Source organism: Sphingomonas rubra, from assembly GCF_900115745.1.
In the GTDB taxonomy this organism is placed as follows: domain Bacteria; phylum Pseudomonadota; class Alphaproteobacteria; order Sphingomonadales; family Sphingomonadaceae; genus Sphingomonas; species Sphingomonas rubra.
This window is the reverse complement of sequence record NZ_FOXP01000009.1, coordinates 56,447-113,010: the sequence shown is the minus strand read 5'-3', so window position 1 is coordinate 113,010 and position 56,564 is coordinate 56,447. Positions and strand designations below refer to the sequence as shown.

General features: G+C 70.6%; 53 protein-coding genes (2 of these 53 running past the window's edge). 24 read left to right on the top strand and 29 right to left on the bottom strand.

Going from position 1 to position 56,564, the window contains the following annotated elements; all coding sequences use genetic code 11:
- The 5 genes from BM145_RS12045 to BM145_RS12025 form a co-directional block, all read right to left on the bottom strand.
- Positions 1-3,633 carry the 5' portion of a DUF11 domain-containing protein gene (locus BM145_RS12045; protein ID WP_093333893.1) on the bottom strand. It extends 1,374 nt beyond the left edge of the window, so 3,633 of the gene's 5,007 nt are visible here — the first part of the coding sequence; its start codon is at positions 3,631-3,633; its stop codon lies beyond the left edge, outside the window.
- 157 nt (positions 3,634-3,790) lie between these two features.
- Complete coding sequence (locus BM145_RS12040; RefSeq protein ID WP_245739309.1) at positions 3,791-4,918, bottom strand: hypothetical protein; 1,128 nt, start codon at positions 4,916-4,918, stop codon at positions 3,791-3,793.
- 23 nt (positions 4,919-4,941) lie between these two features.
- Positions 4,942-5,394, bottom strand: coding sequence for a hypothetical protein (locus BM145_RS12035; protein ID WP_245739308.1), 453 nt, complete (start codon positions 5,392-5,394; stop codon positions 4,942-4,944).
- An 11-nt stretch (positions 5,395-5,405) separates the two neighbouring features.
- Positions 5,406-6,260, bottom strand: a complete 855-nt coding sequence (locus tag BM145_RS12030; protein WP_177200193.1) for a hypothetical protein — start codon at positions 6,258-6,260, stop codon at positions 5,406-5,408.
- A gap of 408 nt (positions 6,261-6,668) precedes the next feature.
- The gene (locus BM145_RS12025; protein ID WP_093333890.1) at positions 6,669-7,094 is read right to left on the bottom strand and encodes a DUF1810 domain-containing protein; all 426 of its coding nucleotides are present in this window, start codon (positions 7,092-7,094) and stop codon (positions 6,669-6,671) included.
- 64 nt (positions 7,095-7,158) lie between these two features.
- Here BM145_RS12025 and BM145_RS12020 point away from each other — a divergent pair, with 64 nt between their 5' ends.
- Together BM145_RS12020 and BM145_RS12015 are read left to right on the top strand one after the other, a co-directional pair.
- A complete protein-coding gene (locus BM145_RS12020) occupies positions 7,159-7,662 on the top strand; it encodes a hypothetical protein (RefSeq protein ID WP_093333889.1) in 504 nt (167 codons plus the stop codon).
- Positions 7,663-7,675: 13 nt separating this feature from the next.
- The gene (locus tag BM145_RS12015) at positions 7,676-8,293 is read left to right on the top strand and encodes a YbhB/YbcL family Raf kinase inhibitor-like protein (RefSeq protein WP_093333888.1); all 618 of its coding nucleotides are present in this window, start codon (positions 7,676-7,678) and stop codon (positions 8,291-8,293) included.
- Between the two features lie 13 nt (positions 8,294-8,306).
- On the opposite strand, the gene BM145_RS12010 is transcribed toward BM145_RS12015, so the two are convergent.
- Together BM145_RS12010 and BM145_RS12005 are read right to left on the bottom strand one after the other, a co-directional pair.
- Positions 8,307-9,329, bottom strand: coding sequence for a GGDEF domain-containing protein (locus BM145_RS12010; RefSeq protein WP_245739306.1), 1,023 nt, complete (start codon positions 9,327-9,329; stop codon positions 8,307-8,309).
- A gap of 66 nt (positions 9,330-9,395) precedes the next feature.
- A complete protein-coding gene (locus BM145_RS12005; protein ID WP_093333886.1) occupies positions 9,396-9,935 on the bottom strand; it encodes a peroxiredoxin in 540 nt (179 codons plus the stop codon).
- Positions 9,936-10,003: 68 nt separating this feature from the next.
- On the opposite strand from BM145_RS12005, the gene BM145_RS12000 reads away from it, so the two are divergent.
- Positions 10,004-10,804: an inositol monophosphatase family protein gene (locus BM145_RS12000; RefSeq protein WP_093333885.1), complete on the top strand. Its 801-nt coding sequence runs from the start codon at positions 10,004-10,006 to the stop codon at positions 10,802-10,804.
- Positions 10,805-10,835: 31 nt separating this feature from the next.
- On the opposite strand, the gene BM145_RS11995 is transcribed toward BM145_RS12000, so the two are convergent.
- Positions 10,836-12,950: an AsmA family protein gene (locus BM145_RS11995; protein WP_093333884.1), complete on the bottom strand. Its 2,115-nt coding sequence runs from the start codon at positions 12,948-12,950 to the stop codon at positions 10,836-10,838.
- 161 nt (positions 12,951-13,111) lie between these two features.
- Between BM145_RS11995 and rpmI the strand changes: the two genes are divergently transcribed.
- The 7 genes from rpmI to BM145_RS11960 all read left to right on the top strand — a co-directional run bounded on the left by rpmI (position 13,112) and on the right by BM145_RS11960 (position 20,604).
- Positions 13,112-13,315: a 50S ribosomal protein L35 gene (rpmI, locus tag BM145_RS11990; RefSeq protein ID WP_093333883.1), complete on the top strand. Its 204-nt coding sequence runs from the start codon at positions 13,112-13,114 to the stop codon at positions 13,313-13,315.
- Between the two features lie 14 nt (positions 13,316-13,329).
- Positions 13,330-13,701, top strand: a complete 372-nt coding sequence (gene rplT / locus BM145_RS11985) for a 50S ribosomal protein L20 (RefSeq protein ID WP_093333882.1) — start codon at positions 13,330-13,332, stop codon at positions 13,699-13,701.
- Positions 13,702-13,903: 202 nt separating this feature from the next.
- Entirely contained in the window at positions 13,904-14,263 is a 360-nt protein-coding gene (locus BM145_RS11980) for a GIY-YIG nuclease family protein (protein WP_093333881.1), read from the top strand.
- 25 nt (positions 14,264-14,288) lie between these two features.
- On the top strand, positions 14,289-15,401 hold the full coding sequence (gene pheS, locus BM145_RS11975) for a phenylalanine--tRNA ligase subunit alpha (RefSeq protein ID WP_425441094.1): 1,113 nt from the start codon (positions 14,289-14,291) through the stop codon (positions 15,399-15,401).
- Positions 15,402-15,507: 106 nt separating this feature from the next.
- A complete protein-coding gene (pheT, locus tag BM145_RS11970; protein WP_093333879.1) occupies positions 15,508-17,931 on the top strand; it encodes a phenylalanine--tRNA ligase subunit beta in 2,424 nt (807 codons plus the stop codon).
- A 115-nt stretch (positions 17,932-18,046) separates the two neighbouring features.
- Positions 18,047-18,925, top strand: coding sequence for an aldose 1-epimerase family protein (locus tag BM145_RS11965; RefSeq protein WP_093333878.1), 879 nt, complete (start codon positions 18,047-18,049; stop codon positions 18,923-18,925).
- A gap of 113 nt (positions 18,926-19,038) precedes the next feature.
- The gene (locus tag BM145_RS11960; protein ID WP_093333877.1) at positions 19,039-20,604 is read left to right on the top strand and encodes a peptide chain release factor 3; all 1,566 of its coding nucleotides are present in this window, start codon (positions 19,039-19,041) and stop codon (positions 20,602-20,604) included.
- Between the two features lie 106 nt (positions 20,605-20,710).
- Here the strand turns inward: BM145_RS11960 and BM145_RS11955 are convergent, their stop codons facing one another.
- The 8 genes from BM145_RS11955 to BM145_RS11920 form a co-directional block, all read right to left on the bottom strand.
- Complete coding sequence (locus tag BM145_RS11955; RefSeq protein ID WP_093333876.1) at positions 20,711-21,772, bottom strand: ferritin-like domain-containing protein; 1,062 nt, start codon at positions 21,770-21,772, stop codon at positions 20,711-20,713.
- Between the two features lie 11 nt (positions 21,773-21,783).
- On the bottom strand, positions 21,784-22,758 hold the full coding sequence (locus BM145_RS11950) for a ferritin-like domain-containing protein (protein ID WP_093333875.1): 975 nt from the start codon (positions 22,756-22,758) through the stop codon (positions 21,784-21,786).
- 171 nt (positions 22,759-22,929) lie between these two features.
- Complete coding sequence (locus BM145_RS11945) at positions 22,930-23,802, bottom strand: MipA/OmpV family protein (RefSeq protein ID WP_245739305.1); 873 nt, start codon at positions 23,800-23,802, stop codon at positions 22,930-22,932.
- 70 nt (positions 23,803-23,872) lie between these two features.
- On the bottom strand, positions 23,873-24,280 hold the full coding sequence (locus tag BM145_RS11940; protein WP_245739303.1) for a DUF2141 domain-containing protein: 408 nt from the start codon (positions 24,278-24,280) through the stop codon (positions 23,873-23,875).
- Positions 24,240-25,010, bottom strand: coding sequence for a sterol desaturase family protein (locus BM145_RS11935; protein ID WP_177200198.1), 771 nt, complete (start codon positions 25,008-25,010; stop codon positions 24,240-24,242). The genes BM145_RS11940 and BM145_RS11935 overlap by 41 nt, the downstream gene beginning before the upstream one ends.
- Before the next feature lie 84 nt (positions 25,011-25,094).
- The gene (locus tag BM145_RS11930; RefSeq protein ID WP_177200192.1) at positions 25,095-25,796 is read right to left on the bottom strand and encodes a GIN domain-containing protein; all 702 of its coding nucleotides are present in this window, start codon (positions 25,794-25,796) and stop codon (positions 25,095-25,097) included.
- Positions 25,797-25,832: 36 nt separating this feature from the next.
- Complete coding sequence (locus BM145_RS11925) at positions 25,833-26,576, bottom strand: head GIN domain-containing protein (protein WP_093333872.1); 744 nt, start codon at positions 26,574-26,576, stop codon at positions 25,833-25,835.
- A 60-nt stretch (positions 26,577-26,636) separates the two neighbouring features.
- Complete coding sequence (locus tag BM145_RS11920) at positions 26,637-27,863, bottom strand: NAD(P)/FAD-dependent oxidoreductase (protein WP_093333871.1); 1,227 nt, start codon at positions 27,861-27,863, stop codon at positions 26,637-26,639.
- Between the two features lie 228 nt (positions 27,864-28,091).
- Between BM145_RS11920 and BM145_RS11915 the strand changes: the two genes are divergently transcribed.
- On the top strand, positions 28,092-29,522 hold the full coding sequence (locus tag BM145_RS11915) for an NAD-dependent succinate-semialdehyde dehydrogenase (RefSeq protein ID WP_093333870.1): 1,431 nt from the start codon (positions 28,092-28,094) through the stop codon (positions 29,520-29,522).
- Positions 29,523-29,648: 126 nt separating this feature from the next.
- Positions 29,649-29,993 carry a hypothetical protein gene (locus BM145_RS11910; protein ID WP_143090182.1) on the top strand — a complete coding sequence of 115 codons (345 nt, stop codon included), beginning with the start codon at positions 29,649-29,651 and terminating at the stop codon, positions 29,991-29,993.
- Here BM145_RS11910 and BM145_RS11905 read toward each other — a convergent pair.
- Positions 29,971-30,573: a peptidylprolyl isomerase gene (locus tag BM145_RS11905; protein ID WP_093333868.1), complete on the bottom strand. Its 603-nt coding sequence runs from the start codon at positions 30,571-30,573 to the stop codon at positions 29,971-29,973. The genes BM145_RS11910 and BM145_RS11905 overlap by 23 nt on opposite strands.
- A gap of 100 nt (positions 30,574-30,673) precedes the next feature.
- Between BM145_RS11905 and BM145_RS11900 the strand changes: the two genes are divergently transcribed.
- From BM145_RS11900 to glsA, 3 genes are read left to right on the top strand one after another with little or no spacing between them, the layout of a single operon-like run.
- A complete protein-coding gene (locus BM145_RS11900; RefSeq protein ID WP_093333867.1) occupies positions 30,674-32,041 on the top strand; it encodes an ABC1 kinase family protein in 1,368 nt (455 codons plus the stop codon).
- 16 nt (positions 32,042-32,057) lie between these two features.
- Positions 32,058-32,306: a glutaredoxin domain-containing protein gene (locus BM145_RS11895; protein ID WP_093333866.1), complete on the top strand. Its 249-nt coding sequence runs from the start codon at positions 32,058-32,060 to the stop codon at positions 32,304-32,306.
- On the top strand, positions 32,303-33,238 hold the full coding sequence (gene glsA / locus BM145_RS11890) for a glutaminase A (RefSeq protein ID WP_093333865.1): 936 nt from the start codon (positions 32,303-32,305) through the stop codon (positions 33,236-33,238). Before BM145_RS11895 ends, glsA begins: the two co-directional genes overlap by 4 nt.
- A 339-nt stretch (positions 33,239-33,577) precedes the next feature.
- On the opposite strand, the gene BM145_RS11885 is transcribed toward glsA, so the two are convergent.
- Together BM145_RS11885 and BM145_RS11880 are read right to left on the bottom strand one after the other, a co-directional pair.
- Positions 33,578-33,874, bottom strand: coding sequence for a hypothetical protein (locus tag BM145_RS11885; protein ID WP_093333967.1), 297 nt, complete (start codon positions 33,872-33,874; stop codon positions 33,578-33,580).
- Positions 33,871-34,845, bottom strand: coding sequence for an SDR family oxidoreductase (locus BM145_RS11880; protein ID WP_093333864.1), 975 nt, complete (start codon positions 34,843-34,845; stop codon positions 33,871-33,873). Before BM145_RS11880 ends, BM145_RS11885 begins: the two co-directional genes overlap by 4 nt.
- 140 nt (positions 34,846-34,985) lie before the next feature.
- On the opposite strand from BM145_RS11880, the gene BM145_RS11875 reads away from it, so the two are divergent.
- The gene (locus BM145_RS11875; RefSeq protein WP_093333863.1) at positions 34,986-38,132 is read left to right on the top strand and encodes a helicase-related protein; all 3,147 of its coding nucleotides are present in this window, start codon (positions 34,986-34,988) and stop codon (positions 38,130-38,132) included.
- A gap of 342 nt (positions 38,133-38,474) precedes the next feature.
- Here BM145_RS11875 and BM145_RS11870 read toward each other — a convergent pair whose 3' ends face one another.
- Complete coding sequence (locus BM145_RS11870; protein WP_093333862.1) at positions 38,475-39,329, bottom strand: manganese catalase family protein; 855 nt, start codon at positions 39,327-39,329, stop codon at positions 38,475-38,477.
- A gap of 168 nt (positions 39,330-39,497) precedes the next feature.
- Between BM145_RS11870 and BM145_RS11865 the strand changes: the two genes are divergently transcribed.
- Both BM145_RS11865 and BM145_RS11860 read left to right on the top strand, forming a co-directional pair.
- Positions 39,498-40,574, top strand: coding sequence for a sodium:calcium antiporter (locus BM145_RS11865; RefSeq protein ID WP_093333861.1), 1,077 nt, complete (start codon positions 39,498-39,500; stop codon positions 40,572-40,574).
- A gap of 91 nt (positions 40,575-40,665) precedes the next feature.
- On the top strand, positions 40,666-41,493 hold the full coding sequence (locus BM145_RS11860) for an alpha/beta fold hydrolase (RefSeq protein ID WP_093333860.1): 828 nt from the start codon (positions 40,666-40,668) through the stop codon (positions 41,491-41,493).
- Between the two features lie 57 nt (positions 41,494-41,550).
- On the opposite strand, the gene BM145_RS11855 is transcribed toward BM145_RS11860, so the two are convergent.
- The gene (locus BM145_RS11855; protein ID WP_245739301.1) at positions 41,551-41,898 is read right to left on the bottom strand and encodes a response regulator; all 348 of its coding nucleotides are present in this window, start codon (positions 41,896-41,898) and stop codon (positions 41,551-41,553) included.
- 159 nt (positions 41,899-42,057) lie between these two features.
- Here BM145_RS11855 and ppc point away from each other — a divergent pair, with 159 nt between their 5' ends.
- Positions 42,058-44,736 carry a phosphoenolpyruvate carboxylase gene (gene ppc / locus BM145_RS11850; RefSeq protein WP_093333858.1) on the top strand — a complete coding sequence of 893 codons (2,679 nt, stop codon included), beginning with the start codon at positions 42,058-42,060 and terminating at the stop codon, positions 44,734-44,736.
- Between the two features lie 141 nt (positions 44,737-44,877).
- On the opposite strand, the gene BM145_RS11845 is transcribed toward ppc, so the two are convergent.
- Genes BM145_RS11845 through BM145_RS11830 form a run of 4 tightly spaced genes read right to left on the bottom strand, consistent with a single transcriptional unit; the run spans position 44,878 to position 48,675 of the window.
- The gene (locus tag BM145_RS11845; RefSeq protein WP_093333857.1) at positions 44,878-45,282 is read right to left on the bottom strand and encodes an acyl-CoA thioesterase; all 405 of its coding nucleotides are present in this window, start codon (positions 45,280-45,282) and stop codon (positions 44,878-44,880) included.
- The gene (locus tag BM145_RS11840) at positions 45,279-45,860 is read right to left on the bottom strand and encodes a DedA family protein (protein WP_093333856.1); all 582 of its coding nucleotides are present in this window, start codon (positions 45,858-45,860) and stop codon (positions 45,279-45,281) included. The genes BM145_RS11845 and BM145_RS11840 overlap by 4 nt, the downstream gene beginning before the upstream one ends.
- Positions 45,857-47,935, bottom strand: coding sequence for a S9 family peptidase (locus BM145_RS11835; RefSeq protein WP_093333855.1), 2,079 nt, complete (start codon positions 47,933-47,935; stop codon positions 45,857-45,859). Before BM145_RS11835 ends, BM145_RS11840 begins: the two co-directional genes overlap by 4 nt.
- A 56-nt stretch (positions 47,936-47,991) precedes the next feature.
- On the bottom strand, positions 47,992-48,675 hold the full coding sequence (locus tag BM145_RS11830) for a queuosine precursor transporter (RefSeq protein WP_093333854.1): 684 nt from the start codon (positions 48,673-48,675) through the stop codon (positions 47,992-47,994).
- Between the two features lie 158 nt (positions 48,676-48,833).
- Between BM145_RS11830 and BM145_RS11825 the strand changes: the two genes are divergently transcribed.
- Positions 48,834-50,093: a NupC/NupG family nucleoside CNT transporter gene (locus tag BM145_RS11825; RefSeq protein ID WP_093333853.1), complete on the top strand. Its 1,260-nt coding sequence runs from the start codon at positions 48,834-48,836 to the stop codon at positions 50,091-50,093.
- 133 nt (positions 50,094-50,226) lie between these two features.
- Here BM145_RS11825 and BM145_RS11820 read toward each other — a convergent pair whose 3' ends face one another.
- The 3 genes from BM145_RS11820 to BM145_RS11810 form a co-directional block, all read right to left on the bottom strand.
- Positions 50,227-50,616 (bottom strand): type II toxin-antitoxin system VapC family toxin, encoded by a 390-nt coding sequence (locus BM145_RS11820; RefSeq protein ID WP_093333852.1) that lies wholly within the window; start codon positions 50,614-50,616, stop codon positions 50,227-50,229.
- A complete protein-coding gene (locus BM145_RS11815) occupies positions 50,613-50,882 on the bottom strand; it encodes a type II toxin-antitoxin system Phd/YefM family antitoxin (RefSeq protein ID WP_093333851.1) in 270 nt (89 codons plus the stop codon). The genes BM145_RS11820 and BM145_RS11815 overlap by 4 nt, the downstream gene beginning before the upstream one ends.
- Positions 50,883-50,945: 63 nt before the next feature.
- Entirely contained in the window at positions 50,946-51,815 is an 870-nt protein-coding gene (locus tag BM145_RS11810; RefSeq protein WP_093333850.1) for a 3-hydroxyacyl-CoA dehydrogenase NAD-binding domain-containing protein, read from the bottom strand.
- Positions 51,816-51,886: 71 nt separating this feature from the next.
- Here BM145_RS11810 and BM145_RS16535 point away from each other — a divergent pair, with 71 nt between their 5' ends.
- A complete protein-coding gene (locus BM145_RS16535) occupies positions 51,887-52,012 on the top strand; it encodes a hypothetical protein (protein ID WP_281244362.1) in 126 nt (41 codons plus the stop codon).
- Between the two features lie 159 nt (positions 52,013-52,171).
- Here the strand turns inward: BM145_RS16535 and aguB are convergent, their stop codons facing one another.
- Positions 52,172-53,032 (bottom strand): N-carbamoylputrescine amidase, encoded by an 861-nt coding sequence (gene aguB / locus BM145_RS11805; protein WP_093333966.1) that lies wholly within the window; start codon positions 53,030-53,032, stop codon positions 52,172-52,174.
- A gap of 129 nt (positions 53,033-53,161) precedes the next feature.
- Here aguB and BM145_RS11800 point away from each other — a divergent pair, with 129 nt between their 5' ends.
- The 3 genes in view from BM145_RS11800 to polA are tightly spaced (at most 50 nt apart) and all read left to right on the top strand, a layout consistent with a single transcriptional unit that may run on beyond the window.
- A complete protein-coding gene (locus tag BM145_RS11800; protein ID WP_093333849.1) occupies positions 53,162-53,704 on the top strand; it encodes a hypothetical protein in 543 nt (180 codons plus the stop codon).
- Positions 53,701-55,173, top strand: coding sequence for a PepSY-associated TM helix domain-containing protein (locus BM145_RS11795; RefSeq protein ID WP_245739299.1), 1,473 nt, complete (start codon positions 53,701-53,703; stop codon positions 55,171-55,173). The genes BM145_RS11800 and BM145_RS11795 overlap by 4 nt, the downstream gene beginning before the upstream one ends.
- 50 nt (positions 55,174-55,223) lie before the next feature.
- Positions 55,224-56,564, top strand: partial view of a DNA polymerase I gene (polA, locus tag BM145_RS11790; protein ID WP_093333848.1) — the 5' portion only. It continues 1,428 nt past the right edge of the window; 1,341 of the gene's 2,769 nt are visible here — the first part of the coding sequence; the start codon lies at positions 55,224-55,226; the stop codon falls past the right edge of the window.

Genomic DNA, 56,564 nt, shown 5'->3' with positions numbered 1-56,564 from the left:
CAGACGCTCGCCGGTGCCCGAGAGTTGGCGCTGATACCAGCCGGTGCCGGTCAGGCTCCACCGCCTGCCGAGCGCGACGCGCGTGTCCAGCCCCAGCTTGCGCGTCCCCGCCTCCACCAGGTTCTGCTGGCCGACGCCGAACGCCTCGTCCTGCTGGCGCGCGTAGAGCAGTAGGTCGACGCCGGCGCCGTGGTGCTCCGCCTCGGCCAGGAAGGCGATACCGTCGGCCAGGCCCATCCGCCCGCCCGTCGCCAGCTCGCCGCGCAGTTCGGTGCCGCCCGCCAGCGTCGCGCGCAGGTCGGCGCCGACCACGGTTGCCGCGCCCGCGGTCTCGTCGCGGATCACGCTCGCGCCCAGTTCCAGCCCGCCCGTCCGTCCGGCGACGCGCGCGGCGGCGGCGAGCTTGCCCGCGCGCCCGGTCTCGACCTCGTACTCGGCGACGATGAATTGCGGGTTGAGGCGGAGGTCGCGCGCGAGCACCGGCTCGCGGAACCGCACCGTGCCCAGGCGGGTGTCGATGTCGTAGTCGATGTGCCGCGTCAGCTGGCGGGTCGCGACGATGCGTTCCGAGCGGAACCGGTCGCGCGTTTCCAGGCGCAGCTTGTCGCTGTTGGGCACGATGTCGCGCCCGCCCAGCCGGTAGGGGCCGGACAGGCCGTTACCCTGAATCTCGTCGCGCGCGTAACGCGTGTCGACCTTCGCGGCGAAGGCGGCGGCGCTCAGCCCTTGCCCCTGATAGGCCGCCTTGACGCCGTTCAGCGTGCGGTTGAAGCGGGTCAGCTGGGTGTCGGTGAAGCCGCTCTCGAAATCGCCGAACAGCGCGTAGAACTCGCGCCGCTCCAGCCGCAGGTACAGCTTGCGCCGGGTCGGCGCGTCGTAGCCCTGCACGGTGCCGTCGCCATACACGGTATAGTAGCGATCGGGATCGATGGTGCCGAGCAGCCCGCGCCGCGGGTCGTAGCGGCCGTCGCTGTCATAGGCGAGGGTCAGCAGCCACAATCCCCTGATCCGCCCCTTGGCGTAGAGCGCCAGCTGCCCGTCGGTGACCACCTCGCCGCGCCGTCCACGCGGCAGCGACCGTGCCCTGGTGCGGAGCGTGTCGTAGCCGATCGACCCCGCGCCGAAGCCGACCACCTGCCAGGCGCGCGCGGGCGCCTCCAGCCAGGCGCGGAACGCGCTGGCCCTCACCGCCTCGCCGTCGGCCAGCCGCACGACGCCGCGAACGGCACCGCCCTGCGTCGTCGGCGCCAGCGCCAGGAAGGCGTAACCGTCGTCGCCGACGACCTGCGCGACCGGGTCGGTACGCCCGCGCCCCGCCAGCGGCCGCTGCTGCTCCACCGCGACCTCGGCAGCGGCACGATAGGGCTGGTCGACGCGGAACGGCACGGGCGTGCCCGCGCGCGCCGGCCGGCCGGCGGCATCGACGACGCGCACCGCGATCAGCGGTCGGGTGAGCCCGTCCGCGACCAGGCGGCTCTTGGCCAGGTCCACCGTCGCGCGGACGCCGGCGCCGGCCTGGTGGACGATCCGCGATAGTTGGGTGACGACCCGGCCGTCGCTGCCCAGGATGTCGGCCTCCAGCCGGTTGTCCCCGGGGCCGAGGGGCACGCCCGTCCAGCGCGACACTGCCACCTCGCCCGCCGGCTCGCTGCCGTCGAACGCCAGCGGATCGGTTCGCCGGCCGTTGATCCGCAAGGCGACGCGCGTGCCCGCGGGGTGGCGGACGACGACGCGCTGCACGGCGGAGCGCGGATTGTGGTCGGCGGCGGGGAACAGCCAGTCGGCGGGGCCCGCGACCAGGCCCGCCGTCCAGTCGCGATTGCCCGCCGCGGTCGCGTCGTCGGCCACCGCGATCGGCAGCGCGTCGACGGCAAGGGGTGCCTTGCCGGTGGGACGCAGCTGGAAGTCGACGCGTTTCAGCAGCCCGCCCTGCCCCTCGACGAAGCGGGAGATCGCGCTGCCCGCGCTCCGCGTATCGGCGTCGCAGGCGACCGGCGCGTGCGTCGCCGGCAGGCTGCCGGTGTCGAGCTGGACGACGTGGCGCCCGGCCGGCACGCCTTCGAAATGGTAAAGGCCGTTGCGATCGGTGACGACGAAGCTGCCGTCCTCCAGCATCAGGCGCACGCCGGGGATGCCGCGCCGCCGGTCGACGGGATCACCGCAGTCGCCCCCCGTCACCCGCCCGATCACCGTCAACGCGTCGGAGAAGAGCAGCGCCTGCACGCGGACCGAGGCCGCCGCCTCGTTGCTGGCGACGCCCTCCCCCGTCACCCGCGCGCGGTTCAGCGCCTCGCCGACCGGGGCGCCCGGCGCGATCTCCACGGCGTAGGTGATCTCACGCGTGGCCGCGGGGCCGAGCGGATCGATCGGAAAGTCGAGCGAGCGGCCGTCCGCCGCCACCGCCGGCTCCGCCGCGCCGCGCGCCGAGCCGCGGCGATAGCGCAGACCCGACGGCAGCGTGTCGAGGACGTGCAGCGCCCGCGCCTCGCCGGTGCCGCGATTGGCGAGCTGCAGCCGGTACTGCACGACGTCGCCCGGCGACGCCTCGCGGACGGAAGCGGTCTTGGTCAGCAGCAGCGACGCGCCGGTCGCCGGCAGCGGCGCGCCGTCCGGCCGGTCGAGCGGAATGTCCGCGTAGAACGGATCGGGCGACGACAGGACGAGCGCACGACCGAAGCTCGCATCGTTGAGGATGAAGGGGGCGCCGCCCGGATGCGCCAGTCGCTCCAGTGTCGCGAGCGGCACGACGGAGGGCGCCGTATAGTCGCCGGGCGGCTCGACCTTGAGGAAATAGGTGCCCGGCAGCGTGTAGGGAAAGCGATAACGCCCCGGCAACGCGGGGTAGAAACGGCCGCCCGCGTCGGTGACCGCGGCACCGCTGGTGACGGTGGAGGGATAGCGGCTGACGCCGTCGTCTCCGTAGACGATCGCGGGTTCGCCATTGGCGTCGACCAGCGACACGATCGCGCCGTCGATCAGGGCACCGCTGCCGGAATCGAACACGAAACCGGCCGGATCGATCAGCAGGGTCGCGGCGGAGCCCAGGCTGGACGCGTCCCCCCCGAACGACAGGCTCAGCCGGCCGCCGCGCTGACCCCGGACGTCGCAGGGGACGAGGTCGGGATGCTTGCCCGTCGCGGTCGCGGGCACGCCGCCGACGAACGTGCCGCTGTCGGCGCCCGTTTCCAGCAGGTCGAGCGCCACCGCGACGTCGTCGACGGTGGCGGTGATCGTCGCCGTCTCGCGGACCAGCGGATCGCGATTACCGGCCGGGTTGTCGAGCGCCAGCAGCATGTCGGCGTAGATGTCCAGCGCGGCGACCTTGGTGGCGCGGGCGAACGCCTCCTCGTCGACCGGTGCAGGCGTGAAGGCGAGCGCGGGCGTCGTCCGGCAACGCATGCCGGTCAGCTCGTAATCGTCCGGCGGGCGGTAAAAGGCGAGCGTCGTCGGACGCTTCGCCTGCTCGACGTCGAGCGCGACGGTGTTGGAGCGGACCTCGGCCCAGGCGCCGGTTCCGTCCGCAAAGCGCAGCACGCCCGTGTTGGCGACGCGCACCGTCTCCCCCGCCACCCCGGCCGCGGCCAGGCTGAGCAGGGCGGCGAGGAGCCACCGGAGAGGACGGATGCGGGGCATGCGGGTGGCCGTGCCGGCGCGCGCGGGCGGCGCGCGCCGGGTGATGGCGTCTCCTTGGAAGGAAGCGGGCTAGGACGGAATGAGGAACGATCGACTTACCACCGTTCGCCCTTCGACTTCGCGCAGCGCGAAGGGGGCGAGGTGATGTCATTCCGCTCTAGTTGATCGTCACCCGGAACGAGGCGTTGATCGTGGTACTGCCGGCAAGCGACGGGATGATCGCGGTGACCCGCCTGGCGGTGGCGTCGTACGATCCGCGGTACGGGCCTGGATCATTGGCGTCGTCCGCGTCGTCGTCCTGCCCCTGGCCGAGCAGCACGCAGGTGCCGCCCGCCACGCCGATCGTCAGCGACTGGGCAACGTAGGTAGTGTTGGCGGGGACGATGTCGGTCAGCGTCACGTTCGCGGCGGCGGTCAGCAGCGTGGCGTTGCGGGCCGACAGGCAATATTCCACCACCGCGCCGGGCAGCGCCTTGGGATTGAGCGTGCTGACGCCGTCCGACAGGATCGTCATCGATTTGTTGACGGTCAGGTCGACGTTCTTCACGCCGACATCATAGGCGAGGTACGCGCGCGCCTCGCCGTCGTGCAGCCCGTCGCCGCCGATCCCGTCCGAGTCGTTGTCGGCGAACACCACGTCCACCTCGTTATCCTGGTTGAGGACGTTGAGTGTGGTCTGCCGCAGCCGCGCGCCGGCCGTACCCGCCGCGCCGCCCTCCGCCACGGTGACGTGCAGGCTGACGATCGCCAACTGCGCCAGCTGCGAGGTCGGCACGTCGCCCACCAGGAACACGGTGCGCGCCTCGTCCGGCTTCAACTCGTCGATGAAGGTCGCCACGTCGGTCCCGGGCTCGTAGGTGCCGTTGTCGTTGACGTCGACATAGGCCTTCAGGTTGGTCATGTCGTAATTGTCGGTGCCGACGTAGATAATGGTGCCCAAATTCTGGTCGGGATCGAGCAGGAAATCCTGCGTGCCGTTGGTGTTGTTGGTCACGCGGAACGCGGTCACCGCGCCGATCTGGCCCAGCGCCACGCTGGTGTCGGCATTCTGCGCCTTCACCACCGTCAGGTTGACCTTGCGGTCAACGACGAAGGTCGCGGTGTTAGACTGGACGGTCTGGGTCGCGCCGTTGACGCTGTAGGTCGCCTGCGCGGTGTTGCTGACGGTGGTGCCGGCGGGGGTTGCCGTGCTCGCCGTCTGCGCGGCGGCCTGCCCACCCGGAACCGCGGCGGCGACCGCCGCGGTTCCGGACAGCAGCAGGCGCCGCAGGACGATGCGGATCATGGATGTTTCTCCTGAGAAAGGGGTCATCGAACCACCGCCCGGAACGCGAACGCGCCTCCGCGGCCGGCCGCCAGTGACGTGGACAGGCGCCACCGGACATGGGTGACGTCGGACGCGGTCGCCGGCCGCGTGCCGCCGCCGGGCAGCGCGACGACGAGGCTGGCCAGCGGGCCGAAGCGGCGACCGTCGACCGACAGCTCGGGCATCTCCGTCCCGTGCGGTGCCCGATAGGCAAGGCCGCGCGGCACCGGATTGGCGATGACGAGGCCGCCGATCGGCTGTGCGCCGCCGTTGCGGAAGGCCACCTCGACGACCACCGGATCGCCCGGCCCGACGCGGGCGGGCGGGACCAGTTCGACGCGGGTACTGCCGTCCGGCGCGGCGACGCGGCGCTCGGCCAGGATGCGCGTCTCCAGCCGCAGGGGGTCGACGGCGGCCGCGGGTGTCGCGACGGCGGCGATCAGGAACGAAAGCAACGAAAGGCTCCTCATGGCAGGCGGACTTGAAAAGTGACGGCGTGGGTCGCCGCGGCGATCGGCACGGCGAGCGCGACCGCGACCAGGCGGCCGTCGCACTCGCCCGCATCGGCGTCGGCGGCGTCGCTCAGGGCTGCGCCGTCCAGGGTCAGGCTGTTGGCGACGTAGCGGGTGCCGGCGGGCACCGGGTCCTCGATCCGCGCCTCGCGCGCGCTGCCCGCCGGCAGCGTGGCGACCAGCGTGTAGGTGACGATCGCCCCCGATATCGGCCGTGCCGAGCCGTCCGGCGCGCGCACCGACTGCTGCTTGGCGAGCGTCGGCGCGGACCGCCCCGCGACCAGCGGCAGCGTGACGCCGGCGGTGGCGCCGGTCGGCCCCACCACCGCGTCGCCGCCCTCGTCGCCACGGCCGGGAAAGAGCTGGTCGACCTCGCCCGATCCGGTCTGCGCGCGCGCGCCGATTACCAGCGTGCCGTCGACCGGTGCGTCGGTGGCGGCGATCACCGCCACCAGGTGCAGCGCCTCGCCCGGCGCGAGAACGGGCGTGGTGCCGGCGAGCGGCTGGTCCACCGCGGCGTCGAAGCGGGCATCGCCGTCGCGATCGATCGCCAGTTGCTCGACGCGCACGCCCCCGCTCGGACGCACGGAAAGATCCAGTGCCTCGCGGCCGCTGCCCAGATTGGTCACCGTCGCCGTCACCGTGGTCGGCACGGACGCGATCGGGATCGGCGTCGCACTGTCCGCCGACACGCCGACGTCGAGCCGCTCGGCCACGGTGAAGGCCACAGTGTTGGAAGAACCACGCCGGATCTCGCCGCCGATCTCGTACAGGAAGTCGGCGCGGTTGCTGATGGTCGTTCCCGGCACGGTCTGCGCGAGGCCATGCTGTTCGGCGGTCGCGAGCAGGACGATCGGGAAGATGCTCTTCCTGACGCCCCTGGACCACGACCGACACGACCTCACCTGCAACCTACCCCACCTTCTGCTTGATGCGCGGAAGATGCAGTCAGGTGCTTAAGCAAAAGCTATGAAATCGAAGCTGTTTCTATTGTTGCCTGACGACCGGCAGGTACGCCGGAATTGGTTCGATGATGCACCATCGCCATCGCATACTTGATGATCGGACGATCAGTTCGATCCAAAATGCCTGTATCGGTGGCATTGCGCAGCCCACGGCGATTTCGCCTCGCCCCGCCCGATCGATGAAACCGGGAGCAGGGATGTTAGTTTCCCACTCCACACCACGTGACGGTCGAACGCACGTGGTGCCCAGTTTCAGCCCGGATCGCGCACTCGGATACGGGCCAGTGTCTCCGGATCGTCGATGCCGTCGTAGAAGCGATCGAGCACCGCCCGGAACGGCGCCGGATCGGCCGCCACCGCCGCGAACAGCGTCATCGAGGAACGCAGCTTCACCGCGTCGACCGATCCCATGATCGCGACGGCGCTGCCCGGTGCGCCGTGTACCGCCTCCGCCGCCGCGATCAGCCGCGGTCCGAGCAGCGAATGCCGCAGATACGCGACCGCCTCGGCACGCGACGCGATCGCGTAATGCCGCGCCGTCTCGCTGCGGCCCAGGCCGGCGATCTGCGGGAAGATCCACCACATCCAGTGGCTGCGCTTGGTGCCTGCGCGCAGCTCGGCCAGCGCCTGCTCGAAACTGGTCGCCTGCGCGTCGACGAAGCGGTGAAGCGCGTCCATGACGCCGTCATGCGCCGCATCGCTGCCGCTCGCAACCCGGCGGTACGGCGGGCGTTCTCCCCTCATGCGCCGCCCCTCCGCCCTGTTCGCCGTCTTCATGCTCACCGCGTGCGGGGGATCGGACCCGTCGACGGGCGAATCGCCGGGCAATTTCGTGCCCCCTGCCACCAGGCCGCCTACGCCCCTGCCCGGCCAGGTTCAGTCGACGCCGCTCAGCAATTATGTCGGCCACTACCCCAATGACGCGGTGGACGGCGTCGGCTTCTTCGACCGGTCGGAAGTCGCCAATCTCGTGGTCGACCTGGTGCCGGAGGAGGGCCTGCGCCGCACTATCGTCGGCCGCGAGGCGACCACGGTGCCGATCGCCCGTGTCGGATCGCGCATCGCGGCGCACGGATGCGAGGCGCACAACTGCGCCGATCGCAACTGGACGGTGCTGGTGGCGGCCGACGGCAATCTCGACGGCGGGTCAGTCTGCTACCACGATGCCGAGTCGATGGGCGACGCCAGCCGCTGGTCCACGCGTGCCGGGACCGAGCGTCGGCCCGGCACCTGTCCGCAGAACTGAGGAGGGTTCCCCGATGCTGCAACATATTCCCGAATGGCTGGGCCACGCCTTGTCGGGCGTGCGCGCCGGTGCGGAAAAGGTGGCGATTGCCGATCCGGCGCTGTCCCGGTTCGAGAAGCTGGAGCTGAGCAGCCCTGCTTTCGCCGATGGCGGTCGCCTGCCCGATCGGTTCACCGCCGACGGGGCGGGTATCTCGCCGCCGCTCACGTGGCGCGATCCGCCGGTGGGCACCGCTCATCTCGCGTTGTTGGTGGAGGACGCCGACTCGCCCACGCCGCAGCCGCTGGTTCATGCCGTGGTCTGGGGCATGCCGCCCGAGGCCGGCTCGCTGGCCGAGGGTGCGATGGCGGCGGACGGCGACGGCACGGAGGGCGGCGATGTCGGACGCAACTCCTACCTGCGCGAAGGCTGGCTGCCACCCGATCCGCCGACCGGGCACGGCGAGCATCGCTATGTCTTTCAGCTGTTCGCACTAGGCGCGGGTGCGCAGGTGACCGCCGGATCGCCCGGGCGCGGCGCGCTGCTGGAGGCGATCGGCGGGCACGTGCTGGCGGCGGGCGTGCTGATCGGCACCTACTCGCGCGGGGAACCTGCCGCGATCGGACCGGTCGGCGCGGTCGCGGCGGCGTGACGTCGTCGACACGCTATTCGGCGCAGGTGCGGTCCCGCCCTTGCGCCTTGGCGGTGTAGAGCAGCCGGTCGGCGCGATCGAACACCTGCTCGACGGCCTCGTCGTGCCGCATCGCGGTGACCCCGGCGGAGAAGGTGACGGCGCCGATCGGCGCGTCGGTCTCGCGGGTGCGCAGCCGGCGGGTCGACACCGCCGCACGAGCCGAATCGATCAACGCCACGGCCTGGGCAATGGTGGTGCCCGTCATCAGCACTGCGAACTCCTCGCCGCCGTGGCGCGTCACCAGGTGACCGTCGCAGATTGACGCCAGCGTGTCGGCGATGGCCCGCAGCACACGGTCGCCGACATTGTGGCCGTGCGCGTCGTTGATGGCCTTGAAGCGATCGACGTCGCACAGCGCCAGGCAGTGCGTCCCGTCGCGCGCCGCCAGCGCCTCCGACAGCGCCAGGCGGTTGGCCAGTCCGGTCAGCGGATCACGGCGGGCGACCGCGTGCGCATCGGCCAGCTTGGCGCGCAAGGCGTCGGCCTCGTCGGTCGCCCGCGCCAGCCGCTCCTCCGAATCGCGAACGCGCCGGATCATCGCGCCGGCGATTCTCGCCACCTCCGCGCGACCGCCCGTCGGCGTCTGCTCGATCGTCGCGACGCTGACCGCGAGGTCGCGGCCGAACCCCTTGGTGTCGTCATGTATGCCGCGCACGATCTCGGCAAAGCCGTCCACCTGCATCTGCGCTGCCGCCGCGAGCACCGATCCGGTCGTATCGGCGACGTGCCGGCTGCGATCGGGCAGCGCGGGTGCGCCGGAGACAGTGCCGGCCAGGCGCATCACGTCCGCCTGGGTCAGCCGGAACCCGCCATCAGTCAGCCGCTGCACCTCCGCCGCCAGCGCGGGATCGGTGCCGCTCAGCGCGGCGTGCGCGAAGGCGTAATGCAGCGGATCGGGACTGAGGCGATGGGCGACCAGGAAGGCGCCGATACAGGCGTAGAGATCGCCCGCGCTCGCGTTCCGTATCGCCGCACCTCCCATGCCGTCCCCCATCGATCCCCGATCACGGGTTAGACCGCCCCCGGTTAGTGAAAAGTAACTAGAACCGAAATCGACCCATCATCGGGGCAACTTCTTTACCGCTGCAAGTGTTTGCGCGACGTGTTCGGCAGGGTTCATGTCGTCGTGTACGAAGACGACCCGCCCTGAGCGATCAATGACGTAGCTGGTCCGCTTGGTGACGTCGCGCCCCGCGACTTGCTTGCCGAGCGCCACGTCATAGCCGGCGATCACCTTGGGCCCGGCACTCGCCACCGCGAACTTGCCGGCGCATTTTTCCGCCGAGAAGCGCGCGAGCGTCGCCACGTCGTCGGCGGACATGCCGATCACCGTCGCACCGGCGGCGCGGAACTGCGGGATCGCCTCGGCAAAGGCGTGCGCCTCCGCATTGCAGCCACCGGTATAGGCGGCCGGGAAGAAATAGAGCACCACCGGCCCCTTCTTGAGCTGTTCGGCGAGGTGGACGGGGATCACCTTGCCCGCCACGGCACCGCGCGTCGTGAAGTCGGGCGCCTTCGCACCGGGCGCGAGCGCCGCGAGCGCGTGGCCGGAAAGGGCGCAGAACAGGATCGGTGCGGCGAGCAGGGCGAGACGGCGCATGGGCATGTCCTTTGCGAGAAGTGCCGTACGGTGTAGCGCCCGTCCGCCCGACGCGATAGGCGGGATGCATGGCCGTCACCCGCTCCGACATCGATCTCGCCCACGCGCTCGCCGACGCCGCGGGCCAGGTGATCCGACCCTATTTCCGCCGGGACGCCGGGGTGGAGATGAAGGACGATCAATCCCCGGTGACGCGCGCCGATCGCGAGGCCGAGGCGGCGATGCGCCGGTTGATCGAGGCGGAACGCTCGGGCGACGGCATCCATGGCGAGGAATACGGGGTCAAGCAGGGCGTCAGCGGCCGGCAATGGGTGCTCGATCCGATCGACGGGACGCGCAGCTTCGTCGCCGGACGCGCGATCTTCGGCACGCTGATCGCGCTGCTGGAAGATGGCTGGCCGGTGCTCGGCATCATCGACCAGCCGGTGCAGCGCGAACGCTGGGTCGGCGTGGCGGGTCGGGCCACCGTGTTCAACGGCGCCCCCGTGCGCACGCGCGCCTGCCCGCAACTAAGCGGCGCGCTGCTCGCCACCACCAGCCCGCATCTGTTCGCCGACGACGATGTCGGCCATTTCACCGCCCTCGCCGCGGCGACCAGCGGCGACGGGCGCGGCATCGTCTACGGCGGCGACTGCTACAATTACGGCCTGCTCGCCGGCGGGCATCTCGACCTGGTCTGCGAGAGCGGGCTGAAGCTCCACGACTTCGCGGCGCTGGCACCGATCGTGGAGGGCGCGGGCGGGCGGCTGTGCGATTGGAACGGCGACCCGCTCACCGCGGCGAGCGAGGGGCACGTGCTGGCGATCGGCGATCCTGCCCGTACCGATGATGTGCTGGAGGCGTTGCGCGCGGTGCCGCACGCGCACTGAGCATCGACGGCGTCGGCCGGATGACGGCCGCTCAAAAGATCCCCAGGAACTTCTTGCGCTGCTTCTTCTCGACCTTGCCATCCTCCCCGGTCGCGGTCGTCCCCTTGCCGACGTCCTCGCGCGTCTCGCCCTCCGTCGTCCGCTGCGCCTTGGCGGTCGCGCCGCGCAGCACCGGGCCGCACGCGGTCGCCTTGGCGTCGCCCACGTCGACGAAGGCGAGCACGCCCGCGAGCGGCGTCGCCACCAGCGATAGGCCCAGCGCCGCGCCGGCGCGCCCGACCAGCTCGGGCGAGATCACGCCGAGCGTGGGGCTGGAGAAATAACCGCCGAGCCGCACGGGCGACTGGCCCGAGAACAGCGAGAACTTCTTGGAATCGGCGCGGATCGCCAGGTCGACCGCCTCGTTGCGGAACGAGAAGCCGCCGCGGCCGACGATCACGTTCTTGCTGGTGTCGATCAGAATCGGGTCCGCGGCCGCGACGCCGTTGCGGACGGTGAAGCCGATCAGCCCGCAGTTGATCGTGACCGGCTTCTCCAGCTTGCCCTCGAACATCTTCTGCGCGAAGGTGCCGAGATCGAGCTCCGCCAGCTGCACGTTGCGCGTCCAGAAGGTGCCCGCCGGCATCACGAACGCGATCCGCCCGCGCGACGTGCTGAGTGAATCGTGGATCGTGTCGCCGCGGCCCTTCAGCTCGATGCGCCCCCTGATCGTGCCGGTCGTCCCCGCCTCGATCACGCCGTAACCCGCCAGCAGCCGGCTCATCGGCGTCGGCGCGATGCGGATGTCGTAGGAGACGGCGCTCGGCCGCGGTCGCGTGTCGAAGATCACGTCGGAGGCGACGTTGCCGCGCGCCATGGCGAAGGTCAGCGGCGACAGCGCCAGCCGCCCGCGCTCCAGGTCGAGCGTCAGGTCGACGTTGCTGATCGGGATGTTGCGCGACTTCACCTGCCCGATCGTCCATTTCAGGTCGGCGTCGAAGCGCTGCATGGTGGCGATCGGGAAGGCGGCGTCGGGCATCAGCCGCTGGGGCGCGGCACCGGTCGCCCGCGCCGCCGCCACCGCGCCCTTGGTCGCGACGATATCGGGATTGTAGCCGATGAACGGCGCCGCATCGACGATGTCCAGGCTCTTGGTCGCGAGCACCGAGTCGAGGTGCAGCCGCGCGCCGTTGGTGATCGTCAGCCGCCCCGCCAGGTCGGTGCCGCCCGCGCGGCCGGTGATCCGGGTGAAGCGATATTCGTCGCCCGCCTTCACCAGTCGTCCGCGCAGGTCGTAGCGGCGGGTCTGCGGCAGCGCGACGTCGATGATCGCCAGTAGCGTCGACAGGTCGGACCCGCGCGCGCGGACCTGCAACGGCACGTTCTCAATATCCGCAATCGTGGGCAGGGTGCCGCCCAGGTCGACCACGTTGCCCGCCGCTCGCGCGCGGGCGACCAGCTTGTTCTCGCCGCGGTTGGCGGTGGCGTCAGGCGACAACAGGCGCGCGGTGACAGTGAACGGCGTGCCGCGGATGCGACCGTCGCCCGCCACGCCCACCGCGCGCCCGATCTGCGCGTCGACCGAGCGGATGTCGTCGACCTTCAGATCGGCGAGCAGTTGCATGCGCGGGTCGAGATAGCGGACGGTGGTGCCGGTCACCGTCGCCACGTCGATGCGCGGGAATTCCAGCGGCTCGCCGCCCTTCTTCTCGCTGAACGTCCACGTGTTGGCATCGTGCGCCGCGTTCCACTCCAGATCGACCGCGCCGTTCACCAGGTCCAGCCAGTAGATCCGGCGCTTGCCGAACAGGAGCGACAGCGGCGCGATCCGCGCGTCGATCCGCTCCGCCTGGAACAGGTTCGGCCGGGTGGCGTAGGACGGGTTGGAGATCGACAGGTTCTCGGCGGTGAACTTGATACGGAACGGCGCGAAGTAGAGCTGGAAATCGCCGCCGACGGTGACCGTCCGGTTGGTCAGCTTGCCGACGATGTTCTGGAACGGCGACTTCAGGAAGCGCCCCTTGGTGACGAACAGCACCAGCCAGGCCGCGACGATCGCGCCGACGATGCCGAGCAGCACGTTGCGGATGATCCGCCGTCGCCGCGTGCGCGTGGCGGGCGACGAAGGGGGGGCGGGGGTGGGTTCGTCGCTACGCGTCACGTCCATGGCGATACGGTATCGCACGGGCACGCGGGCGGTTCCAGCGCGGTTGCAATCCGCCGCCGCCGCCGCTATGCGCCCCGCTTCCCTTGCGACGAGTGGAAGGACGACCCGGCCAGTGTGGGCTGCCGCGGTTGTTCGTTTCGTCGCTCCAATCGGAGGATAAAATGCCCAAGCTGAAGACGAAGAGCGGCGTCAAGAAGCGCTTCAAGCTGACCGCGACCGGTCTGTTGAAGCACGGCGTCGCCGGCAAGCGCCACCGCCTGTTGCACCACAACGGCAAGTACATCCGCCAGAATCGCGGCACCAAGGTGCTGTCGAAGGCCGACACCGCGGCGGTGAAGGCCTGGGCTCCGTACGGTCTCGGTTGAGGAGGTAACACCATATGGCACGCGTCAAGAGGGGTGTAACCACCCGCGCCAAGCACAAGAACATCCTGGAACAGGCGAAGGGCTATTACGGCCGTCGCAAGAACACCATCCGCATCGCGCGGCAGGCAGTCGAGAAGGCCGGCCAGTACGCCTATCGCGACCGCAAGGTGAAGAAGCGCACGTTCCGCGGCCTCTGGATCCAGCGCATCAACGCCGGCGTCCGCGCCGAGGGCCTGACCTACTCGCAGTTCATGCACGGCCTGAAGCTGGCGGGGATCGAGCTCGACCGGAAGGTCCTGGCCGACATCGCCATGCACGAGGGCGAGGCGTTCTCCGCCATCATCGCGCAGGCCAAGGCGGCCTTGCCCCAGGAGCAGGCGGCGTAACGCCGGCTGATCCGAGGTGAGACGAAGGGGCGCCGGTGGCAACACCGGCGCCCTTTTTGATTTAGCTCCCCGGCCCTTCTCGCGATCCCCGTCATCCCCGCGCAGGCGGGGATCCAGATGTACGAACGGCTGTACTTCTAGCGGGAATGGCAACGCGTCTGGATCCCCGCCTGCGCGGGGATGACGGAGGAGAGAGCGAACGATGCGCGAGAACTTCCAGCCTTGCGTTTACCTGCTTGCCAGCGGTCGGCACGGCACGCTGTATGTCGGTGTTACCTCGAATCTCCTCGCTCGTGTCTCGCAGCACCGAGAGAGATCGATCTCCGGTTTCACGGCACGCTACCGTGTCGATCGCCTCGTCTGGTATGCCGTGGCAGACACGATGGATGCCGCGATCACGCGTGAGAAGCAGTTGAAGAAGTGGAACCGCGATTGGAAGTGCCGACTGATCGAGGAGAACAATCCCGATTGGGACGATCTCGCAACAGCGCTGGGCTTGCCTCCTCGCGGCATTCCCGCGAAGGCGGATGTGATCGGCGATAGTGAGAAGCGACGTGACTGACGACCTCGACCAGATGCGCGAGCAGATGCTCGCCGCCGTGGCCGCCTCTCCGGGACTCGACGCGCTGGACGTGGTCCGCGTCGACGCGCTCGGCAAGCAGGGGCGGATCACGCAGCTGCTGAAGACGCTCGGCGCCATGAGCCCCGACCAGCGCCAGGTCGAGGGTCCGCGCATCCAGGGCCTGCGCGAGGCCGTTGCCGCCGCGATCGCCGCCCGCAAGGACGCGTTGGAAGCGGCCGCGCTGAACGCGCGCCTCGCCACCGAGACGCTGGACATGACGCTGCCGGTCGACGCGGCACCCGCCGGCACGATCCATCCGGTCAGCCAGGTCATGGACGAACTGTCGGAAATCTTCGCCGACCTGGGCTTCGCGGTGGCGACGGGGCCGGAGATGGAGACGGACTGGCACAATTTTTCCGCGCTCAACATCCCCGACACGCATCCTGCGCGCGCGATGCACGACACCTTCTACCTGCAACAGGGCGTCGACGCGAAGGCGGCCGGCACCGCCGACGAACGCACCACCGTGTCGCTGCTGCGCACCCACACCAGCCCCGTGCAGATCCGCACCATGCTGGCGAACAAGCCGCCGATCCGCATCATCGCGCCCGGCCGCACCTACCGTTCCGACTCGGACGCCACGCACACGCCGATGTTCCACCAGGTCGAGGGGCTGGTGATCGACCGCGGCATTACGCTGGGTCACCTCAAATGGACGCTGGAGACCTTCCTGAAGGCGTTCTTCGAGCGCGACGACATCGTGCTTCGCCTGCGCCCCAGCTACTTCCCCTTCACCGAACCCTCGGCGGAGGTCGATGTCGGCTACACCTGGACCAAGGGCAAGCGCGTCATCGGTGGCGACCCAGATAAGATGAGGGGCGACGGCCCGAACGGCGGCTGGATGGAGGTGCTGGGCAGCGGCATGGTCCACCCCAAGGTGATCGCCGCCTGCGGCCTCGACCCTGCCGAGTGGCAGGGCTTCGCCTTCGGCTGCGGCATCGATCGGCTGGCGATGCTGAAATACGGGATCGACGATCTGCGCGCCTTCTTCGACGGCGATATTCGCTGGCTGAAGCATTACGGCTTCTCCGCGCTCGACGTGCCGACGTTGTCGGGCGGCATCGGCGCCGCGGCCTAGCCTCCCGCCACCAACGTCGCCCCGGCCGAGGCCGGGGTCTCCCCGGGGCGGCCACACCGCCCGCCAACAGAAAGACCCCGGCCCGCGCCGGGGTGAGGGGTCCGAAATGAAGTTCACGCTCTCCTGGCTCCGCGACCATCTCGATACCGAAGCCGACCTCGACACGATCCTCCGCACGCTGACGCGCGTCGGGCTGGAGGTGGAAGGCGTCGCCGATCCCGGCGAGGCGCTCGCCCCCTTCACCGTCGCGCGCGTGCTCTCCGCCGAGCGGCACCCGCAGGCCGACAAGCTTCAGGTGCTCCAGGTCGATGCCGGCAACGGCCCCCTTCAGGTCGTCTGCGGTGCGCCCAACGCGCGCGCCGGTCTGGTCGGCGTGTTCGGCGCGCCCGGCACCTACGTCCCCGGCGCCGACATCACGCTGAAGGTCGCCGCGATCCGCGGCGTCGAGTCGAACGGCATGATGTGCTCCGCGCGCGAGCTCCAGATCGGCGAGGGCCATGACGGCATCATCGAGCTGCCCGAGGACGCGCCCGTGGGCGAGAGCTACGCCAGCTATGCGGGCCTGACCGATCCCGTTATCGACGTGTCGATCACCCCCAATCGCCAGGATTGCATGGGGGTCCGCGGCATCGCCCGCGATCTCGCCGCCGCCGGTCTCGGCACGCTCAAGCCGCTGGCGGCGGAGCCGGTCGCCGCCAGCGGCGCCGGGCCCGCGGTGCGCACCGACACCCCCGGCTGCCCTGCCCTCTTCGCGCAGAACGTCTCCGGCGTGACCAACGGCGACTCGCCCGAGTGGATGCGCCGCCGCCTGACCGCGATCGGCCAGAAGCCGATCTCCACGCTGGTCGACATCACCAACTATTTGATGATCGACCTCGGCCGGCCGTTGCACGTCTACGACCGCGCGACGCTCGCCGGGCCGCTCGTCGCGCGCGCCGCGACGGAGGGCGAGGAGGTACTGGCGCTCAACGGCAAGACGTACCGCCTGTCCGCGGGCATGACCGTGATCGCCGACGACGCGGCCGTGCACGACATCGGCGGCATCATGGGCGGCGAGCATTCGGGCGTCACGCCCGCCACCACCGACGTGCTGATCGAGTGCGCCTATTTCGACCCGGACGGCATCGCCCGCACCGGCCAGGCGCTCGCCCTGACCAGCGACGCGCGCCAGCGGTTCGAGCGCGGCGTCGACCCCGCTTTCCTCGACGACGGCCTCGCCATCGCCACCCGCCTCGTCGTCGATCTGTGCGGCGGCACGCCCAGCGAGGTGACGCGCGCCGGCAGCCCGCCGGTGGAGCCGCGGGTCATCTCCTACGACCCGGACCTCTGCCGCACGCTCGGCGGCCTCGCCGTGCCGGCGGCGCGGCAGGCACGCATCCTGTTGTCGCTCGGCTTCTCGGTCGGCGCGATCGACCATGCCGACGCATATAGCGACGCGCTGTTCTCGCAGATCGAGGGGCGCTGGCCGGTGCGCGTGCCGACCTGGCGCCGCGACGTCGACGGTCCCGCCGACCTGGTCGAGGAGGTGATCCGCATCGAGGGGATCGACCGCGTCGCCGCCGTGCCGCTGCCGCGCGTGCCCGGCGTCGCCCGCCCCACCGCCACGCCCGAGCAGAAGCTGGAACGCCGGGTCCGCCGCGCCGCCGCCGCGCGCGGGCTGGACGAGGCGGTGACCTGGAGCTTCGTCTCGGCGCGGGATGCGGCGCCCTTCGGCGGCGGCGCGTGGAGCCTTGCCAACCCGATCAGCGAGGAGCTGAAGGTCATGCGCCCGTCGCTGCTGCCCGGCCTGCTGTCGGCGACGCACCGCAACCTGGCGCGCGGGCAAGGCGGCGTCCGCCTGTTCGAGATCGGCCGCCGCTACCTGGCGGACGGCGAGCGGCCGACGCTGGGGCTGGTCCTGGCCGGCGACCGACGCCCGCGCGGCTGGCGCGAGGGCAAGGCAGCGGGGTTCGATGCCTACGATGCCAAGGCGGAAGCGCTGGCGCTGCTCGCCGCCGCCGGCGCGCCGGTCGACAATCTCCAGGTGATGCCCGTCCCAAGCGAAGCCGAGGGAGGCGAGGCTGGGGAGGCATGGCATCCCGGTCGCTCGGGCACGCTGCGCCTCGGCCCCAAGACGATCCTGGCACGCTTCGGCATGCTTCACCCCAGCCTGCTCAAGGCATTCGACCTCGATGGGCCGATCGCCGCGGTCGAGCTGTACCTGGACGCGCTGCCGGCCAAGCGGGGAAGCGGTCTCGCCCGCGCGCCCTACGCGCCGCCCGCGCTCCAGCCGGTGCGCCGCGACTTCGCCTTCATCGTCCCGACCGGCCTTGCCGCCGACGCGCTGGTCCGCGCCGTTCGCGGTGCCGACAAGGTTAACATCGTGGCGGCGCGCGTGTTCGACCTGTTCGAGCGGGAGGACGAGCGATCGATGGCGGTCGAGATCGTGCTTCAGCCGTCGGAGAAGAGCTACACCGATGCCGACCTGAAGGCCGTCGCCGACAAGGTCGTCGCGGCGGCGGCGAAGCTGGGCGCGACCTTGCGGGGGTGAACCGCCCCTTCGTCACGCCGGGCTCGTCCCGGCGTCCAGGGTCAAGCACCGTCAACGCCCGTGGCTCCGGATGCCGGAACGACCCCGGCATGACGAAGAGCGGAGGAAGAAGCATATGACCGACCTCATCCACATCGCCAACACGCACCTCTCGGCCGCCATCAACCCGCTCGGCGCCGAGCTCACGCATCTTCGCGACGCATCCGGCGCCGAGTTGATGACGGACGCCGACCCCGCCTTCTGGCCGCGCCACGCGCCGATCCTCTTTCCGGTCATCGGCATGACGGGCGGCGGCACGATCCGCGTCGACGGCACCGACTACCCGATGCCCAAGCACGGCTTCGCCCGCGACCGCGGCTTCGCGGTGGTCGAGCAGGGCGACGACCACGTCACCTTCGCGCTGGCCGACGATGCCGGAACGCGCGCCCATTACCCGTTCGCCTTCCGGCTGGAGATCGCCTTCCGGCTCGACGCCGCGACGCTCGCGATCGAGGCGCGCCTGGTCAACCCGGCGGACGTGCCGCTGCTCGCGCAGTTCGGCTTCCACCCCGCCTTCGCCTGGCCCCTTCCCTATGGCGCCGCGCGCGCCGACCACCGCATCGTCTTCGACCGCGACGAGCCCGCTTGCCTCGCCGAGATCACGGCCGATGGCCTGATCGCCGCGGAGACGCGGGACAGCCCTTTGCGGGACGGCCGCACCCTGGCGTTGGCGGACGCGCTGTTCGAGCACGACGCGCTGGTCTGGGACCCGGTCGCCTCGGGATCGGTCGCCTACGGTGCCGACGGCGGACCGCACCTGCGCATCGCCTTTCCGGAGACGCCGCGGCTGGGCATCTGGACCAAGCCCGGCGCCGCCTTCATCTGCGTCGAGCCCTGGCACGGCCTTGCCGACCCGGTGGGCTTCGCGGGTGAGTATCGCGACAAGCCCGGCGTGTTCGCGGTGGCGCCGGGCGAGACCAAGACGATCGGCATGAGCGTGACGCTGGTCGCCTGACCGCCTATATAGCCGCCATCCCGTCACCCTGGACTTGATCCGGGGTCCCGCTTCTCGAACGGAGCGGGACCCCGGCTCAGGGCCGGGGCAACGCGCACTCCGGAAAGATCCGCATGACCTCCCCCCGCCGTACCTTCGCGATCATCTCGCACCCCGACGCCGGCAAGACGACGCTGACGGAGAAGCTCCTCTACGTCGGCGGTGCGATCCACTTGGCGGGCGAGGTCAAGGCACGGGGCCAGAACCGTCGTGCCCGGTCGGACTGGATGAAGATCGAGCAGCAGCGTGGCATCTCCGTTACCTCGTCGGTGATGACGTTCGAGAAGGACGGCGTCACCTTCAACCTGCTCGACACCCCGGGCCATGAGGATTTCTCGGAGGACACCTATCGCACGCTGACCGCGGTCGATTCGGCGGTGATGGTGATCGACGCGGCACGCGGCATCGAGGCGCAGACCCGCAAGCTGTTCGAGGTCTGCCGCCTCCGCAACGTGCCCATCATCACCTTCGTCAACAAGGTCGACCGCGAGGGCCGCGATCCGTTCGAACTGCTCGACGAGGTGGCGGAAATGCTCCAGCTCGACGTCTGCCCGATGAGCTGGCCGGTCGGCATGGGCGGCGAGTTCGAGGGGGTGTACGACCTCTACGCGAATACACTCGCGCGCCCGGAAGGCGGCAGCCGCGAGTTCATGGGCGCGCCGGTCGCGTTCACCGGCCTCGCCGATCCGGCGCTTGCCGACACGTTGTCGCCCGAGGGTCTCGCCCGCCTGCGCGACGAGGCCGAGCTGGCGCAGGGCGGCTATTCCACCTTCGATGCCGAGGCGTATCGCGGCGGCGACCTGACCCCCGTCTATTTCGGCTCGGCGCTGAAGGATTTCGGCATCGCCGAGCTGATCGGCGCGCTCGCCGACTATGCGCCGCCGCCGCGCGCGCAGCCGGCCGAACCCGCCGCGGTCGCGCCGGAGGGCAAGGAGGTGACCGGCTTCATCTTCAAGGTGCAGGCCAACATGGACCCGCAGCACCGCGACCGCATCGCCTTCATGCGGCTATGCTCGGGCACCTTCAAGCGCGGCATGAAGCTGACGCCGACGGGCCACGGCAAGCCGATTGCCGTCCACTCGCCGATCCTGTTCTTCGCGCAGGACCGCGAGATCGCCGACGAGGCGTTCCCCGGCGACATCATCGGCATCCCCAACCACGGCACGCTCCGCGTCGGCGACACTCTGTCGGAGAAGGCGGACGTGCGCTTCACCGGCCTGCCGAACTTCGCGCCGGAAATCCTGCGCCGCGTCGTCCTGAAGGATCCGACCAAGACCAAGCAGCTGCGCAAGGCACTGGACGACATGGCCGAGGAGGGCGTGACGCAGGTCTTCTACCCGGAGATCGGCAGCAACTGGATCATCGGCGTCGTCGGGCAGCTGCAGCTCGACGTGCTGTTGTCGCGGTTGGATGCCGAATACAAGGTCGCCGCCGCCCTCGAACCCGCGCCGTTCGACACCGCGCGTTGGATCAGCGCGGGCGATGCTGGCGACCTGAAATCGTTCACCGACATCAACCGATCCGCGATGGCGCGCGATCGGGACGACAACCCGGTGTTCCTTGCCAAGAGCGCGTGGGAAGTCGGCTACGTCGCCGACCGCTACCCCAAGGTCAAGTTCGCCGCCACGCGCGAGCGATAGGGGAGATCAACTTGACCCGTTGGTACCGGGTCAAGCTGACGTCATCATATTCTGGAGCCGGCAAGGAGGGACCGCGACCGGCGCGGCCCCTCCTCCTTCGATCCGGTCAGTTCGCGCCGGAGGTCGTGATAGTTCCGTTGATGCCGGCCGGGAAGAACCCGCCCGACGTGACCGCGGCACGGTTCTGGAACACGACGTTCAGGACCTGCGGCGCGGTACGGCCGAGGACCAGGCCGCCCGAATCGGTCGGCACCAGATTGGCCTCGGTCGCGGTGCCGATGCCCTGATCGGTGTCGGTCGACCCGTCGAGGCCGTCACGCGCGTCGGAGATGCGCTGGATACGCTGGTAGATGTTGAGGTTGTTGACCAGCGTCGGCACGTTGCCGCCGATCGTTAGGCCGCGGCGCCACAATTCGGAGCGGATCGCGCCGTCGTGATAGGCCTCGGTCGACAGGATGCCGGCCGCCGCCTCCAGAAAGGTCTTGTTGCTGATGAGCCGCGCCGAGCCGCGATAGGCGGAGACGCCGACATCGGTCAGCAGGTAGGAGCCGATCAGGAAGTTCTCGTCATTGAGGAAGGGGTCGAAGATGTCGTTCGGCCCGATCACGCCGGCCGCGCGGGCGGCGGCGGTGAAGGCGCCGGGCACGGTCGCACCCGCGGCGGTGACGCTGGCGCTGCCCGACAGGTTGATGAGCGGCTGGGCGGGCGCGGCCGAGCCGAGCGCGCTGCGCAGGAAGGTGATGTGCGCGATCTCGTCCGCCGCGATCTCGCGGGCGAACTGCGCCACGACCTGATCGGTGAAGTTCACCGCGCGGGCCGCACCCGCACCGCTGCCGGGGATCACCGCGCCCGGCGTGCCGACGCCGGTCTGAAGCCCGGCCGCGATGCCGCTGCCGGTGGTGGCGTAGGAGTAGTAATTGCCCTCCAGATATTCGAGCTGGAGCGCGAAGGAGAGCACCGCGACATCCTGCGCCGCGGCGCTGGAGATCGGCGTGGGCGACGGCGTCGGCGCCGGATCATTGTCATCGTCGTCGTCGCAGCCGGACAGCAGGGCGAGACCGCCGGTCATCGCGGCGGCGCCGCCGCACAGGCGGATGAAGTTGCGACGGGCGGAACGCTGCTGCTCGGCGCGCTCCATCAGGTCGAGGAATTCGACTTGCTTGGTCATGGTGTCCCTCCTCAGTTCGCGCCGGAGCGACGAAGCGCGGCGTTGTTGTTGTTGGTGCCGGCGGGGAAGAAGCCGCCTGCGGTCACCTGATTGCGGGTGAGGTAGACGATGTTGTGGACCTGCTCCGGCGTGCGGCTGAACACGATAGCGTTCTGGTCGGCGGGAACGAGGTTGGCGACCGCGGCATTGCCGGTGCCGGTGGGCGAAATTCCCTGATCGAGGTCGCTCGGCCCATCCAGGCTGTCGCGCGCGTCGGAGATGCGGTCCGCGATGGTGCGCAGGACCGGCGTCTGGACACCGCGGCGGTAGAGCGCCGAGCGGATGATGCCGGCGTGGAACGCCTCGGCCGCCAGGATGCCGGCCGCCGCGTCGACGATGTTGACGTCCTGGATCAGCGGCGATGCGCCCTTGTAGGCGGTGACGCCGACATCCTCGAAGATGTAGGCGCCGATCAGGAAATTGTCGTCGTTGGCGTACGGGTCGAACACGCCGCCGCTGGCCGACAGGTCGATGTTGGCGGCGCGGGCCGCGGCGGTGAACACGGCGACCGAAATGTCGATCTGCGGCTGCGCCACCGCCGAACCGCCGAGCGCGGTGCGGAGCGCCGCGACGTGCGCCCTCTCGTCAGACGCGATTTCGCGCGCGTACTGGATCACGGCGGGATCGGTGAGATTGGCCTGGCGACCGCCCGTCACCTGGCCGCGGGTGCCTACGGTGCCGGTCAGCTGCGCCTCCGGCAAGCCCGCGCCGGTGGCGGCGAAGGAGTAGAATTGCGCCTCGAGATATTCGAGATTGAGCGCCAGGTTGAGGATGTCCTGATCGGTCACCGCCGCCTGCGCGCTGGCCGGACCGGCCGCGCCGAGCGCGACGGCACCGCCGACCGCGACCATGCCGGCGCCCATCGCCGCCCTGAAGAATTCGCGCCGTTCCTCGCGGCGCCGGACGCGACCGTCCATGGCCTCGATCAATTGTCCGCTATCGGTCATTCATCTTCCCCTGGTCTGGGACCGACGATCCGCAGACCCGCCGGCGCTTCATCGCTTCGCCGTCCCTTGCCCGCGAAAACGGACACAGGACAACGACGATGAAGCTAGATGACCTTATTTCGACAATCTAATCATTTATTTTGCTAAGCCATCGATAATTCAGGGAACTTTTCAGAAAGTGTAGGCGATGCCGACCGTGCCGAGCCATTGATCGCGGTCGCCGGCGATCGACACCACCGGGCTGTCCTTGAAGTCGTTCTGGAGCCGGCTGTAGGTGCCGCCGGCGACGATCTTCCAGCCGTGCAGCAGGTCTCCGGTCAGCGCGTAAGTGCCGATCGCGCCGAGCTGAAAGTTCTTCCAACCGCCATCCGCGTTGAAGGTCGGCAGGCCGCTGGCGACGGCGCCGGCGACCGGGACGCTGAAATAATAGCGGGCGTAACGGTCGCCGACATGCTCGGCGGTGGCGAACAGGCCGATCGCCGATTTGGTGCTGAGCGGCGTGAAATAGCTGACCGAGGGCTGCCAGATGCCGCTCTCGTGCGCGTTGGCGACGTCGTAGCGGTACGACAGGGTGACGTTGAACTGGTCGTAGTCGCTGGTGAGGACGCCGGTCTTGCCGATGCCGACGAAGCCACCGAGCTCGATCGCCGCATTGCGGTCGCCGAGCGCCTCGACGCGGGCATCGTCGATGGTGCTGCGGCGGGTACGGTCGAGGTTGAGGACGGCGATCGGCCCGGCCTGGATGTCCCACACCGGCCCTGCCTCGTTGCGGATCAGGTCGAGCGAGGCGCGGGTGCCGAGCACGGTCAGGAAGTAGCCGTCGTGCGAGATCAGCGCGCCGGGCGCGGGCAGGATGTTGTTGTTGTCCGACCCTTCGTAGCTGGGCAGCGTCACCGCGCCGACGCCGATGGTGTAGGTGTCGGCGGCGATGGTGCCCGGCGGCGGCGTGGGCGGCAGGCCGGCGGGCGCATCCTGCGCGGCGGCGGGGACGGCGGCCAGGGCCAGCAGGGAGACCGAGAGGGTCCGAACGGGAAAGAGGCGCAAGGCGGGATGCTCCGGGAGGATAGTTGCGCTGGCAACGCGGCTCCCGTGCTTTGTGTCCTGCGGCTTCCCGTCAGAGGATGTAACGCATCCGAACCTGTTGCCGTTCGGCATCACCCGCGCCGCCGGCACCGAGCGTGAACCGGGCGGCAGTGAAGTGCGGCGGGCCGAAGCCGAGCGCCGGATTGCGCGAGAAGCCGAACCCTTCGCGCGGGATGCCGGCAAAGGTGTCGAGCCGCTGGTTGCCGTTCTCGTCGTGGATCACCGCCACCGCGTAGGTGCCGCGCGGCAGGCCGGTGAACGACACCAGCCGCTGCCCGGCCGGAACGGAGCGGACCGCCGCGTCGGCATCGTCGACGCAGGACGGGAAGTTGGCCGGATCGGCGGTCAGGCAGACGCGCAGCAGCCCACGGGTCGAGCGGACCTGGTCCAGCGCGACGTCAAGCCGGGCGACCGGTGCCGCGCCCCCGATCAGCGGCATCGCCGCCGCCAACGCGGCGAGCGCGAGCCGCGGCCCGCGCATGGTCCCGCGCGAAGTCGCCGATGCCTTGGTCGGTGCCGCACAGGCGGTCCCAGTGGCGGAAATACAAGCCATAGTTACACCCGTACCGCTCGTGATGGCGCTGATGGTGGCTGGCGGTAATCAACCAGTCGCCCAGCGGGCCGCTCCACAGGAACCGCGGGAAAATCTCCCAGCCCATGTGATTGGTCACACCCATAACGGTCATGATGGTCAGCACCAAGCCGAGCGCGCCGACGTGGATCGGAATGACGAACACCAGTAGCGGAATTACCACAGCGCCGGTCAGCGCCTCGATCGGGTGGAACGCCATCGCCGCCCAGGCGGTGGGCGGGCGGCTGGCATGGTGGAGCGCGTGGGCGACCCGGAACGGCTCCGGCCGGTGCATCCAGCGGTGCGTCCAGTAGAACCAGGCATCGTGGAGGAGGAGAAAGGCGAGCACGGATACGGGCAGCATCCACAATGGATAGGCGTGGACGTCCGTATAGACCCTGGTCCAGCCGTGCGTGCGCCAGCCCCAGGCGACGATCCCGGCGGGCACGCCGTAGATGCCGGCGGATGCCAGGCTCCACCAGATCTCGCGCCGCATCTGCGGGTCGAGCCCTTGATAGAGGCCCGGATGCCGCCATCGCGTCAGGCCCGCGAACGCACCGGAGGTGGCGAGATAGCGCAGGCCGACGATCAGCGTCATGGCGACGGCGGAGAGGACGATGGCGAGGATCACGCGACCGCGTCTACAGGATCGCGGGCGCGGGGGCGACGGGCAATCGACTGCTCAGCGCGGTCCCTGGCAGCGGATCGGGCCGGCGGCCGGGCCGCGGACGACGCAGGTGGCGGGACCGGCGACGTCGATCGTGCCGAGCCCGGCGTTGGCCGCCTGCGCGGTGTAGCGGACGCGCGCGCGGATGGCGCCGACGCCGTCCAGCCGGATCGTCGCGTCGCCCGCGTCCAGCGCGCCGGCGTCGATCGCGCCGGGACCGGTGGCGACCAGGCGCGCGCGCGCCGTGCGGCCGGCCACCGCGATCGTGCCTGCGCCGACCACCGTCGCGTTGAGGTCGCCGGCGGTCGCCGCGTCGACCTTCATCGTGCCCGCGCCGCTGACCAGCAGGTCGATCCGGTCGCCGCGCATCGCCGCGACGGCGATGGTGGCACCGCCGGCGGAGGACGCGGCGGCGAGGACCGGCGTCGACAGCGTCACCACGACCGGGCCGTCGCTGCCGCCGCGCGCGTCGCGCCGCTCGCCCCAGGCGCCGGTTCCGGCGCGCACGATCATCGTGCCGCCCTCGTTGCGCAGGTCCACCGCCTCGATCGCGTCGCGCGGACCCGACAGGCGCGCAGCAGGCGAGCCGGCGGCGACGCGCACGTCGAACGGTCCCTCGACGCGCAGGCGCTGGAAGCTGCCGGTGCCGACGGTGCGTTCGGCGGCCGGGGCGGCTGCGCCGGCGAACAGGAGCGGGAGGAGGAGCGCGCGGATCACGCCCCTACCCTCGCCCAGCCGCCGGCCGCGCGCAAGTCAGCCGCAGCGGACCCTGCCGGCGCCCATCTTGGTGGTGGAGCATTTCGCGCCGCCGCCGACGTTGACGTTGCCCGAGCCGAGGATGGTGATGTCGGCATGGGCGCTGGCGGTGGCGTCGACGTTGCCGGCACCGGCGATGGTGATGTCGGCGGTCTCCGACGACAGCGATTGGGCACGCACGTCGCCCGAGCCGCCGATGTTGATCTCCAGCGAGCGGGTACGGCCGGCGGCGAGGACGTTGCCCGAACCGCCGATGGAGAATTCCGTCTTGTTGACCTGGAGACCGCGGATATCGAGCTTGCCCGAGCCGCCGATATTGCCCTCGAAATCGCCGCCGGCGACGCGGTCGACGACGATCGAGCCGGCGCCGCCGATGCTGGCGCCGGTGATGCGCGGCATGGTGACGGCGAAGCGGACTTTGTCCGTGCCGGTCCACTGGATGCCGCGCTTGCGGCCGAGCTTCAGCGTGTCGCCGTCGCGGGTGATCGCCAGCTTGTCGAGCGCGGCGGGCGTGCCGGTCGCGGTGACCGACCAGTCGCCACCGACGCGCACGTTCACATCGCCGGAGCCCGCGAGCGCGATCGCGTCGAAATCACGGATGGCGTAGCGGCGGGTGCCGCCGTCTCCCGAGGTCGCGGCGGACTCCTGTCCGTCGTCGTCGTCGCTCCACGACATCGAGCAGGCGGCGACGGGAAGCGCGACGGTGACCAGCGCGGCGGCGAGTGCGGCGAGACGAAGCATCGGTTCCTCCTTTGTGTATTGTTGATACAATACACCTCCGCAATGCGGTTGCAAGCCGGTTCAGAGTTCCTTGAGCGGCACCGACGGGTCGGCGAGGCGGGCTGGATCGATAACGGCGCCACGCTCCACCAGCGCGCGACCCTGCGCGTAGTCACGGACGGTGTTGACGCAGTCGAGCGCGGCGACGCGGCCGGCGCGCAGATAGACCAGCGAGAAGCGGCGGTCGGCGGGGTCGCCGCGCAGCACGGTGGTGTCGCCCGGCCGCGACAGGCCGACCGTCTGGAGCTTCAGATCATACTGGTCGGACCAGAACCAGGGCAGTGCCCGGTATGGTTCGGGGGTACCGGTCAGCGCGCGGGCGACGATGGCGGCCTGATCGTTGGCGTTCCCGACCGACTCGACGCGCACCACGGCGCCATCGGCATAGGCGTTGGCGTGCGCGGCGGCGTCACCGATCGCCGACACGTGCGCCAGGCCGGTACGGCAGTACGCGTCCACCGCGACACCGCCCGCCGCGCCCTCGGCCCCTGCGGCGAGCAGCGGCTCGACCGCGGGAACGATGCCGATGCCGACGATCACCGCGTCGCAGGCGAGCACGGTATCGTCGGCGAGCCGGACGCCGCAGGCGCGGCCGTCGTGCTCCTCGATGCAGGTGACCGCGGCATTCAGGCGCAGATCGACGCCGCGGGCGCGGTGCTCGGCCTCGTAGAAGCGCGACAGTGGCTCGGCAGCGACGCGGGCGAGGACGCGGGGAGCGGCTTCGAGCAGCGTCACCTGCTTGTCCAGTTTCCGCAGCACGGCGGCCGCCTCCAGGCCGATATAGCCGCCGCCGATGACGACGACGCGGGTGACGGCGGGCAGTTCGGCGATCAGGCGGTCGACGTCGGCGCGGCTGCGGATCGCGTGGACGCCGCCCAGGTCGTGGCCGGCGCAGGCGAGCGAGCGCGGTCTGCCGCCGGTAGCCCAGATCAGCTCGCCGTAGCCGATCACGGCACCGTCGGCGGTGGCGACGGTGCGGGCGGGCGCGTCGACCGCGACGACGGTGCGGCCGGGAAGCAGCGTCACCGCGCGATCGTTCCAGAAGGCGGGCGGGCGCAGGAGCAGCCGCTCGAACGGCTTGGCGCCCGACAGGTAATCCTTCGATAGGGGCGGCCGTTCGTAGGGGAGCGAGGGCTCGTTGCCGAGCAGCGCCAGCGTTCCCGCGAAACCGCGCTGGCGCAGCGCGATGGCGGCTTGCGCCCCGCCGTGCCCGGCACCGACGATCAGGATATCGTAATGGTCCACCATGCCCTTCCCTTATGGCCGGATGAACGCGGGGGCCATGGGGCGGCGGACGAGACGCGCACCGGAACCATGGGGAACCGGTGAAAAGGCGCATGTCGACACGAGCTCGTGCTCCGGCACGCCCATCCGGACGGATCGTCGACACGCGGCAACGGCCGATCCCCGCCCCCTTCCCGCCGCCGGCCGACGATAGTACGGCCATCTCGACCCAATCCCGACACGGAGAACGCCATGACCGCCTATGACACCAAGCTCGGCCTGTACGTCGGCGGCGAGTGGCTGGACGCCGCCGGGCGCGACACGCACGACCTGCTAAATCCGGCGACGGGCCAGGGTCAGGCGTCGCTGCCGCTGGCGAGCGCGGCGGACCTGGACCGGGCGCTGGAGGCGGCGGACCGCGGCTTCAAGGAATGGCGCGCGACCGCGCCGGAGAAGCGCGCGGCGGTGATGACCAAGACCGCGCAACTGCTGCGCGAGCGGGCGAACGCGATCGCGCAGACGGCGACGCTGGAACAGGGCAAGCCGCTGGTCGAGGCGAAGGGCGAGGTCGCCTACGCCGCCGCGCTGCTCGATTTCCACGCGGGCGAAGCACTGCGCAACTACGGCCGCGTGCTGCCGCGGCCGAGCGGCACCCGCAGCCTGGTGCTGCACCAGCCGGTGGGGCCGGTGGCGGCGTTCTGCGCGTGGAACTTCCCCATCCTGAACGTGGTGCGCAAACTGTCGCCGGCGGTGGCGGCCGGCTGCTCGATCATCCTGAAGCCGAGCGAGGAGACGGCCGGATCGGCGGTCGAGGTGCTGCGCTGCTTCCAGGACGCAGGGCTGCCCGGCGACGTGGCGCAGATCGTGTTCGGCGTGCCCGACCAGGTGTCGCGCCACCTGCTCGCCTCGCCGGTCACGCGCAAGTTGAGCTTCACCGGATCGGTGCCGGTCGGCAAGCACCTCGCCAAGCTCGCCGCCGACACGATGATGAAGGTGACGATGGAGCTGGGCGGCCACGGGCCGGTGCTGGTGTTCGACGACTGCGATCTGGACGCGACGCTGGACACGCTGGTCGCGCACAAGTTTAGGAACGCCGGCCAGGTGTGCATCGCGCCGACCCGCTTCTACGTGCAGGCGGGCATCTACGAGAGATTCGCGGCAGGTTTCGCCGAGCGGACCGGGCGCCTCAAGGTCGGCGACGGCATGGAGAAGACGACGCAGATGGGGCCGATGGCCAATCCGCGCCGGCCGGAGGCGATCGCCGAGCTGGTCGCCGACGCCAAGGGACAAGGCGCGCGGCTGCTGTCGGGCGGCGAGCGGGGTGACGGCGGTTTCTTCTTCCAGCCGACCGTGCTGGCTGACGTGCCCGACAGCGCGCGGGCGATGAACGACGAGCCGTTCGGGCCGCTCGCGCTGCTGACGCCGTTCGACAGCGAGGCGGACGCGATCGAGCGCGCCAACCGGCTGCCGTTCGGGCTGGCCGCCTATTGCTTCACGGAGAACGGGCGGCGCCAGGCGCGGCTCGGCGACGAGATCGAGGCGGGGATGGTCGCGATCAACAACGTGCGGCTCAGCTGGGCCGACAGCCCGTTCGGGGGTGTGAAGGATTCGGGCTACGGATCGGAGGACGGGCCGGAGGGCGTCGCGGCGCACATGGTGACGAAGACGGTGCATTCGGCCTGAACAAAGCGCGCGATCCTCGCCGCCCCATGATCCTCGTCACCGCGGGCTCGTTCGGAGTCCAGGGCCGAGCAGGGGTGGCGTGCGTGGCCCTGGATGCCGGGACGAGCCCGGCATGACGGAGGCGGCGTGAGGCGCGTCTTTGCCGCCATGGCGGCGCTGCTGCTCGGCATCGCCTATTGGTGGGCGGTAGGCCGCTCATCGGGCGTGGCGGAGCCGTGGGACGCACCGTCCTACTGGTCGGTCGGCTACCCCGGCGCGCTGGTGCTGGCGGCGCTGCTCGGCTGGTGGTGGCCGCGGCGAGCCTGGGCGTTGGGCGCGATCGTCGTGCTCGCGCAACTGCCGGTGGTAATCGCCAGCAGCGGCGTGGGGCCGCTGTTGGCATTGGGCGCGCTCTACGCGGGCGTGCTGGCGCTGCCGGCGATGGCGGTCGCGGCGCTGGCGGGTCGCATCAGGGCACGCGGCGGACGGTGAGGATGCGGACGGGCGGTGTCAGCATCTGCCCCTTCATCGCACCCTCCCCCGCATCCGGGTCGGTCGGCGCCGACCAGATGCGCTTCACCACGTCCATTCCTTCCACCACGCGGCCGAACACCGCGTAGCCTGCATTGTCGCCGGGCGCGCCGGGCTTGGCGTCGAGGCCGGTCATGTCGCCGACGGTGATCGACCAGTCGCCCTGCGCCGTGCCGGGCTCGCGCCGGGCCATCGAGATCACGCCCTCGACATGGCTGAGCCCGGTGGCGCTGGTCGGCTCGTGCGCAATCGGGGGGTAGAGCTTCCTGGGATCGCGCTGCCCCGCCTGGATGATCCCGGCGGTCCACGGCAGCTTCATGGAACGGAAGAAGGTGATGCCGTCGAACCGCTTGGCATCGACGTAGCGGAGGAAATTGGCGGTGGAGATCGGCGCGTGCTCGGCATCGAGCGCGACGACGATGGGGCCGTCGGCGGTGGTGATGGCGACGCGCGGCCCCTGAGGCGCGGGCACGGGTGCGGCCTGCTGAGCGGCGGCGGGTACGGCGAGGAGGGCGAGCAGCGCCAGGATCGATCGGAACATGGCCGCAGGATAGCGCCGGTCGCGCCGATTTGAAGGCGCCGTACACATGGGTCACCCCGCGTGCCCCTGCATCGGTGCGGCCGCTCCCCATATCAGCCCCATGAGCGACAGGACGAGCAGCAGGGTACCGAGCGGGCGGCTGGCGCGCTTCGGCGCGTTCGGGCGATTGGCAGGCGGCCTCGCGGGCGGCGTCGTCGCGGAGGGCGCGCGGCGGATCGCGGCGGGGGAGCGGCCGCGGATGGGCGACCTGGTGCTCACCCCCGCCAACGCCACACGCGTCGCCGACCAGCTGTCGCACCTGCGCGGCGCGGCGATGAAGCTGGGGCAGATGATCTCGATGGATGGCGGCGACTTCCTGCCGCCGGAGCTGACCGCGATCCTGGCGCGGTTGCGCGACCGGGCGAACCACATGCCGCCCCGGCAGCTCGATCAGGTACTGGCCGCGGAATGGGGCAAGGGCTGGCGCGCGCGTTTCGCGCATTTCCAGGCGCACCCGATCGCCGCCGCCTCGATCGGCCAGGTCCACCGCGCCCGCCTGCCCGACGGGCGCGAGGTGGCGATCAAGGTTCAGTATCCTGGTGTCGCGGAGAGTATCGACGCCGATGTCGACAATGTCGCGACGCTGCTGCGCGTGTCGGGGCTGCTGCCCCGCGAGATCGACGTCGGCCCGCTGCTCGTCGAGGCCAAGCGGCAGCTGCACGAGGAGGCGGATTACGCGCGCGAAGGGGCGATGATGACGCGCTACGCCGCGCTGGTCGCCGACCTGCCCGACCTGGTCGTGCCGACCTTCGTGCCCGAGCTGACCACGGGCCGCGTGCTGGCGATGAGCTTCGTCGAGGGGGTACCGGTCGAGACGCTGGCCGAGGCGCCGCAAGAGGTGCGCGACCGCGCGATGACGACGCTGATCGGCCTTGTCCTGCGCGAGCTGTTCGACTGGGGCGTGATGCAGACCGACCCGAACTTCGCCAATTACCGCTGGCAGCCGGAGACGCAGAAGCTGGTGCTGCTCGATTTCGGTGCGGCGCGGGCGGTGCCGGCGGCGACGGTGGACGGGTATCGCCGGCTGCTGGCGGCCGGCCTGTCGGGCGACAAGGCAGCGGTGACGCGCGAGGCGGTGGCGGCGGGTTTCCTGGGCGAGGCGGCGGTGCTGCGCCACGCCGCCACGGTCGACCGGATGCTGGACGTGATCCTGGCCGAGCTGAACCGGCCCGAGCGGTTCGACTTCGGCGACCGCGCGTTCATCGGCACGTTGCGCGAGCAGGGCATGGCGATGGCCGCAGACCGCGCCACTTGGCACGTGCCGCCCGTCGAGACGCTGTTCGTGCAGCGCAAGATCAGCGGCACCGCGCTGCTCGCCACCCGGCTGAAGGCGAAGGTGGCGGCGCGCGACATGATCGCGGACGCGCTGGCGGACCACGGGAAGGCGGAACATGCAGGCGCGGCGCGCGTCGTGCCGGCGACCTCCTGACACGAACGGAACCACCATGGCCGACGCCCGCCACGCCACGCTGACCCGCATGGTCCTGCCCGATCACACCTGCCCCTTTGGCGTGCGCGCCAAGCAGCTGCTGGAGACGGCGGGCTTCACCGTCGACGATCACATCCTGCGCAGCCGCCAGGAGGTGGACGCGTACAAGGCGGAACAAGGCGTCGACACCACGCCGCAGATCGAGATCGATGGCACACGAATCGGCGGCAGCGACGATCTGGAGCGCTGGCTGAAGACGGCGTGACCGGAACCGATCTCGACGCGATCCTGATCGACGTCGCCGCCGCCATCAACCGCGACGCCGCGCGGATCGAGCGCGAGGCGGACCGCAAGGAGGATGCGCCACCCGGCCCCTTCGGCATCGCGGTGGCGTGCGCCGACGGGCGGACGTTCGCGGCCGGCGCGGCGACCACCGGCTTCCCGATCCAGAGCATCGCCAAGGTGTTCGCGCTCGACCTGGCGCTCGCGGCGGTCGGCGACGCGGTGTTCGAGCGAGTCGGGCGCGAGCCGTCCGGCGACCCGTTCAACTCGATCATCGACCTGGAGCGTAACGAGGGCGTACCGCGCAATCCCTTCGTCAACGCGGGCGCGCTGGCGGTGGTCGACATCCTGGTCGACCACCTATCCGCCGACGAACAGGCGGATGCCGTGGTCGACGCGATCCGCAAGGCCGCCGGGGTGCCCGATGCCGCGCTGGACGAGGAGGTGATGGCGTCGGAGCATCAGGGCGGCGATCTCAACTGCGCGATCCTGAGCTTCCTGCGTCACCACGGCAATCTGCGCAGCGATCCGGACGCGGTGATGGAAGCCTATGTCCGGCAATGCGCGCTGTCGCTCGACGTACGCGGGCTGGCGCAGGCGGGGCTGCCGCTCGCCGACACGCGCTGCGGCGGCGGGCAGGCGGACGCGGTGGCGCAGCGGCGGCGCAAGGTGCTGGCGCTGATGATGACGTGCGGCCACTATGACGCGTCGGGCGATTTCGCGCTGCGCGTCGGCGTGCCGGCGAAGAGCGGCGTCGGCGGCGGCATCCTGGCGGTGGTGCCGGGCGTCGCGTCGCTGGCGGCCTGGTCGCCGAATTTAGACCAGCACGGCAACAGCATCCTGGGCGTCCACGCGCTGGAGATGCTGTGCGACCGGGCGGGCTGGTCGGTGTTCGGACCGGCACCGGGTGCCTAGGGCGGATCGACATTCAACGCCACGCCTCACCCCGGCGAAGGCCGGGGTCCAGCCGGCAGACGCGAACGGTTGGCCGTTGGGCCTTTTTCACCACCTCCCCGACGGGCCCCCGGCCTTCGGGGTGGAAAAATGCTGAGTGTCGTTCCGTCCTAGAGCGGATCGACATTTACGTTTTTCTCATCCCGGCGGAGGCCGGGGCCCAGTTGGGAAAGGTGCATGAGAGTCGTGGCGCTGCTTCAACCGCCCCCTCTTAACTGGGCCCCGGCCTCCGCCGGGGTGAGAACCGCTGGAAAACAGCGGCATCTTCGCTGAATGTCGTTCCGTCCTAGTGTCCGCCCATCAGGTATGGTCCAGCCCCGCATACCAGTCGGCATAGTCGGTGTTGCGTGCCATGCGGCGGTTCTGGTCGGGCGCGCCGTCGGTCCACCAGACGGGGCCGCGCTCGCCCAGCGCCACCTTGGCGGCGTGGACGCGCGCGCGGGCGGCGGGGTCGTAGCGCACGGCGCGACGCGCGGCCATCAGGTCGTCCACCAGCCGTTGCCGTTCCGCCTCCGGCAGATGCGGGTTCGCGCGTCGCCACAGCCGGCCGCGCACGACGATGTAGCGGCCGTCGGGCGTGACCGGCGGCGCGGTCATCCCCGGCGGCGCCACCACCAAGCGGCGGCGGCGCCGGCCAGCCCGGCCGCCCCGGCGATGCCCGCCGCCGCGGCGGCCTTGCGGCGACGCTCGGGATGGCGGCGGCCACCGTCGGCGCCGCTGGCCCCGGCGGGCGCGTCGTGGATGGCGCCGCTGGTGTCGTCGCCGTCGGGCGCGCGCGCCGACCAATGGTCGAGGAAGCCGCTCATCATCGCCGGCCCGAGATCGGGCGCGGCGAACTGCGCGAGCTTGAGCGCCAGCGCGGGCGCGCCGACCACGGTGGTGTTGCGCGGCCGCCGCGCGAGGCGGACCACCGCCTTCGCCACGCTCTCCGGCGCCAGCGCGCCGGGCGGCAGGGTCAGCCGCGCGCCGGTATAGTTGCCGGCATGGTCGATGCCGGGCGTGTCGACGAAGGTCGGGTAGACGTCGCAGACGTGGATGCGCGGGCGCTTCGACAATTCGCCGCGCAGGGCTTCGCTGAAGCCGCGCAGGCCGAACTTGCTGGCGGCGTAGGCGGCGGCGTAGGGCGTGGCGACGAAGCCGCCGACCGAGATCATGTTGACAAAGATGCCGTGGTCCTGCGCGAGGAAGATCGGCAGCACCGCGTGCGCGTCGTTCATGTGACCGACCAGGTTGACGTCGATCACGCGGGCATGGTCGGCGATCGGCACGTCCTCGTACCGGCCGAGCACGCCGACGCCGACGCAGCTGAACCACAGGTCGATGCCGCCGAGCAGCCGCTCTGCCTCGGCCGCGAAGGCGGCGACCGCGGGCGCGTCGGTGACGTCGACGACGCGCACCTCCACCTCGGCGCCTGCGGCGCGGCAGCGGGCGGCGACGTCGTCGAGACCCGCCCGGCCGCGCGCGGCGAGGACGAGGCGGGCGCCTGCCTCCGCGAATTTCAGCGCGGTGGCGGCACCGATGCCGCTGGAGGCGCCGGTGATGACGACGCGGTTGGCAGGATGGGTCATGGCGGATGGACGATCCGCGGCGACGGACGTTCCGGCGGATAATCCATGATGATCCAGCGCAAGCCCACGGCCGCGCCAGGGAACGCCATCGCCGCTCCTCCGGTTTGGCGAGGGGGCGATCGTGCCCCGAGGGGCTCTTGATGCTGAAGCGTACCGACGACACGACCCTGCCCGGCGAGACGGCCCGCGAGAACGACGTCCCTGCCCTGCCCGCGGCCGTCGCCGCGGCGCGGATCGCCACGGGCACCGCCGGACGGGCGATCATGGTCGCCGAGGACGAGCACCGCGCGGAGGCGATCGCGACGCTGGCCGCGGCCTTCGCCCCCGGGATGACGGTGGTGCACCTTGCCGCGAGCGACGCGCTGCCCGGCGACGACGCGCCCCCGACCGCCGCCAATGTCGGCCAGCGGGTCGAGGCGCTACGCCGCCTGCGCCTCGCCGAGGCGGCGGGGGAGCGCATCGCGCTGGTCCTGTCGGCGGAGGCGAGCGCGGTCCGCTATCCGGCGCCCGATGCCTATGACGAGGCGCCGCCCGCCATCACGGTCGGCGACGCGATCGACATCGGCGCGTTCGCCGCGCGGGCCGAGGAGATCGGCTACGTCGTCGACGACCGCGTCGACGAGCCCGGCGAGATCGCGGTGCGCGGCGGCGTGATCGACATCTTCCCCGCCGATCGCCTCGCCCCGGTGCGCATCGCCGTGGAGGACGGCCGGGTCGCGTCGCTGCGCGATTACGACCCGGTGACGCAGCTCGGCACGGCGGACCTCGACGCGATCACCATCGGCCGCGCGAGCGAGCCGGTGCTGGCGAAGGGCGTTCCGGTCACCGATCACCTGCCGGATGCGTGCGTGTATCTCGACCCGGCCGCCGGCGAGCGGCGCGCGCGCTTCCTGTCGCTGGCCGCCGACGGCAGGCCGCGTCGGCGCGCCGCCGCCGGGCTGGTCGACGACAAGGCGTGGCGCGCCGCCACCGAGGGGCGCACCGGGACGCTGGGCAGCGACGAGAACGAGGCACCGCCGCGCTTCGTCGAGCGGCGCGATCCGCTGCGCGCGTTTCGCCGCTTCGCGAAACAGGCGCTGGCGGACGGGCGGATCGCGGTGGCGGGCAGCGCGCGCGACGTGCGTTTCCTCGGCGCGCGCGTCGGCGGCGCGCCAGCACCGGCCGGGTCGCTGGCTGAGGCGGTCGCGGCGCCGGTCGGCAGCGTCGTGCTGCTCACCGCGCCGGTCGACCGCGGCTTCGTGCATGACGGGGTGACGGTGGTCGCCGCCGCCGACCTGCTCGGCAGCCGCGCGCGGCTGGACGATGGCGCGGTCGGCCGCGCGGCGGGGTTCGACACCGGCACCACGCTCCACGTCGGCGACCTGGTGGTGCACGAGGATCACGGCATCGGCGTGGTCGCGGGGATCGAGGCGGTCGGCGAGGACGCGGGCGACGCGATCGTGCTGGACTATGCCAAGGACGCGCGCCGGCTGGTGCCGGTCGGCGAGGCGAGCCGGCTGTGGCGCTACGGCGCCGACGCGGACGCGGTGCCGCTCGACACGCTGGACGGGCATAGCTGGATCAAGCGGCGCGCCGGCATCGACGCCGCCATCGCCGAGAGCGCCCGCGCGCTCCAGGCGCTCGCCGCCGAGCGCGACGCGCGCACGGCAGAGCCGGTGGTGCCCGAGCCCGCGGCGTACGAGGCGTTCGCGGCCGGCTTCCCCTTCTCCGAGACGGCGGATCAGGCGCGCGCGATCGCCGCGGTGCGCCACGATCTCGCTTCCGGCACGCCGATGGATCGGCTGGTGGTCGGCGACGTCGGCTACGGCAAGACGGAAGTGGCGCTCCGCGCCGCCGCGCTGGTGGCGCTGACCGGACGGCAGGTGGCGATCGTCGCGCCGACCACCGTGCTGGTCCGCCAGCATCTCGACACGGTGCGCGCGCGATTCGAAGGAACCGGGCTGGAGGTCGCCGGCCTGTCGCGGCTGTCGACCCCGGCGGAGCGCAAGCGGGTGCGCGCGGGCCTGGCCGATGGGTCGATCGCGGTGGTGGTCGGCACCAGCGCGGTGGCGGGCAAGGGCGCCCAGTTCAAGGACCTGGCGCTGGTCGTGATCGACGAGGAGCAGCGTTTCGGCGCCAAGGCCAAGGCGTCCCTGCGCGACCTGGGCGCCGGCCACGTGCTGACACTGAGCGCGACGCCGATCCCGCGCACGCTGCAATCGGCAATGGTGGGGTTGCAGGCGATCTCCGTCATCGCGACGCCGCCGGCGCGCCGCCAGCCGATCCGCACCAGCGTCGGCGCGTGGGAGGACGAGGCGGTCCGCAAGGCGCTGCGCCGAGAACGCGCGCGTGGCGGGCAGAGCTTCGTGGTGGTGCCGCGGATCGAGGATATCGGCCCGCTTGCCGACACGCTCGGGCGGCTGGTGCCCGAACTCGGCGTCGTCGTCGCGCACGGCAAGATGGACGCGATCGAGCTGGACGAGGCGATGGCGGGGTTCGCGGCAGGCGACGGCGACGTGCTGCTCGCCACCAACATCATCGAGGCGGGGCTGGACGTGCCGCGCGCCAACACCATGATCGTCCACCATGCCGACCGTTTCGGCCTGTCGCAGCTTCACCAGCTGCGCGGGCGCGTGGGACGCGGCGGGCGGCGCGGGCAGATCATGCTGATGACCGCGGGCGACGCGACCATCGCCGAGTCGACGACCAAGCGACTGCGGACCTTGCAGGCGTTCGACCAGCTCGGCGCGGGCTTCGCAATCTCCGCGCGCGACCTCGACATGCGCGGCGCCGGCGACCTGGTCGGCGAGGAGCAGGCCGGGCACATGAAGCTGATCGGCATCGACCTGTACCAGCATCTGCTGGGCCAGGCGTTGCGCGCGGCCCGGGGGGAGGCGACCGACCGGTGGCAGCCGGTGCTCAACCTGGGGCTCGCGGGCGCGCTGCCCGCCGAGTGGATCCCGGAGGTGGACGTGCGGCTGACGCTCTACGGCCGGCTCGCGCACCTTTCCGACATCGCCGCGATCGACGACTTCCAGGCGGAACTGGAGGATCGCTTCGGCACGCTGCCGGAGGCGGCCGCGCAGCTGCTGGAGGGCGCGCGGATCGGCGCTCTCGCCCGTGCCGCCGACATCCGCCAGGTGGACGTGGGCCCCGCGGCGATCGCGCTGACCCCCGGCGACCCCAAGGCGACGCCGCCCGCACCGTTCGAGGAAGCGAAGCGCCGCTGGCTGGTGCGGGAGCGGATCGACGATCCGGCCGAGCGGATCGAGCGGGTCCGGGAATTGCTGAGCGACCTGGCGGGGTGAACGGCGTCATGCCGGGCTCGTCCCGGCATCCAGAGCCAAGCAGCGTTCTCGCCTGTGGCCCTGGATGCCGGGACAAAGCCCGGCATGACGAGGGAGACTCGGCCGCTCTGCTGCTGCTCCGCGCTGCTGTCTGGTGCGGGAGCGGATCGACGATCCGGCCGAGCGGATCGAGCGGGTCCGGGAATTGCTGAGCGACCTGGCGGGGTAAACGACGTCATGCCGGGCTCGTCCCGGCATCCAGAGCCAAGCAGCGTCCTCGCCTGTGGCCCTGGATGCCGGAACAAAGCCCGGCATGACGATGGGATAGGTCGGGTGCGCGACCGGCACCCGATCCTGACGGCATCAGCCGATCTGCTGCTGCTCCGCGCCGCTGTCGGGACGGGCGGCGCCCAGGACCGGCGTGTCGCCGAGCGGCTCGTTCTGGAACACGGTGAACTGGCCCTTGCCATCGATCGACGGGCCGCTCGTCCAGCGACCTTCCGGCACCGACTTGTCCATCGCGGTGGCGTAGAAGTTGTAGTTGTTCTGCTGATCCTCCTGCTCCTGCGGGAAGGAGTTGGGGATCGGCAGCGTGCCGGCATCGCCGCCCAGTTCCTCGATCACGGCCAGCCACTGCTGCTGGTGCATCGTGTCGCGCGCAATCATGTAGTGGAGCATCTTCTTCATGCCGGCGTCGTCGGTGGCGTTGAACAGGCGTACCGCCAGCACGCGGCCGGTGCTCTCGGCGGCGACGTTGCAGTACATGTCGGCGGCGACGTTGCCGCTGGCGTAAATGTGGCTCATGTTGAACGGCACGCCGTCCGAATCCATCGGCATCGCGGCGAGGCCCGCCGACAGCAGGTTCTTGTGGATCATGTGCTCGATCGCGCCCTTGGCCGATCCGCCGCCCATCACCGCGCCGACGATGCCGTCCGCCGCGCCCTCTTCCTGCAGGGAGGTCGGCGCCTTGTCGAGGTTGAGCGCGACGGCGGTCGCCAGCATCTCGATATGGCCCAGTTCCTCGGTCGCGGTGTGGAGCAGCATGTCGCGATATTTGGTGGTCGGCGCGCGGTTGCCCCAGGCCTGGAAGAAATACTGCATGCACACGCGGATCTCACCTTCCACGCCGCCGATCGCCTGCTGGAGCAGCGTGGCAAAGGCGGGGTTCGGCTTGTCGACGGTGACCGGATACTGAAGGCGGCTGTCATGATAGTACATGCGAGTTCTCCTGATCGATGGAACGTGCGTCGAAAACGAACACCCCTCGCGAAAGTCGTTGCGGCAGCGTTCTGAGACCGTGTCTTTCTGCTTAACCTATATTACAAATGCCCAAGGGATAGCAGGCGCATGTCGAACGTTGCGGAGGCTCAACGAGGCGGAGGTCGCATGTTCCAGTCCCTGTCGCTGTGGCCGTTGCTCGGCCTGTTCCTGATCGCCGCGGGCGCGATCTGGGTGGCGGGGGTGAAGCTGTCCAACACCACCGACATATTGTCGCAGCGCCTGGGTCTCGGCCAGGCGCTGGGCGGAGTGATCCTGCTGGCGATCGCGACCAACCTGCCCGAGATCGCGATCGTGGCGAGTGCCGCGGCCGCCGACGATCTCGGCGTGGCGGTCGGCAACATCCTGGGCGGGATCGGCATTCAGACGCTGGTGCTGGTCGCGCTGGACGCGTTCGGCATGAAGGAACGGGCGCCGCTCACCTATCGCGCGGCGAGCCTGACGCTGGTGATCGAGGGGCTGCTGGTGGTGGCGGTGCTGGTCGTCGCGGTGATGGGCACGCAGCTGCCCGGCTCGCTGATCTACGCGCGGATCGGGCCGGACGCGCTGCTGATCGCGCTGATCTGGATCGTCGGCGTGTGGATGATCGGCCGCGCCAACAAGGGGCTGCCCTGGCATGACGACGCCGGCGACGCTCCCGACACGCAGCCGCATCCCAAGGGCCACTCGCGGGCCGGGACGGAGCAGGCGGCGAGCGCCAGGGGCATCTCCACCACCCGCGCCGCGATCGTGTTCCTGGTCGCCGCGATCGTCACGCTGGTCGCCGGCGTCGTGCTGGAGCGGGCGGGCGACGGCATCGCCGAGCAGATCGGGATGAGCGGCGTGCTGTTCGGCGCCACCGTGCTCGCCGCGGCGACCTCGCTGCCCGAATTGTCGACGGGGCTCACCGCGACGCGCAGTGGCGATTACCAGCTGGCGATCAGCGACATCTTCGGCGGCAACGCGTTCCTGCCGGTGCTCTTCCTGCTAGCGACGCTGATTTCCGGCCACGCGGTGCTGCCGCAGGCGCAGCACAGCGACATCTATCTCGCCGGGCTCGCGATCCTGCTGACCAGCGTCTACCTCGCCGGGCTGATCTTCCGGCCACGGCGGCGCGTGCTGGGCATGGGGATCGATTCGCTCGCGGTGCTGGTGTTCTACGCCCTCGGCATGGCCGGGCTGTTCGCGATCACGCTGGCAGGCTGATCGGGGCCGGCTCGATCGATAGCCGCCGCATCGGAACGGGCGCGGCGGCGATCCGTTTTCCGCGGCATCCTTTCCAACCAGGAGCCGCTTCATGCCCTATATCAAGACCCGCGACGGGACCGACCTGTACGTCAAGGACTGGGGCCAGGGCCGCCCCGTGGTACTGCTCCACGGCTGGCCGCTCAACGCCGACAGCTGGGACGTGCAGGCGCTGGCGCTGGCCGAGGCGGGCTTCCGCGCTATCGCCTATGACCGGCGCGGCTTCGGCCGGTCGGGCCAGCCGTGGCACGGCTACGATTACGACACGCTGTCGGACGATCTGGCCGACGTGCTGAAGGAGACGGGCGCCGACGGCGACGCCACGATCGTCGGCTTCTCGATGGGCGGCGGCGAGGTCGCGCGCTACATGAGCCGCCATGAGGGGCGCGGCGTGATCGCGGCGGGCCTGATCTCCTCGGTCGTGCCGTACATGCTGAAGACCGACGACAACCCGCACGGCACGCCGCAGTCGACGTTCGACGGGATCACCGACGGATTGAACGAGGATCGGCCGCATTTCCTGCGCCATACGTTCGTGCCGCAATTCTACGGCGCCGGCTTCATCTCCAGCCCGGTCAGCGACGAGGTGATCGACTGGTCGGTAGGCATGGCGCTGATGGCCGGCCTGCGCCCGACGCTGGCCTGCGCGCAGGCGTTCAGCCACACCGATTTCCGCCCGGACCTGCCCGCCTTCCGCGTGCCGACGCTGATCGTCCACGGCACCGGCGACAAGACGGTGCCGATCGACACCTCGGCGCGCGCGGCGGCGGCGGGCATCGCGCAGTCGCAACTGGTGGAATATGACGGCGCGCCGCACGGGCTGAACGTCACGGAGAAGGACCGGCTGTCGCAGGACCTTCTCACCTTCCTCGGCCGCTGACGCACCTACGGCCCCCAGCCTCGCGGTTGGGGGCCGACCGGACCGCCGTGGCGATCGTCAGCGCGCCGCCGCCGTCATCGTCCGAAACGCGTGCGCCACGGCCTGGCCCGTGAAGGGCTTGGCCAGCACCATACCCGGCGGCGCGCAGGGGCGGCAGTCGTCGGGCGTGGCGGTGATGAACAGCACCGGGATCTCGCCGCACACCTCGAAGATCGCCTGCACCGCGGCTGGTCCGTGCCCCTCGAGCAGGCTCACGTCGGAGGTGATGAAGTCCGGCCGGCGGTGCCGCGCCGCATCGATCGCGTCCTCCTGGGTGGCGGCGATCGCGACGCTCAGCGCGCCGGCGTCGGACAGCGTGTCCTCGATCAGCATCGCCACCATCGGCTCGTCCTCGATAATCAACACGTGGCACATTGCGCCGGTCGTCCCATCGGTTTTGTTCTAACGCCTCATCAACCAACGTGCGACGCGGTTGTGTCCGACAAAAACCGCGTCCTGCGCCGAACATCGCCGACGTCCACGCGGCGCCTTGACCCGCCGCCTGCCGCATCGCAGCATCGGCGCATGGCCAGCCTTCCCCCCATCGCCAACAATCCCGACGTCCGCTACCTCGGCGCGCTGCTCGGCGAGGTGATCCGCGATCGTGGCGGCGAGGAGCTGTTCCGGGCGACGGAGGCGATCCGCCGCGCCTCGGTGGAGCGCCATCGCGGCGGCAGCGAGGCGGTGGACCTCGGGCTCGACCGGCTCGACCTGGACGAGACGATCGATTTCGTCCGCGGCTTCATGCTCTTCTCCATGCTCGCCAACCTGGCCGAGGACCGGCAGGGCTTCGCGGTGGAGGACGGCGCCACCGTCGCCGGCGCGCTCGACCGGCTGGCGGGCGAGGGGATCGGCGGCGACGCGGTCCGCGCGCTGCTCGACCGGGCGCTGGTCGCCCCCGTGCTCACCGCCCACCCAACGGAGGTGCGGCGCAAGAGCATGATCGACCACCGCAACCGCATCGCCGAGCTGATGGCGATGCGTGACGCGGGCACGGAGGAGACGCCGGACGGCGACGCGGTCGACGACGCGATCCGCCGCCAGGTGGCGCTGCTGTGGCAGACGCGCGCGCTGCGCCGCGAACGCCTGGGCGTCGCCGACGAGGTGGAGACGGCGCTGTCCTACCTGCGCGACGTGTTCCTGCCCGCCGTCCCCGCGCTCTACCAGCGCTGGGACCGCGCGCTCGGCTATCGCACGCCGAGCTTCCTGCGGCCCGGCAGCTGGATCGGCGGCGACCGCGACGGCAATCCCAACGTCACCGCCGACAGCCTCGCCCACGCGCTGTGCCGCGCGTCGGAGGCGGTGATCGGCCATTATCTCGACACCGTCCACCATCTGGGGGCCGAGCTGTCCATCTCCTCCGCCCGCGCGCCCGTCGCCGCCGCGGTCGAGGCGCTGGCGGAGGCGAGCGGCGACGACGCGGCCAGCCGCCGCGACGAGCCGTTCCGCCGCGCGCTGTCGGGCATCTACGCGCGCCTCGCCGCCACCCACCGCGCGCTCACCGGCCATGATGCGCCGCGGCCGGGCAGGTTGACGGGCGAGCCCTACCCGTCCCCGGCCGCGTTCCGCGCCGACCTGGTCGCGATCGCGCACGGGCTGGCGGCGGGCGGCGCGCGCGACGGCGCGGCGGGCGCGCTCGGCTCCAGCGGCGCGCTCGGCCGCCTGATCCGCGCGGTGGACGTGTTCGGCTTCCACCTGGCGACGCTCGACCTGCGCCAGAACTCCGCCGTGCACGAGCGGGTGGTGGCCGAACTGCTCAAGGTCGCCGGCGTCGAGGATGATTACGCCGCGCTGGACGAGGAGGCGCGCGTCGCCCTGCTCCGCCGCGAGCTGGCGGGTGGGCGCCCGCTCGCCAGCCGCTTCGCCGCCTACAGCGAGGAGACCGCCTCCGAACTCGCCATCGTCGAGGCCGCGGCGGCCGCGCACGCGCGCTACGGCGCGGGCTCGATCCGCGTCTACATTGTATCGATGTGCCGGTCGGTGTCCGACCTGCTGGAGGTCAACCTGCTGCTCAAGGAAGCCGGCCTCTACCGCCCCGACGCGCCGGGCGAAGCGGCGATCATGCCGGTGCCTTTGTTCGAGACGATCGACGATCTCGACGCCGCGCCCGCGATCATGCGCGACTGGCTGGCCCTGCCGGAGGTCGCCGCCGCCGCCAAACGTCGCGGCCACCAGGAGGTGATGATCGGCTATTCCGATTCGAACAAGGACGGCGGTTACCTCACCTCCACCTGGGGCCTCAGCAAGGGATCGACCGCGCTCGCCCCCGTCTTCGCGGCGGCGGGAGTGGGTCTGCAACTGTTTCACGGCCGCGGCGGTGCGGTGGGGCGCGGCGGCGGCTCGTCCTTCGCGGCGATCCGCGCGCAGCCGCCCGGCACCGTGCAGGGCCGCATCCGCATCACCGAGCAGGGCGAGGTGATCGCCGCCAAATACGGCACCCGCGCCAGCGCCGCGACCAATCTGGAGGCGATGGCCTCGGCCGCGATCCTCGCCAGCCTGGAGCCGCCGCGCCTGTCCACTGCCGAGAACGAGAGCTTCGGCGCGGCGATGGATCGGCTCTCCGACACCGCCTTCACCGCCTATCGCGATCTCGTCTACGGCAACGACGCGTTCCGCACCTTCTTCCGCCAGATGACGCCGATCGCCGAGATCGCCAACCTCAAGATCGGCAGCCGCCCGGCGAGCCGCACCAAGTCCGACCGGATCGAGGATTTGCGTGCCATTCCCTGGGTCTTCTCCTGGGCGCAGGCGCGGGTGATGCTGCCCGGCTGGTACGGCGTCGGCCAGGCGTTGGAGCAGTTCGAAGACAAGGCGCTGCTCGCCGAGATGGCGGAAGGCTGGCCGCTGTTCGCCTCCACCCTCGCCAATCTGGAGATGGTGCTGGCGAAATCGGATCTGGACGTGGCCGCGCGCTACGCCGAGCTGGTCGATCCCGGCTTGCGCCCCTTCTTCGACCGCATCCGCGACGGCTGGCAGCGCACGCACGACGGTTTGCTCGCCGTCACCGGCCAGTCGCGCCTGCTGGAGAAACATCCCGCGCTCGACGCCTCGATCCGCCTGCGCCTGCCCTATATCGAGCCGCTCAACCTCCTCCAGATCGAATTGATAAAGCGCCATCGCGCCGGCGAGGACGATCCCCGCATCGGCGAGGGCATTCTGCTGTCGATCAACGCGATCGCGACGGCACTCCGAAATTCGGGGTAATCGTCATGACGGGAGGCGGAAAAACCACGGGCGACGCCTTCCGGATGAAGACGCCGCCCGTGGCCCGTAGTGACAATTGAATGTCAGCCGCAGGCAGGTCGCCTGCTGCATCGTCACCCCTACCGATCAATCATTGCCCAATTATGTCCGCGGCGAGGCGAGCCCGAGAAAAGGTGCGGCGATTTCCGGCCGGACGCGCAACAGCCGCCCGCTCGCCCGCTCGATCAGCGCCCAGGTCGTCACCGCCTCCACCCGCACGCGTCCGTCGGCCCGGCGAAAGCGCACGTGCCGGTCGAAACGGGCACCCTTGGGCTCGCCGACCCAGGTCTCCGCCGTCACCGTCTCGCCCACCGCGACGTTGCCGCGATAGTCGATCTCGTGCCGGGTCACGACCCAGACATAGGCCGCCTGGTGCTCGGCCGGCGCCACCGCCGCCCAGTGCGCGGTGGCGACATCCTGGATCCAGCGCACCCACACCGCATTGTTGACGTGTCCCAGCTCGTCGATGTCGGCGGGCATGGCGGTGAAATCCATCGTGAAGCTCATGCCCCCTCCTCCCGGCGATGCTCCCGCTTCCACCACCAGCGCGCCGCGGTGCCCAGCACCAGCGCCACGCCCATCGCCGCGACGATCCCCCAGAGCAGCCGCCGGCCGCCGATCCGCCCGAACAGGTCCGACAGCACGTTGCCGAACAGGAACCCCACGCCGGTGAACAGCGTCGCCCACACCACCGCCGCGGCGAGGTTGACGAGCACGAACTGCCGTAGCGCGATCCGGCTGGTGCCGATCGCGATCGGGCTCACCGTCCGCAAGCCATAGAGGAAGCGGTAGGCGAAGATGAAGCCGCTTGGGTGGCGTTCCAGCAGCCCGATCGCCCGCGCGTAGGTGGGTCGCCCGCGCAAGCCCCGGACCAGCCGACCCTCGCGGAAATGCCGGCCGATCTGGAAGAAGCCCTGGTCCGCCGCGAACGATCCCGCCGCCGCCGCCAACCCCGCGCCCAGCGGCGACACCAGCCCCTGGTGCGCCAGCACGCCGCCCGCGATCACCGCCGTCTCGCCCTCGATCCCCGCCCCCAGGAACACGGCGGCCAGGCCGTACTGCGCGATCAGGCCCTCGACGCTCATTCCTCGATGCCGAGCTGCCACAGCACGAAGGCATGCTCCTCGGCCACCTCGCGCAGCGACTCGAACCGTCCCGACTTGCCGCCATGGCCCGCGCCCATGTTGGTCTTGAGCAGCAGCACGTTGCCGTCTGTCTTGGTCGCGCGCAGCTTCGCCGCCCACTTGGCCGGCTCCCAATAGGTCACCCGCGGATCGTTGAGCCCGCCCGAGATGAACATCGGCGGATATTCTTGCGCGACGACATTGTCGTACGGGCTGTACGAGCGGATCAGCTGGAAGGCGGCGGCGTCCTCGATCGGGTTGCCCCATTCCGGCCACTCGCCCGGCGTCAGCGGCAAATCCTCGTCCATCATCGTGTTGAGCACGTCGACGAACGGTACGTCCGCCACCACCGCGCCCCACAGGTCGGGATCGGAATTGACCACCGCGCCCATCAGCTCGCCGCCCGCCGATCCGCCCGCGATCGCGATCCGGCCCGCACTCGTCCAGCCGTCCGCGATCAGCCCCTTGGCCACGTCGACGAAGTCGTTGAACGTGTTGGTCCGCTTCTCCAGCTTGCCGTCGTGATACCATTGCTGGCCCAGATCGTCGCCGCCGCGGATATGCGCGATGGCGAAGGCGAAGCCCCGGTCGAGCAGGCTCAACCGCCCGGTCGAGAAGCCCGGCTCCACCGCGTGCCCGTAGGCGCCGTAGCCGTAGAGGTAGAGCGGCCCCGACCCGTCACGCGCGAAGCCCTTGGGATAGACGATCGACACCGGCACCGCCGTGCCGTCGCGCGCGGTGACGTGCAGCCGCCGCGTCTCGTACCGGTCCGCGTCGTAACCCGACGGGATCTCCTGCACCTTGAGCACCGTCATGCCGCCCGACGCGACGTCGTAATCGTACACCGTGCCCGGCGTCACCATCGACTGGTAGCCGAGCCGCAGCACGTCCATCGCCCATTCGGGATTGTCGCCGAGACCGGCGGTATAGCTCGCCTCCGGAAACGCAATCCGCGTCGGCGCGGTGCCGTCGTAGCGGTGGATCTCCACCTGATCGAGCCCGTCCTCGCGCCCCTCCACGACGAAGAAGTCGCGGAAACAGTCGACGCCGGTCATGTAGAAGTGCGGGTCGGGCGCGATCAGCTCGGTCCACTCGCCCGGGCGCTCGATCGGGGCGGTCACCAGCCGGAATTGCGGATCGACGTCGTTGGTGTGGATGAACAGCGTGCCGTCATGCTCGTCCACGTCATACTCGCGCCCCTCCCGGCGCGCCGCCACCAGGATCGGCTCGGCCGTCGGATCGGACGCGGGTACCAGCCGCACCTCGGTCGTATTGTGGTCGCCGGTCGCGATCACCAGCCAGTTGCGCGCGCTCGTCTCGCCGACCGACACGCGCCAGCCCTCGTCCGCCTCGCGGTACAGCTCGACGTCGTCGGCGACCGACGTGCCCAGCCGGTGCAGCCGCGCATTGTCGGTCCGCCACTGGTCGTTGGCGACGCCGTAGAGGAAGCCCGCATCGTCCGCCGTCCAGACGATGTCGGACAGCATGTCCGGAATCACCTCCGGCAGCAGGTCGCCGGTGGCGAGGTCCTTGACGTAGACGGTGAACCGCTCCGCGCCGCTATCGTCGATCGCGTAGGCCAGGTAGCGCCCGTTGTTGGAAACGGAGAACGCCCCCAGCCGGAAATATTCGTGGCCCTCCGCCAGCGCCGGCTCGTCGAGCAGCAGCTCGTCCGGCCCGCCCGCGACAGGCCCTTCGACGCCGCTCAGGACAGGCTTTCTCCACCATTTGCGATACTGCCCGCCCACCTCGAACGCCGACCAGTAGAGCCAGTCGCCGTCCTTCTGCGGCACGGTCGCCTCGTCCTCCTTCAGCCGCGCCTTCATCTCCGCGTAGAGGCGATCGACCAGCGGCCGGTGCGGCGCCATCGCCGCCTCGAAATAGGCGTTCTCCGCCTCCAGATAGCCGAGGATCGCCGGATCAGCGACGGGCTCGGGATAATCGGGCGTCTTCAGCCAGGCATAGGGATCGTCGATCGTGATCCCGTGGGCGGTGTAGGAGAAAAGGCGACGTTCGGCGACGGGGGGAGTGGTCATCCGTCCCCCTTACCCGCGCCGGCCGCCGACGGAAACGCCACCTGACCGAGGCGAAATCAACGCTCGGCGCGATCCAGTCGCCGGCCGAGCGCCACGAAGAGGTAGATGGCGGGCGGGATCAGCACGATCGACAGCACGACCTTGGTCAGCATCTGACCCGCCATCAGCCATCCGATCGCCGAGAAGCCGAACGCGATGGTGATGAAGAGCAGCGTATCGACGATCTGGCTGAGCACGCTCGCCAGCCCGGCACGGAACCACAGCAGCGAGCTGCCCTCGCGCCCCTTCAACCAGGAGAAGATGGTGACGTTCAGCGTCTGCGACACGCCGTACGCGATGATGCCGCCGAGCCAGATCCAGGGGGTGGACCCCATCATCAGGTCGAACGCGGCGACCCGCGCGGGCTCCATCTCGGGTGCCGGCGGCAGCCTAAGCACGAGAAGCGCCAGCAGGATGGAGCAGATCAGCGGGACGAAGCCGATCAGGACCAAGCGGTTGGCCATCTCCCTTCCGTGCAATTCCGCCACCGCGCTGGAGGTCACCACCAGCAGCAGGAAGGCGAAGATCCCCGCCTCGATGGCGAGCGGTGGGAAGCCGAGCAACGGCCCGATCGCGGACAGCGGCCCCAGCGCCACCTGCTTGTTGCCGAGCACGCCGGCGATGCACACCATGCCGCCGTAGAAGATCGAGAAGCCGAACAGCGAGCGCGGGATGGCGACGGTGGAAGGGGTCTGCTGCATCGTCGGTTGCTAGCGTCCGCCGCGCGCGCGCACAATCGGCTGTCCTATGTCTTCGGTTTTCGGCATAGCCCCCGGAAACGCGGATCGATGCCAACGGTCCGTCGCATTTCCGGGGGACGTACCGTGATTGTCGTTACCTTTGACGAGCGGGCGCGGCCGTGACCCGCTTCCTGATCGGCCTGGCCGGGATCGCGGTGATCCTGGGGATCGCCGTCCTTCTTTCCGACAACCGGCGCGCGATCCGCCTGCGCGTGGTCGGCAGCGCCTTCGCGCTCCAGGTCGGGATCGCCGTGCTCGTCCTCTACGCCCCCTGGGGCCGGGCCGCGCTCGCCTTCCTGTCGGGCGGGGTCGCCGACCTGCTGAGCTACGCCAAGGCGGGCACCGACTTCCTGTTCGGGCCGCTCGCCAGCCCCGCGATCGGCGGCAACAGCTTCGCCATCGCGGCGCTGCCGGTCATCATCTTCTTCGCCAGCCTGGTGTCGATCCTCTATTACCTCAACATCATGCAGCTGGTGGTGCGCTGGCTGGGCGGCGCGATCGAGCGCGTGATCGGCGTCTCCAAGGTCGAATCGCTGTGCGCGGCGGCGAACATCTTCGTCGGCCAGTCCGAATCGCCGCTCGTCATCCGCCCCTATCTCGCCGGGCTGACGCCGCCGCAGCTCTTCACCGTCATGACCAGCGGCATGGCGGGCGTCGCGGGCACGATCCTGGCCGCCTACGCCTCGATGGGCATCTCGATCGAGTATCTCCTCGCCGCCAGCTTCATGGCCGCGCCCGGCGGCATCCTGATGGCCAAGATCATCATGCCCGACGTGCTGGTCCGCCAGACCGAACTGCCGCTCGGCGACCATCCCGACGAACCTGGCGAGCCGCTGCCTGAAGCGACGCACGACGAGGAACGCCCCGCCAACCTCATCATGGCCGCCGCGCAAGGGGCGCAGACGGGCGTCAAGCTGGCCGTGGCGGTGGGCGCGATGGTGCTCGCCTTCGTCGCGCTGGTGGCGCTCGCCAACGGGCTGCTCGGCGGGCTCGGCAACCTGGTCGGCGTGCCCGGCCTGTCGTTCCAAGGGCTGCTCGGCACCGTCTTCGCGCCGATCATGTTCCTCCTCAACGTGCCGTGGAACGAGGCGGGGATCGCCGGCGGGCTGTTCGGGCAGAAGATCGTGCTGAACGAATTCGTCGCCTATATCTCGCTCGGGACACAGGCGGCGGCGCTCTCCCCGCGCACCATCGCGGTGGTCACCTTCGCGCTGTGCGGCTTCGCCAACTTCTCGTCGATCGCCATCCAGATGGCAGTGACCGGCAGCCTCGCCCCCAACCAACGGCCGATGATCGCCAAGCTCGGCATCCGCGCGCTGGTGGCGGGATCGCTCGCCAACCTGATGTCGGCGGCGCTGGCCGGGTTGTTGATCGGCTAGAGCATGATGACATCAGCTTAACCCGTTCGTGCTGAGCGAAGTCGAAGCACAGGCCCGAGGCGATGCGCTCGTAACTTGCCCTTCGACTTCGCAGAGGGCGAACGGTAGTGGATCAATCCGTCGTCATCCGACTCTAGACCAACAGGACGTGGTCGCCGTACGCGGCGAGCGCCCGGTCATGCGTGACGAGGCGATAGCCGTCGACCGCCGCCTGCGCGACCAGCATACGGTCGAACGGGTCGCGGTGGTGGAGCGGCAGCCGCTCGATGGCGAGCAAGTGACGCCGCTCGATGGCCAGCACATCGAATCCGGCTTCGTCCATCAACCGCGCGGCCGTGTCGACCGACACGCCGATCGGTTCGCTGCGCTGAAGCGCGTTCTTGACCGCGATCTCCCACAAGGTCGCGATGCTCACCGAGATGTCGTTGCCGGGATCGCCGATTAGCGCTCGCCCTTGCAGCGACAGCTTCTCATTGCCGAGCGCCCACCAGATCGCGACGTGCGTGTCGATCAGCAGCTTCACCGATCCAGCTTATCCCCGTACGGATCGGCGCTCTCCTCGAACAGATCCGCGATCTCTGCATCGAGTTTGTCGAATTCATCCGACAGCTCGTACCGTCCCTTGGCGAAGCCGAACCGCCGCGGCTCCCGCTTCGGCTCGACCACCGTCATCTTGACGGCGGGGGTGCCGTTTCGCGCGATCACCACTTCCTGCTCGGCGCCCGAGACCAGCGCCTCGACCAGCCGCGACAGATGAGTCTTCGCCTCGTGCATGTTGACCGTCGCCACCCGCGCCTCCTTAGCTAACCAGACTAAGGTGGCAACGCGTCGTCGCCGAGTCAACGCGTGGGCCTATCGCGTCGGCACCGGCTCCGCGCCCGAATAGTCGTAGAACCCGCGCCCCGACTTGCGCCCGAACCAGCCCGCCTCGACATATTTCACCAGCAACGGCGCCGGGCGGAACTTGGGATCGCCCGTCCCCTCGAACAGCACGCGCGTGATCTCCAGGCAGGTGTCGAGCCCGATGAAATCGGCCAGCGTCAGCGGCCCCATCGGATGGTTGAGCCCCAGCTGGCACGCCGCGTCGATGTCCGGGATCGTAGCCACGCCCTCGCCCAAGGCGAAGCACGCCTCGTTCAGCATCGGCATCAGCACGCGGTTGACGATGAAGCCCGGCGCGTCGTTGGCACGCACCACCCGCTTGCCCAGCCGCTCGGCATAGGCCTCGACCACGCCCACCGTCTCGTCGGAGGTGGCAAGGCCGCGGATCAGCTCGATCAGCCCCATCACCGGCACCGGATTGAAGAAGTGCACGCCGACGAACCGGGCTGCGTCGGGCGCCGCCTGCGCCAGCCGCGTGATCGGGATCGACGAGGTGTTCGACGCCAGGATCGCACCGTCCTTCATCACCGCGCCGACCTCCGCGAAGATCTGCCGCTTGATCGCCTCCCGCTCGGTCGCCGCCTCAATGACCAGGCCGCAGTCGCCCATCGCGGCGACGCTGTCGACCGGCTCGATCCGCCCGAGGATCGCGTCGCGCGTCGCGGCGTCGATCTTCTCCTTGGCCACTTGCCGGTCGAGCTGCTTGGCGATGCCCGCCAGCCCCTTCTCCGCCTGTGCCTTGGACACGTCGGCGAGCAGCACTTGGTATCCCGCCGCCGCCGACACCTGCGCGATGCCCGCGCCCATCTGCCCCGCCCCGATCACGCCGATCATGTCCATGCCGCTCTCCTTTATCCATCGTCGCCCTAGCCGCGCCGGAACGCCGCCGCCAGCATGGCTGTTACCGATCCATGCGCCCGCTTCTTCTCGCCGTTTTCCTGCTCACCGCCTGCGAGCGCAAGCCCGCGAACAGCATGGCCGAGCCCAGGCCCAGCCCCACGGCCTCGCCCGCGGTCGGCGCCGCTCCCGCCGCCTAGGCCGGATCGACATTCGGCATTTTCCCACCCCGGCGAAGGCCGGGGTCCAGTCGGGAAGGTTGTGGAAGAGGTGCGACGACCGACCGTTCGCGTCTCCCAGCTGGACCCCGGCCTTCGCCGGGGTGGATGATGAGGCGAAGCGTTGAATGTCGATCCGTCCTAGACGTCGGCGACGAGCCGCCCGTACAGCTCCGGCCGCCGATCGCGGAAGAAACCGAAGGCCGCGCGGTGGCGCCGCACCACGTCCAGGTCGAGCGTCGCAGTGATGACGCCCTCGTCCTCCCGTCCCAGTTCCGCGACGATGTCGCCGCGCTCGTCGCAGATGAAACTGGTGCCGTAGAAATGCTGGCCGTGCTCCGTGCCGATGCGGTTAGCCGCGATCACCGGCACCACGTTCGACACCGCGTGGCCGACCATCGCGCGCCGCCACAGCCGCGCGGTATCGAGGCTGGTATCATGCGGCTCGCTGCCGATCGCGGTGGGGTAGAACAGCAGTTCCGCCCCCATCAGCATCATCGCGCGCGCCGTTTCCGGATACCATTGGTCCCAGCACACGCCCACGCCGAGCTTGGCCGACCGATCGGACGGCGGCCCCTCCCACACCTTGAAGCCGGTGTTGCCGGGGCGGAAGTAGAATTTCTCCTCATACCCCGGCCCGTCGGGGATGTGGCTCTTGCGATAAACGCCCTGCACCTCGCCGTCCGGCCCGATCATCGCCAGGCTGTTATAGTAATGCGGCCCGTCCTTCTCGAAGAAGCTGGTCGGGATCGTCACGCGCAGCGCCTCCGCCAGCGCCTGCATCGCCAGCACCGCCTTGTGCTCGCCCACCGGCGCGGCGTTGGCGAACAATCCCTCGTCCTCGACCCGGCAGAAATACTCGCCCTCAAACAGCTCGGGCGGCAGGATCACCTCCGCTCCCCGCTCCGCCGCCTCGCGGATCAACCGCGAGACGTTGGCGATGTTGCGATCGATATCGGCGGAAAAGCCGAGTTGCAGCGCGGCGACGGTGATGCTGGTCATGGCGCGCGACATGGTCGTTGCCGCCCGCGGCCGCAAGCACGGGCGCTATCACGCGATTGATTTGCAATAGCGGACGAGCTATCGTCGCCGCATGATCGCTTCCCATCCCATCCCGGTGCGAGCCTCCGCATGATCGCGCTCGCGCTGGCGGCGATCGTTGCGGCGATGCTGCTCGTCCGCCTGGGCTGGGCGGGCCGGCGCGGCGCGGCCCCGATCGGCTGGGCGATCGCGGCGGTCGCGCTGGTGGTGCTCGTGGTGAAGGACGGCGCCTGGGGGCTGGCGGTCGGCACGACGGTCGCCATCGTCGCCGCGCTCGCGCTGGTGCTGCACGCGGCCGCCATCTCTGCCCCGCGCACGATGCGCCCCCCGCGCGAGGCGCCGGCCGTCCACGTTCCCCATCATGCCCGCGATGTCGCGCGTCGCGTCGCGGTGTTCGCGCTGGTCGTGCCGGTGGCGTTCGTCGCGGCGCAGGGGCTCGCCTTCGGGCTCCAGGCACTGGCGCGACGGGCCGGGTGGGACGACGCGAACACCACCGTGCTCGCGCTGTTCCTGCAACCGGTCCTGTGGACCGCGATCATGGCGGTGCAGATGACCCGCGCCAGCACCGCGCGCATGGTCGCCCCTCCCGCCGTGGCGGCGGTCGCCGGCCTGCTGCTGTGGAGCGCGGCGTGAGCGGCGGCACGCTGGTGCGCCGCGCACTGGGCGGCCACGCCGCCGTCGGGCTGCTCGCTGGCGCGCTCCTCTACCTGATCGCGCTGTCGGGCACGCTGGTGGTGATCCACGATCGCTGGCAGCGCTGGGAACAGCCGGCGGTGGCGGAGGCGACGACGATCTCCCCGGCCGCGGCACAGGCGGCGATCGCCGCGGGCCTCGCGCAGGATGCGGGCAAGCCGCGCACCACCCACCTCTACCTGCGCATGCCGACGGACGACCTGCCGCGTCCGGTGGTCACCACCGATCACGGCGGCTGGTACGTCGACGGCACCGGCCGCGTCGTCGCACCCGAGGCACATGCCTGGACGGAGTTCCTGATCGGCCTGCACGAATATCTCCACCTGCCGCTGGCCTGGGGCATGATCGTGGTCGGCGCGCTGGGCGTGGCGATGCTGGCGCTGATCGTCACCGGCGTGCTGGCGCATCCCCGCATCCTGCGCGACGCGTTCCGTCTGCGCAGCCGCCACGACGCGCAGCTCGCCCGCGCCGACTGGCACAACCGGCTGGGCGTGTGGACCTTGCCCTTCGCGCTGGCGGTATCGCTGACCGGCGCGGTGATCGGCCTCGGCAGCGTCGGCTACACCGTGCTCGCCCGTGCCTATACCGGCGGCGACCTCGCCCGCGCCTACGCCCCCGTGTTCGGGACGGAGCCCACGCCTGATCCCGCCCCCGCGCCGCTGCCCGACATCGCCGTCGCGCTGCGCACGCTCGCCACCCGCGTGCCGCAGGCGGTGCCGACCTACGTCATCGTCCACGATCCCGGCACCCGGGGGCAGCACGTCCAGATCATCGCCGAACATCCCCGGCGGCTGATCTACGGCGACACCTACACCTTCGACGCCGCCGGCCTCTGGCACGGCAGCCTGGGCTTGTCCGACGGCGCGATCGGCAAGCAGGTGGCGGCATCCAGCTACAACCTCCATTTCGGCAATTACGGCGGCTTGGCCGTGGAGCTCGCCTACATGCTCTTCGGCGGCGCGCTGTGCGGGATCACCGCCACCGGCACGTCGCTGTGGCTGGAGCGGCGGCGCCGCCGTGGGCTCGGCGGCGACCACCTGCGCGCCGCCTGGGACTGGGTGATCTGGGGCACGCCGCTGCTGCTCGTCTTCGCCGCCTGGCTGCGCGCCGTGATGGGGGCGGAGGCGCCGCTCACCGGCATGTTCTGGGGCGGGCTCGCGCTCGGCACGCTGGTCGCCGCGGTGCGGCCCGCGGCGGTGGCGGCGCGCTGGCTGCGGCCGGCGCTGGCGGGCACGATCCTCGCGACGGCGATCGGCCACCTGATCGTGCTGCGTCCGGTCACCGCCGGGCCGATCGCCATCGACGCGATCGCGGGGGCGGCAGCGGCGCTCGCGCTCGTTCTGCTCGTTCCCCGCCTCTCGCCCGGTGCGAGGTTCGGGCAGCGCGCCGTCCCCGTCGCCGCGGAGTAGCGCCACACGGGGGCTGCACGGGCCGCCCGAACCCGCTACATCGGCGGGCGATGCCCCATCTCTACCTCGTCGACGGCTCCGGCTACATCTTCCGCGCCTATCACCGGCTGCCGCCGCTCACCAACAAGCATGGCGAGCCGGTCGGGGCGGTCTACGGCTACACCACCATGTTGTGGAAGCTCGCCGACGAGGTCCACGCCGCTGACGGCCCGACGCACATGGCGGTGATCCTCGACAAGTCGTCCAAGACCTTCCGCAACGACCTGTACGACCAGTACAAGGCGCACCGCCCGCCGCCGCCGCCCGATCTCGTGCCCCAATTCCCGATGATCCGCGACGCCACCCGCGCCTTCTCACTGCCCTGTATCGAGACGGAGGGGCTGGAGGCGGACGACATCATCGCCTGCTACACCAAGGCGGCGCTGGCGCAGGGCTGGTCGGTCACCATCGTGTCCAGCGACAAGGACCTGATGCAGCTGATGACCGACCCGTCGGTCGACCTGTACGACACGATGAACAACCGCCGCCTCGGCCCCGCCTATGTCGAGGAGAAGTTCGGCGTCGGCCCCGACAAGCTGGGCGACGTGCTCGCGCTGATGGGCGATTCGGTCGACAACGTCCCCGGCGTACCCGGCGTCGGCCCGAAGACGGCGGCCAAGCTGATCGCGGAGCATGGCGACCTCGCCGGCGTCCTCGCCGCCGCGCAGACGCCCGCGTTCAAGAAGGGCAAGCTCAAGGACAATCTCGTCGAGCACGCCGACGCCGCCCGCCTCAGCCGCGAACTGGTGACGCTGCGCTGCGACGTGGCCTTGCCCGAACCGCTCGACGACCTGGCGCTGAAGGGCATTCCCGACGCTCCCTTGCGCGCGTTCCTGGAACATCACGGGTTCAAGTCGCTGCTCGCCAAGCTGGGCGGTGGCAGCGGCGTCGCCGACGCGCCCGTCGCCACCCCCGCCTCGGTGCCGATGGAGGAGGACCCGCCCTGCGACCACGCCGCTTACGAGACGGTGGTAGACGAGGACGCGCTCGACCGTTGGATCACCATTGCCCGCCACCAGGGCTGGGTCGCGGTCGATACTGAGACGAGCTCCACCGACGCGACGCAGGCGGAGCTGGTCGGCATCAGCCTGGCGCTGCACCCCAATCTCGCCTGCTACGTGCCGCTCGCGCACGGCGGCACCGACCTGCTCGCCGAGACGCCCGTCCAGCTCTCGCCCGAGGTGGCGCTGGCCAGGCTCAAGCCGCTGCTGGAGGACCCGGCCGTCCTCAAGATCGGCCACAATCTGAAGTTCGACATGATCGTGCTCGGTGAGCGCGGCATCGACGTGGCCCCGCACGACGACACGATCGTGATGAGCTTCGACCTCGACGCCGGCCTCCACGGCCACGGC

Excerpts from the sequence above, each read along its gene's own strand:
- BM145_RS11865 (WP_093333861.1), top strand. The coding sequence starts at position 39,498 with ATGTTCCAGTCCCTGTCGCTGTGGCCGTTGCTCGGCCTGTTCCTGATC.
- BM145_RS11965 (WP_093333878.1), top strand. The coding sequence starts at position 18,047 with ATGACCGACCTCATCCACATCGCCAACACGCACCTCTCGGCCGCCATC.
- BM145_RS11935 (WP_177200198.1), bottom strand. The coding sequence starts at position 25,010 with ATGACGCTGATCGTCGGCCTGCGCTATCTCGCCACCTCCGGTGCGTTC.
- BM145_RS11995 (WP_093333884.1), bottom strand. The coding sequence starts at position 12,950 with ATGGACGTGACGCGTAGCGACGAACCCACCCCCGCCCCCCCTTCGTCG.
- BM145_RS11830 (WP_093333854.1), bottom strand. The coding sequence starts at position 48,675 with ATGCAGCAGACCCCTTCCACCGTCGCCATCCCGCGCTCGCTGTTCGGC.
- BM145_RS11925 (WP_093333872.1), bottom strand. The coding sequence starts at position 26,576 with ATGCTTCGTCTCGCCGCACTCGCCGCCGCGCTGGTCACCGTCGCGCTT.
- rpmI (WP_093333883.1), top strand. The coding sequence starts at position 13,112 with ATGCCCAAGCTGAAGACGAAGAGCGGCGTCAAGAAGCGCTTCAAGCTG.
- BM145_RS12000 (WP_093333885.1), top strand. The coding sequence starts at position 10,004 with ATGGCCGTCACCCGCTCCGACATCGATCTCGCCCACGCGCTCGCCGAC.
- ppc (WP_093333858.1), top strand. The coding sequence starts at position 42,058 with ATGGCCAGCCTTCCCCCCATCGCCAACAATCCCGACGTCCGCTACCTC.
- pheS (WP_425441094.1), top strand. The coding sequence starts at position 14,289 with ATGCTCGCCGCCGTGGCCGCCTCTCCGGGACTCGACGCGCTGGACGTG.
- BM145_RS11920 (WP_093333871.1), bottom strand. The coding sequence starts at position 27,863 with ATGGTGGACCATTACGATATCCTGATCGTCGGTGCCGGGCACGGCGGG.
- BM145_RS11860 (WP_093333860.1), top strand. The coding sequence starts at position 40,666 with ATGCCCTATATCAAGACCCGCGACGGGACCGACCTGTACGTCAAGGAC.
- BM145_RS11895 (WP_093333866.1), top strand. The coding sequence starts at position 32,058 with ATGGCCGACGCCCGCCACGCCACGCTGACCCGCATGGTCCTGCCCGAT.
- aguB (WP_093333966.1), bottom strand. The coding sequence starts at position 53,032 with ATGACCAGCATCACCGTCGCCGCGCTGCAACTCGGCTTTTCCGCCGAT.
- BM145_RS11875 (WP_093333863.1), top strand. The coding sequence starts at position 34,986 with ATGCTGAAGCGTACCGACGACACGACCCTGCCCGGCGAGACGGCCCGC.
- BM145_RS11885 (WP_093333967.1), bottom strand. The coding sequence starts at position 33,874 with ATGACCGCGCCGCCGGTCACGCCCGACGGCCGCTACATCGTCGTGCGC.
- BM145_RS11870 (WP_093333862.1), bottom strand. The coding sequence starts at position 39,329 with ATGTACTATCATGACAGCCGCCTTCAGTATCCGGTCACCGTCGACAAG.
- BM145_RS11940 (WP_245739303.1), bottom strand. The coding sequence starts at position 24,280 with ATGCCGCTGATCGGGGGCGCGGCACCGGTCGCCCGGCTTGACGTCGCG.
- BM145_RS11955 (WP_093333876.1), bottom strand. The coding sequence starts at position 21,772 with ATGACCAAGCAAGTCGAATTCCTCGACCTGATGGAGCGCGCCGAGCAG.
- BM145_RS11810 (WP_093333850.1), bottom strand. The coding sequence starts at position 51,815 with ATGGACATGATCGGCGTGATCGGGGCGGGGCAGATGGGCGCGGGCATC.
- BM145_RS12025 (WP_093333890.1), bottom strand. The coding sequence starts at position 7,094 with ATGGACGCGCTTCACCGCTTCGTCGACGCGCAGGCGACCAGTTTCGAG.
- BM145_RS11835 (WP_093333855.1), bottom strand. The coding sequence starts at position 47,935 with ATGACCACTCCCCCCGTCGCCGAACGTCGCCTTTTCTCCTACACCGCC.
- BM145_RS11960 (WP_093333877.1), top strand. The coding sequence starts at position 19,039 with ATGACCTCCCCCCGCCGTACCTTCGCGATCATCTCGCACCCCGACGCC.
- BM145_RS12005 (WP_093333886.1), bottom strand. The coding sequence starts at position 9,935 with ATGCGCCGTCTCGCCCTGCTCGCCGCACCGATCCTGTTCTGCGCCCTT.
- BM145_RS11800 (WP_093333849.1), top strand. The coding sequence starts at position 53,162 with ATGATCGCGCTCGCGCTGGCGGCGATCGTTGCGGCGATGCTGCTCGTC.
- BM145_RS11915 (WP_093333870.1), top strand. The coding sequence starts at position 28,092 with ATGACCGCCTATGACACCAAGCTCGGCCTGTACGTCGGCGGCGAGTGG.
- BM145_RS12010 (WP_245739306.1), bottom strand. The coding sequence starts at position 9,329 with ATGGGGGACGGCATGGGAGGTGCGGCGATACGGAACGCGAGCGCGGGC.
- BM145_RS11905 (WP_093333868.1), bottom strand. The coding sequence starts at position 30,573 with ATGTTCCGATCGATCCTGGCGCTGCTCGCCCTCCTCGCCGTACCCGCC.
- BM145_RS11880 (WP_093333864.1), bottom strand. The coding sequence starts at position 34,845 with ATGACCCATCCTGCCAACCGCGTCGTCATCACCGGCGCCTCCAGCGGC.
- BM145_RS12015 (WP_093333888.1), top strand. The coding sequence starts at position 7,676 with ATGCTGCAACATATTCCCGAATGGCTGGGCCACGCCTTGTCGGGCGTG.
- BM145_RS12040 (WP_245739309.1), bottom strand. The coding sequence starts at position 4,918 with ATGATCCGCATCGTCCTGCGGCGCCTGCTGCTGTCCGGAACCGCGGCG.
- rplT (WP_093333882.1), top strand. The coding sequence starts at position 13,330 with ATGGCACGCGTCAAGAGGGGTGTAACCACCCGCGCCAAGCACAAGAAC.
- BM145_RS12020 (WP_093333889.1), top strand. The coding sequence starts at position 7,159 with ATGCGCCGCCCCTCCGCCCTGTTCGCCGTCTTCATGCTCACCGCGTGC.
- BM145_RS11845 (WP_093333857.1), bottom strand. The coding sequence starts at position 45,282 with ATGAGCTTCACGATGGATTTCACCGCCATGCCCGCCGACATCGACGAG.
- pheT (WP_093333879.1), top strand. The coding sequence starts at position 15,508 with ATGAAGTTCACGCTCTCCTGGCTCCGCGACCATCTCGATACCGAAGCC.
- BM145_RS11950 (WP_093333875.1), bottom strand. The coding sequence starts at position 22,758 with ATGACCGATAGCGGACAATTGATCGAGGCCATGGACGGTCGCGTCCGG.
- BM145_RS11980 (WP_093333881.1), top strand. The coding sequence starts at position 13,904 with ATGCGCGAGAACTTCCAGCCTTGCGTTTACCTGCTTGCCAGCGGTCGG.
- BM145_RS11900 (WP_093333867.1), top strand. The coding sequence starts at position 30,674 with ATGAGCGACAGGACGAGCAGCAGGGTACCGAGCGGGCGGCTGGCGCGC.
- BM145_RS11840 (WP_093333856.1), bottom strand. The coding sequence starts at position 45,860 with ATGAGCGTCGAGGGCCTGATCGCGCAGTACGGCCTGGCCGCCGTGTTC.
- BM145_RS16535 (WP_281244362.1), top strand. The coding sequence starts at position 51,887 with ATGCGCCCGCTTCTTCTCGCCGTTTTCCTGCTCACCGCCTGCGAGCGC.